Genomic DNA, 57,671 nt, shown 5'->3' with positions numbered 1-57,671 from the left:
GTTCAGCCGCTGACGCTCGCCGCCCCCGACTCCAGGTGGCCGGTGAACCTACGCGACCAGGTGGTGTCGGAGTCGACGGTGACCGTGAAGTCGTACCAACCGTTCTGGTTGGCGACCGCGTTGAAGTAGTCCTCCGTCGCTGCGCCCGCGGGGACGGTGTACGTCCACGGCCCGTCCGTCCGGTACTGGGTGTCGGTGATCGTGAACTTCACCGGCGCGGAGCCCGAGTTGGCCATCCGGAACCAGAGGGCGAGCTTGCCGGTGCCGGACTCGACGGCGTAACGGGTGCTCACCTCGGCCGACTTGCCTGGCTTGGTGGCGTCGCCCTTGAAGCGGCGAAGGAAGCGGTTGGGGCCGGCCATCGTGAGGTCGTACTTGCCGTCGCCGTACCCCGAGCCGATGTTGAAGTAGTCGGAGGCCGTGCCGCCCGGGTCGACCGTGTACTGCCACGGGGTCGTGTCACGGTAGGCGTTGGGGTGGATCGAGAGATGGGCGGCGCTCTTCGCCGCGCCTCCCTGGTTGGCCATCGCGAACCAGGCGAGGATCTTGCCGCCGGTCCCGAACTCCAGCCGGTCCAGGTAGCCGTTGGGCTGGTACGGCAGTGCGCGGGCGGGCCGGGTGCCGGGCTCCTGGGCGGGCAGGGCGTTGGTCGTGGGCACCGGGTTGGGCAGCGGGCCGCAGGTGTCGTACCCGATGACACTTGTCGCGGGGAGCGCCACGGAGCCGTACACGGGGTGGGCGAAGTCGAAGACGCCGGTGAGGTCGCCGCTGACCTTGCGGCGCCAGGCGCTGATGTTGGGGCAGGCGGCCGGTTTGCCCAGGGCGGTCGTCCAGGTCTCCAGGAAGCGCAGCACGGAGGTGTGCTCGAAGACCTCGGAGGAGACCCAACCACCGCGCGTCCAGGGCGAGACGACGATCATCGGGACGCGGAAGCCGAAGCCGTACGGGACACCGTTCAGGAACTCCCCGGCCGTACCGGCGGGTGGTGCCGGGGGCGGCACGTGGTCGAAGTACCCGTCGTTCTCGTCGTAGTTGAGGAACAGGACGGTCGAGTCGAGGACGTCCTGGTCGGCGGCGAGGGCCTGGTAGACGAGGTTCACGAAGTGGGCGCCGTCGCCGGGCGGGGCGTACGGGTGCTCGGAGAAGGCCTGATTGGGGACCACCCAGGAGACCTGCGGGAGAGTGCCGGCGACGACGTCCGCCTTGATGGCGGCGGCGATGTCGTCGGGGGTCGAACCCGTCACCTTGGGGACGGAGGACATGCCGCGGTCGTAGAGCGGGTCACCCGCCTTGGCGGAGGCGAACTTCTTGAAGTAGGCGCAGGCGTTGTCGCCGTAGTTGTCCTGCGCGTTCTGGTAGACCTTCCAGCTCATCCCCGCGCCCTGCAGCGCCTCGGCGTAGTTCTGCCAGGTGAGGCCGGATTCGTCGCCGCCGTCGTAGCTGCTGGAGTCGACCTTGCCGCTCCACAGATAGGTGCGGTTGGGGCCGGTCGCGCTGAGCGTGGAGCAGAAGTAGGCGTCGCAGATCGTGTACGCGTCGGCGAGCGCGTAGTGGAAGGGGATGTCGGAGCGGTCCAGGTAGCCGAGGGAGCGTACGTTCCCCACTCCGGAGACCCAGTTGTCGAGCCGGCCCTTGTTCCAGGCGGAGTGCTGGGAGGACCAGGAGTGCGGCAGATCGCCGTTGCACTGGGCGAGGGTCTCGCCGTCCGCGCCGCCCGCGGCCGGGGTGGCGCTGAGCTTCCAGGGGTACTGGCGGCCGAAGCCGTTCGGCTGGTTGAAAACCGGGTACCCGCCGCCGAGCGTGATGCCGCTGCGGTCGTCGAAGCCGCGGACACCCTTGAGGCGTCCGAAGTAGTGGTCGAAGCTGCGGTTCTCCTGCATGAGGATCACCACGTGCTTGACGTCCGAGATCGTGCCGGTCGCCGCGCTCGGGTCCGCGGCCGCCGTACGGGTCCTGGCGCCCACTGCCATGCCCGCCGCCACGGTGGCGCCGAGCCCCACGAAGCCTCTTCGGCTGATCGGTGTCATTCGCCCCGCCCTCGTCACCGGCATGCCCCTGCGGCACACCGCGCGCCAGGGTGCACGGGGCGATCGTCAGGGTCCAGACCCGCGCGATGAGCCGGAGATGAACAAAAGTCAAAGCGACTCAGGCACTGCCGGGCAGCGCCGGATCAGACATTGCCGAACAGCGCGCTGATCCCGCGGTCCACGGCCGCGTCGAGGTCCTCCTCGCCCGCCGCCACCACGGCGTACGTCCGCAGCAGGAAGCGCTGCAGCGCGTCGGTGTCGAACTGGAGCAGGGCGAGACCGAAGGGCGAGTGGAACTCCAGGACCGTACGGGCTCGACCGCACGGCCAGATGTGCACGTCCCCGCCGCCGGCCGGACCGCGCAGCCCCTCCTCCAGGAGGGCGCGCCCGAAGGTCCAGGTGACCCCGGTGCCGTCCAGCGAGACGTCGGGCGGGAACTCGACATGCACGGCCAGGGGGTCCGTGGAGCTGTAGCGGAAGGTGGCGGGAACGGGCAGCTCCTGTTCTTCAGCAGTGATCAGTCGACCGCGGGCGGGCTGCTCAAGAGTGATGTCCATGCTGTTACGACCCCGAAGGTGCCGTTTGCATTACGTCGAAGCGCTTACTAATTTCTGTGACCTGCATCACACGCCCCAAACGGACTCGGACGCACCGGATCCCCTGGTCAGATCCTCCAGAACAAGAGACCATCGAACGCACGCCTGAATGTCCACCCGACATCCACGGCGACCCGTCAAGTCGCGTACACCGCCTACGACTTGACCGTCGAACGGCGTACCGCAGCCGCACGGCACCACCCATCCGTGAAGACGCTGGCATATGCCAGAAGCACCACCGCATCGTGTGTTGCCAAATCCCTTACAGCGCGTCGCGGGCTGTGCGACAGTCGTAACCGTCCCTCCGTCAGCCCCGGCCGTACCGTCCCCGCATCGGAGTGCGTCATGTCGTCCCCTCTCTCTGCGGATCACCCAGCCGCCCAGCCGCCGGGAAGCGGTTCGGTCGACGCGCTGATATCGCAGACGCGACGGCTCAAGGGCGAGGTGGACGCCGTACGACGGGACGCGCGCAGCGACGGAGCGGAGCCCCGGGAGCGCTGGGAGCGCGCGGTCTACGACCTGGCGTTGCACCAACTCAACGACCTCGACGCACACTTGGCGCAACTGCGGGACGGCCTTCCGCAGGCACCGTACGCCGCCGAGGCGGGATCCCAGCTACGGGCCGTGCCGCCCGCTCCCCGGCGCGGCTCGCTCCTCAGCCGAGTGGGCAGCGCCGAGTGGAACCTGCTGACGGACGAGGCGAGTTGGTCCGGCGAGCTCTATCAGATCCTCGGCCGCGACCCCGAGGCCCCGCCGCTGACCCTCGACGAACTGCCCTCCGTGGTGCTCGACGAGGACCGGGCCGGGCTGACAGCGATGGTCACGAGCTGTCTGGTCGACGCCAAGCCCATAGACGGGGAGTTCCGTGTCGTCCGCCCGGACGGCGAGGCACGGACCGTGCACATGATGGGCGAGCCCGTGCTCGACGCCGACGGCAGCACGGTCTCGATGTGGGCCGTCCTGCGGGACGTCAGTGAACTGCGGCGCAACCAGCGGGCGGTGAACGAGACCCGTGACTCGCTCCAGGACCAGGAGCGGCGTGCGCGCACCGAGCAGCGGCTCGCGGTCGAGTTGCAGGAGGCCGTGCTCCCGCCGTGGCGCGGCTCCCCCCGCCTGGTGCACCAGGGCCCCCAGACCCTCGACCTGGCGGCACACCAGCTGCCGTCCTCGACGAGCGCGCTGATCGGCGGCGACTGGTACGACGCGCTCCAACTGTCCGACGGACAGACGCTGTTGAGCGTCGGCGACCTCACCGGACACGGCGTCGCCGTCGCCTCGGGCATGGCGATGCTGCTCGGCGCCGTGCGGGGCATGGCCATGGCCGGCACGGAACCGGGCCACCTGCTCTCCCTGCTCAACCAGTTACTCGACGCCACCGTCCAGCCGGCCCTGGGCAGCGCGGTCTGCTGCCGCTACCACCCGGAGACCCGCACCCTCACCTGGGCGCAGGCAGGACACCCCGCCCCGCTGCTGTTCCGCAACGGGACGGGGCGCACACTGCACGCACCGGACGGCGTCCTGCTCGGCGCGACCTCCGGCGCCCACTACACGCAGGCCGAAGAGACCCTCGCCGTCGGTGACCTGCTCCTGCTGCACACCGACGGACTGGTGCCCGGACGCAGCCGCGCGGAGACCGCGGAGCAACTCCTCGACCTGGCCCAGCGCTTCGACGCGGCACCCACCGCACAGGACTGCGTACGGATGGTCGTGGAGGAGTTCGGCGGATCCGGGCGCGAGGACGACGCGTGCCTGCTGGTGGCCAAGGTGACGTCGTAGACACCCGGCTCACGGATCATCTGTTCAGCTCCAGCGCACAAACCCCCTATGCCCGTGCGCTGTTACCCCCGTTCACCCGCTTCGGCAGCGCCAGCTTGATCTCCTCCCGCAGCTCGCTGATCTTCGGATAGCTGGAGTACTCGGCGGTCAGCCGGTACATCTGACGCAGCCGGTCCCAGGTGCGATGGGAGGAGTTGGATCCCATCGACATCAGAGCCAGCCGTGCGTAGCGGTCGGCTTGTTCCGGGTCGTCGGCGATGAAGCAGGCGGAGGCCATCGACAGGAAGTCGAAGATCTTCGAGCGCTGCCGCCCGTCGACCCGCAGGGCCAGGGCCTTCTCCGCGTAGTGCTGGGCATGGACGGCGGCGCTCGGATCGTGCTCGGCCAGTGTGCGGTAGGCCAGCGCCTGCATGCCGTACAGGTCCTCCTCCTTGAACATCTGCATCCAGCTGGGCGGCGGCACGTCCGCCCCGTCGGAGACGAAGAGATCCTCGGCCTGGCCGAGGGTGCGGCGCATCGCCTGGCCCTTGCCCATGGAGGCCTGTGCCCAGGCCTCGATGGTGTAGAGCATCGCCCTGGTGCGGGGCAGCACCTCTTCCCCGGAGCCGGACTTGGCGAGGTTCATCAGGTCGAGCGCGTCGTCGGGCCGGCCCAGGTGCACCATCTGGCGGGCCGCTCGGGAGAGCGCCTCGCCGGCGCGGGGCCGGTCACCGCCTTCGCGCGCCGCGTGGGCGGCGATGACGAAGTACTTCTGGGCCGTGGGTTCCAGGCCGACGTCGTGCGACATCCAGCCCGCGAGGACGGCGAGGTTGGCGGCGACGCCCCACAGGCGCCGCTGGAGATGGTCGGGGTGACGGTAGGCGAGCATGCCGCCCACCTCGTTGAGCTGGCCGACCACCGCCTTGCGTTGCAGCCCGCCCCCGCGGGCCGCGTCCCAGGCCCGGAACACCTCTACCGAGCGCTCCAGTTCCTCGATCTCCTGCGACCCGATGGGGGCGGCCTCATAGCGGTCGAACCCAGCGGGGTCGGCGTGCAGGGGATCGTCGAAACGGGGGGCGTCGGCCGCGAGGGCCGGATCGGAGTGCAGCCAGTCGTACATGGCACTGGTGAGTGCGGATCCCGCGGCGAGCGCAGCGCCCGCGCCCACCAAGCCGCGTCGGTTGAGCATGAGGTCCATTCCCGTGAATTCGGTGAGGACCGCGGCGGTTCGCTCGGGCGCCCACGGCACACCGTCGGGATGTTCAGCGCTCCCGCCGTCCTGCCGTCTCCCCGCACGCCCGTGCCGGACCAGACCGAGGTCCTCGATGGTCACGACACGGCCGAGACGCTCGGTGAACAGAGCCGCCAACACCCTCGGCACCGGATCGCGCGGGACCTCGCCCGTATCGATCCACCGCCGCACTCGCGAAGTGTCGGTCGACAACTGCGGGTGGCCCATGGCCGCCGCCTGCCGGTTGACCAGCCTCGCGAGCTCACCCTTGGACCAGCCGGCCAGGCCGAACAGGTCCGACAAGCGGGAGTTGGGTTGTCCGCTCACGTCAAGCCCCCAGGTTCTCGGCTGAGTTGAACATAGCCCGGTGCACGTTGCCGGGCGACTATTCGCCAGGGTTCGCCAGGGTGCGCCAGATGGTGTGCCACTGCACATCTGGTGTCAGGTAGGAACGCGCCACCCCGACCCGGTCACCGAGGGACATTCCCCAGGGTGCATCCGAGGGGCCGGGCCGGGCAGCGCATCGTCGTCGCAGGCACACGAAGGGATCTGTTTCGCCCATGTACGCAGCATCGTCCTCCGTGTCCGCCCCACCCCGGTCGCTGCACCCCCGCCCGGCGGGCAGTGGCCCCTACCTCGACCCCGCCGCGCGTCCCGCGGCCCCCGCGCTCGGCGCGGGCCGGACGCGGCGCGTGCCGGGGCTCGGCACCCAACCGCTCAGCGGGAGACTCGACTTGTCCGGCCCCCAGGGCGCCCAGCTGCGCACGGCGCTCGCGTCGGTGCACCGGATCTGCCCGGAGTTCGCCCCGGTCCAGGTGCTGCGCCGCAGCGGACGCTCCGTGCTCCTGGTCGGCACGACCGGGCGCAGCACGGCCGTCGCCAAGTGTTTACTGGACCACTCCCCCGCCTGGGCGGAGCGGATCCGTCATGAAATAGCGGCCTACCGCTCGTTCGTCCGGCACCGGCCGCCCGTGCGCGTCCCGCGGCTGATCGCGGCGGACCCGGACAACTGCACGCTGGTGATCGAGCGGATGCCGGGACGGGTGGCGGCGCTCCAGCGCCACCCCTCCGAGGCCCCGCCCCGCGCGGACATCCGGGCGGCGTTCGGCGCGATCTGCCGACTGAACGCATGGCGACCACCGGCCGGCACGTTCGACGCCCCGCTGGACTACGCGGCCCGTATCTCCCGCTACCACGAACTGGGTCTGCTCACCGACCGCGACATGGGCGACCTTCAGAAGCTGCTGCACGGCATCGCGCACTCGGCGGGCCGGCAGGGCATGGGTCAGTTCTGCCACGGCGACGCTTTGCTGTCGAACATCCTTCTGTCCCCGGCCGGTCCAGTGCTGGTGGACTGGGAGCACGCGGGCTGGTACCTGCCCGGATACGACCTGGCGACGCTCTGGTCGGTCCTCGGCGACGCACCGGTGGCCCGTCGACAGATCAGCCAGCTCGCGCAGTCGGCGGGCCCGGCCTCCCGGGACGCGTTCCTGGTGAACCTGATGCTCGTCCTGACCCGTGAGATCCGTACCTACGAGACGGCCGTGCAGCGTTCGATGCACGACTCGACCCCGGCGGCACCGGGAGCGGCCCACCCGGGCGCTGCGCCGTCCGGCGAGGAACAGCGGCTGCTGCTGAGGCGGCTGCACGACGACTGCCAGCTGGCCCGCCGGGCCGTGCGCGCGGCGGTCGGCACTCGCTGACGGGGACGAAGCTCCGCGGTGCGCCCACAGCGGCGGCGCACCGCGGATTTTCGTATGTCCCCGGTCGGCCCCGACCTCGACTCGCCCGCCCATTGGTATACGCCACTGACGCGTCGCAGGCCCGCGAGTCGCCGTCGAGAAACTCCTTTGCCCTCGTGTTGACGTGGGAAATCTGGTTGCCCTGGGCATGATTGACGGATCGTCTGCAAGCCGGTACCACTGAGCCACCGCCCGGCCCTGCACGCCCCGCCACGCTCGTTCGTCCCAGGAGGCTGCATTGCGTTCCGCCCCCGATCCCACGTCCACGCCCGGCACCAGACGCGCCCGCAGGACCGCGGGCGCCCTCGCCTCGGCGGCTCTGCTGCTGCCCCTGATCGGCGCGGCCCCGGCGGCCGGCGCCGGGTCCTCCGCGGACCGGCTGCAGCTGGCGTTCGCCTCGGCCGCCGCCGAGTACCACGTGCCGCAGAGCGTGCTGCTCGGCGTCTCCTATCTCCAGTCCCGTTGGGACGCTCACGCCGGGGCGCCGAGCGTCTCCGGCGGCTACGGCCCGATGCACCTCACCGATGCCCGCACCGCGCTCGCCACGGCCTCGCACCACAGCGAGGGCGCGGAGGACGCCCGCGGCGACAGCGCCCGCGCCGCCCTGCATCCCGACACGAAGGTGCCGGCGAACTCCGAACTCCCGGCCCGCCTCAAGACCTTGACCAAGGCAGCCGAACTGACCGGCCTCAGCCAGGCGGACCTGCGTACGGACCCCGCGGCCAATGTGGCCGGCGGCGCCGCGCTGCTGGCGCAGGCGCAGCAGAAGCTGGGCGAACCCCTCAGCGCCGACCCGGCGGACTGGTACGGAGCGGTGGCGAGCTTCTCCGGCGCGGACGACACCGCGACAGCAGCCGCGTACGCGAACGACGTGTACGACGTGCTGCGCACCGGCGAGGAGCGCACCACCGACGCGGGCCAGCAGATCGCGCTGGCCGCCCAGCCCGGTCTCGCCCCCGACACCGCTCAGTTGCAGCGGACCGGCCTGCGCACCGTCTCCGCGGCCGGCACCGAGTGCCCGAAGTCGGTGTCCTGCGAGTGGATCCCGGCGCCGTACGAGGAGTTCGGGGACAACGACTACGGCAACCACGACCTGGGCAACCGCCCCGCGTCGCAGAGCATCAAGTACATCGTCATCCACGACACCGAGGGCGCCTGGGACGGCGTGCTGAATCTGGTCCAGGACCCCACCTACGTCTCCTGGAACTACACGCTGCGTTCCACGGACGGTCTGATCGCCCAGCATGTGAAGGCCAAGGACGTGGCCTGGCACGCGGGCAACTGGTACATCAACGCGAAGTCGATCGGCCTGGAGCACGAGGGCTTCCTGGCCGCGCCGGACGCCTGGTACACGGAGGCGATGTACCGCTCCTCGGCCCGTCTGGTGAAGTACCTGGCCGCGAAGTACCGCATCCCGCTGGACCGGCAGCACATCCTCGGCCACGACAACGTGCCGGGCCCGACCACGTCGACCGTCCCCGGCATGCACACCGACCCCGGGCCGTACTGGGACTGGCGCCACTACTTCGACCTGCTGGACCGCCCGTTCAAGGCGACCGCGGGCAAGAAGGCCGGTCTGGTCACCATCCGCCCCGACTACGCCACGAACCAGCCCGCATACACGGGCTGCGTGACCAAGGGCCAGCCGTGCGCGTCCCACGGATCGGGTGAGGTCCGCCTGTACTCGGGTCCCGGCGAGACCTATCCGCTGATCAAGGACATCGGTCTGGGCACGACACCGACCATCGACGTGAACGACCTGTCGTCCCGGGTCTCCACCGGCCAGCAGTACGCCGTCGCCGAGCGCGACGGGGACTGGACGGCGATCTGGTACCTGGGCCAGAAGGCCTGGTTCAAGAACTCGAAGAAGGACCCGGTCGCGGTCGGCGCGCGCGGTCTGGTGGTGACCCCGAAGCCCGGACTCGCGAGCATCCCGGTCTACGGCCGCGCCTACCCTGAGACGTCCGCCTACCCGTCGGGCGTCCCCGCACAGGCGGTCTCACCGCTGCCGTACACGATCCCGGCGGGCCAGAAGTACGTGGTCGGCGACAAGCTGCCGGGCGAGTACTACTACGCGGTCACCTTCACGACCGACTCGCACAAGGTCGTGGTCGGCAAGGATCTCTACTACGAGATCCAGTACGGCCACCGGGTCGAGTTCGTACGGGCGGCCGACGTGAATGTGGTGCCGTCGCGGAAGTAGCCGGTCAGCCCTGCTGGAACAGCTCCGCCGGGAGCGGTTTCAGCAGGGCGTACAGGTCGTCCGTGATGGGGCGGTCCCAGGCGGCGATGGTCACCAGGACGTTGTCGCTGCGGTCGAACTGCACACAGGAGATCCGGCTCTCGGAGAGCTTGAGCCGGCGCACGATCAGCAGGTTGTCGCCCTGCATCACGGGCATGTCCTCGGCTCCTGTGACGGTGACCTCCTCCTCGTTCTCCAGCGCGACCAGGAGCTGGGCCACCTCGAAGGGGACCTCGCCCTCGGCGACGTCACGGGCCGGAGATCCCTCGGGCAGGTTGCCGATGATCATCGCGGGGCCGCGGCCGCCGAAGAGGTCGTAGCGCAGGAAGACGCCCTGGCAGCTGCCGTCGGGCGCGGGCAGCAGACCGGCGCCCAGATTGCCGGGCCAGTCGCCCGGGTCCATGGCGAGTACGTCGAATTCGGGCCCGGCGGGAGTGGCGCTGCGGCGGCGGAGGAACGACATGCGCCCATGGTAAGGGGCCCGGAGGGGGTCGTGCGGCTCAGGTCGGCTTCAGGGCCGCCGCGAGACCGGTACCTTCCGTACCCATCTTTCGGTAGACCGCGGACAGCAGGCGTACCGCCGTCGGTTCGTCCACGCGCAGTTCCCTCGCGATGTCGGCGTCGGTGCGGCCCTGGGCGGCCAGGTTGGCCGCCGCGCGTTCGCGGGCGGTGAGGGTGTCGGTCTCGGTGCTGTGCAGACGGCGGGGGCGAAGGCCCGCGGCGACGAGTTCGGCGCGGGTCGCGTCGACCAGTCCGTCGGCGCCGCACTGGACGGCCGCGTCGAGGCCTCGGTAGAGGTGTTCCGCGGCTTCGGTGGGGCGGCCGGTGCGGCGCAGTTCGGTGCCGAGGTCGACCAGTGCGCAGGCGAGTTCGTAGGCGGCCGGGGAGCGTTCCAGGTGGGTGACGGCCTCTTCCAGGTGTTTCACTCGGGCCGAGCCGGAGGAGACCTCGGCGGCGGCGCGCAGGGCCTGGCCGACGGCGGACGGGGCGCCGAACTGACGGGCGCGGGCCACCGCTTCGAGGGCGGTGGCGACGGCGCGTTCGGGGGCGTCGTGGCTCTCGGCGCGGGCGAGGTGGAGCTGCCAGGGGCACCAGGCGGGGTTGCGGATGCCTCGGGGGTCCAACCGCCGCCCCGCGGCGGCGAGTTCGGCTGCCGCGTCCTTGTGCAGGCCGCGGGCGAGCAGGAGTTCGCCGTACACGGTCTGGGAGTCGGGGAAGACGACGGCGGCCGGGAAGGGCGGTCCGAAGGAGTAGTGCTCGGCGGTGCTAGTGGCCTCGGCGACCTGGCCGCGCGCCAGGAGGACCTCGATGAGGATGCCGACGGCGTACCAGTGGGCGGGAGTGCCGGGGCCGACGCGCTCGGCGATCCGGAGCCCGGCGCGGACGAAGTCCTCGGCCTCGGCGAGCCGCCCGCGGCGGTAGCGGAGGTAGGCGAGGAGCGTGTACGCGAAGGAGAGGTGGGCGCCGCGCCAGCCCTGTTGTTCGTACTCGGCGATGCCCTCGGCGAAGAGTTCCTCGGTGCGGCCGGGGCGGTCGGCGTACATGAAGGCGAGGGCGACCAGGACGGGCACCTCGAAGCCGCGGTCCGGTTCGGCCCAGCGCAGTCCGCCGGCCAGGGCGCGTTCGGCGTGGTGGAGGGCGATGTGGGCGGGTTCGCCGCGCAGGATCGCGTCCCAGGTGCGCAGCCCGATGATGTACCGCTCGGTGAGGTCCTGGCCCTTGAGCCGGTCGGCGAGCTTGGTCAGGCGGCGGGAGCGGGAGGGGTGGTCGGGTTCGTCGGCGCGGAAGGCGTCCCACATGAACTGCTCGGCGAGCATGCGCAGCCGAACCCGGGCGTCGCCGGTGAGGCGGATCTCGCGGGCGAGGGTGTCGGAGGACTCGGCGAGGCGGTCGCTGTGGGCGAGGACCTGGGAGAGCCGGTAGACGATGTTGTGGCGCAGCTCGGGGTCGCCGATCGGCTCCTCCAGGGCGGCCCGCAGGTGGTTGACCGTAGTGGCCGGTTCGGTCAGCAGGGAGGCCGAGCCCAGTTCGTACAGGACGGCGGCCCGGTCCTCGAAGGGCGGGGGTTCGCGCAGGGCGCGGGCCAGGTAGCGGCGGGCCGCGTCGGGGGCGCCGGCCCGGAGGGTCTCCTCGGCGGCGGCGCGCAGTTGGTGCACGACCCAGGTGTCGCCGTCGGGGTGGGTCTCCAGGAGGTGGCGTGCGGCGGCCGACGGGCCGAGGCCGTCGTTGACCACGCACCAGGCGGCCTGGCCGTGCAGGGCGACGCGGACGCCCTGCGGGATGGCCCGGTAGACGGCGGTGGCGATCAGTGGGTGGACGAACTCCAGGGTGTCGGTGCCGGCGAGGATGCGGGCGCCGCGCAGGGCGTCGGCGGCGTCGGCGGCCTCCTCGTGGCCGAGCCCGGCGACGGCCGCGGCGAGCGCGGGGTGGATCTCGGTGCCGAGGACGGCGCAGGCCCAGGAGAAGCGGACGGTGGAGGTGCCGAGGCGCTCTATGCGGGCGATGAGGCCGCTGCCCTTGAGGGCGTCGGCGAGGTCGCGCAGCAGAGGCGCGCCGGTGCCGGTCGGGGTCAGGTCGCGGTCGCGGACCTTGGCGAGGAGTTCGACGGTCTCGAAGGGGTTGCCCGCGGTGACGGCCCAGCACTCGCGGCAGAAGGTGTCGTCGGCGTCCGTGCCGAGCGCCTCGCGGACCAGACGGGCGACGGCGGCGGCGCTGAGCGGCTCCAGGTCGAGGGGGCGTCCGCCCGCGCGGCCGGGCAGTCCCCTGAACGACTCGGCGTGGTCGGGGAGCTCGTCGGGCCGGTAGGCGACGACGATCAGCAGCGGGAGTTGCTCCGCGCGGGGCGCGAACGAGGCGAGCCAGCGCAGGGATTCGGGGTCGGCCCAGTGGGCGTCGTCGAGGGCGAGGACCATCGGTGCGCGCTGCACGGCGAGGTGGGTGAGCACCCAGTCGAGGCCGTCGCTCAGGCCCTGCGGGTCGGGCGGGGCGCCGTGGGCGGGCGCGCACAGGCCGAGGGCGGGGCCGACGATGTCGTACCAACTGCCCATCGACGCGCGGAGATCGGCCTCCGCCGAGCCGGCGAACTGGGGTTGCAGCAGCTGGCGGGCGACGTGGAAGGCGACGCGCTGCTCCTGGTCGCCGCCGCGGGCGGACAGGACGGTGCAGCCACGGGCGGCGGCGCGGCGGCGGACCTCGGCGAGCAGGGTGGTCTTGCCGATACCGGCCCGTCCGGCGACGGCGAGCAGGGCACCGCGCGGGCGGTCGGCGGGCTCGGCCCCGTCGGTGCGCAGGCCGGTGAGCGCGCCCAACGCCTCGTCGACGGCGGCGAGTTCACTCTCGCGCTCGAACAGAGTCCTGCCGCTCCGTGCGCTCCGCTGCGCCATGGTCGCACCCCCTGCCACGGCGGTACGCCCACGCGGGGAGCGAGCGCGCACCGTGACCTACAGGCAGCTCAGCGTACGCCTCGCGGGGTGCCGTGCGACTGATCTTCACGGAAGACGGTGCGGCTGGTTCTCGGGGGCCGTTCGGGGTGACGGGGCGTGCGCCCGGAGAACGTCGGGAGAGGGTCGAGTGCGGGGCCGCACCGGCGAGTTGACGCAGGTGACCGAGTTCCCGCGCGCCGCCGGGCACCCTCGCTCCTCCCCCGCGTCATCGTGCCCCTCACTCCTCTCCCGCCCCCGGAGGCACCACCGCCACCGGGCTCACCGCGTGCAGCAGGACCGCCTGGGTGACCGAGCCCAGCATGCGCGCGGGGGCCAGGAGGCGGCGGCGGTGACGGCCGACGACGACCAGCTCGGCGTTCTTGGAGGCGGCGACGAGGAGGCCGGCCGCGTCGCCCGGGGCCGCGAGGACGTCGGCACGGACGTCCGGGTGCTGCGTGCGGTGCGGGGCGAGGAAGCCCTCGGCGAGGGTCCGGGTCTCGTTCTCGATGACGTCCTGGTCCATCGCGGGCGGCACGAGTTCGCCCGCCGTGGCCCAGGTCTGCACCGGCCAGGCGTAGGCGGCGATCACCTGGAGGCGGGCGCCGCGCAGCGCGGCCTCGGCGAACGCGAAGGCGAGGGTCGCCTCGTCGGGGCTGTCCACCTGGAGGCCGACCACCACTCGGGGACCGGGTTCGGCCGGCAGCTCGTCGTGGACCTCGCGCCCGGGCCGCGGCACCACGACCACGGGGCACTCTGCCTCGCGGGCGGCGGCCATGCCGTTGGAGCCGAGCAGCAGGCTGGCGAAGCCGCCGCGACCTCGGGACCCGAGCACCAACAGCTGGGCGGAGGTACCCAGTTCGGGCAGCACGGCGGCCGAGACGCCCTCCAGCGCCACGTACTCCGTCTTCGGCAGGTCGGCCCGGTCGTCGAGGTGTCCGCGCACCCCGTCGAGCACCGGGTCGTCGTCGGCTTCGGGCAGCCCGGCGACCAGGACGCCGGGCGGGGTCCAGGCGGCGTACTGCCGCACATGCGCCACGCGCAGCGTCGCCCCGCGTCTGCGGGCGTCGTCGGCGGCCCAGTCAAGGGCGCGCAGGCTGTCGTCCGAACCGTCGACCGCCGCGATGACCGGCAGTGCGTTCATGAGTCCTCACCTCCGGAGTACGACCTTCCGCTCTCGGGGGCCAGCCTCGCGCAGAGGCCGGCCCGGGAGAGCCCTGAAGATCGCGTGTCCCGAAAGACGGGCGGAACACTCTTCCGGATCGGCCCACCGGCTCTGTTCCCGTGCGCTGAAGCCCGGGCGGGGCCGCGTCGATTCGGACGGAGGTACCAAGAGTGAAGTCGCAGAACTCGCACCTGGTACGGGGCAGGTCGCTGACACGCTGGTTCAGGTGATCGGATCAACACGATGAGCTGCACCGTTGGGGTTGCTGGGGGCGGGCGTGACAGTTCGGCAGGTCGTTGGCGGCTCTGGTTCCGCCGTTCGTGGACCGGGCGGCGAGGGGCCGCGCCGGGCACCACGTCATGTCGCGTGCGTGATGGACGGAAACGGCCGGTGGGCGGCTCAGCGGTCGCTGCCGCGCAGCTCCGGTCACCGCGCCGCGGAGACGACCGCGATCGACGTCATCGAGGCGGCGCGGGCGGCCGGAGTCGAGTGGCTGAGCATGTACGCGTTCTCCACCGAGAACTGGGGGCGCCCGAGTGCCGAGGTCGATTACCTCATGCGGCTGGTGCGCCGCGTGGTGCGCAAGCACGCCCCGCTGCTGCACGCGCGGGGGATCCGCTGCCGCTTCCTCGGTGTCACCGATCCCCGCATTCCCCCGGCGCTGGCCCGGGACTTCGCCGACCTGATGACGCTGACCGCCGACAACCGCGGCCTGACACTGACCGTCGCCTTCGATCACGGCGGGCGCAGGGACATCGTCGAGGCCGCGCGGTCGCTGATCCGCGACGGCCTGCCGGCCGACGGTGTGACCGAGCAGACCTTCGCCGCCCATCTGCCCTTCCCCGACACTCCCGATGTGGACCTGGTCATCCGTACCTCGGGTGAACAGCGCATCTCCAACTTCATGCTGTGGCAGGTCGCGTACGCCGAGTGGGTCTTCCCGCCGGTGCTGTGGCCCGACTTCCGCGCGCCGCACTTCCTGGAGTGCCTGCACGCCTACCGGCAACGCGAACGCCGTTTCGGCGGCGTCCCGCCCATCCCGAACGGAGAACTTCGATCGTGACCGACGCAGCTTCCGGCATCCCCCAACAGTCGCGCACGGCTGAAGACTTGCCGCCCATGTTCGGCCCGGGCTCGCAGTTCAACGAGTTCTTCAACGATCCCCGCTGGGCCCTGGCGGTGGTGCGGGCGACCGTACTGGAGGCCGCGCATCCGCAGATCGGTGCCGCCCTGATCGACAGCTCCACGTTCGTGGTCCACCCCTGGCGCAGGCTGTACAACACCTTCCTGAGCCTGCAGCGCATGTTCGGCGCCGACGACGACGTACGGCACCGGGAGGCGGCGCGGCTCAACCGACTGCACGCACGACTGAACGGGACCGACGCCCGCGACCGGCCCTACGACGCGATGGACCCCGAGGCACGCGCCTGGGTGGTGGCGACGCTGTTCGAGAGCACCGTCACCATGTTCCGGATGAGCGGACAGCCCCTGGAACAGCGGGTGATGGAAAGGCTGTACATCGAATTCCAGGCGTTCCTCGCCGCCTTGGGAGTCGAAGGCGGTCACCTGCCCGCCACGCTCCACGAGTTCTGGCGCTACTACGACCGCGTGGTGGAGGAGGAGCTGGAGAACACGGAGGCGATGCGCATCATCCTCTACAAGCTCTTCGACCACCTTCCCGCTCCGCCACTGCTGAACGGTCTGCCCACCCTGTGGGCGCTCGGCCGCGCGGTCGGCGGTCCGGTCATGGGCGCCGTCACCGTGGCCTCGCTGCCCGAGCCGTTCCGCCGCCGGGCGGGACTGCCCGAACTGCCCGGCGCCCAGACGCTGATGCAGAGCGCCTACTTGACCGTCGGCATGGCCCGCTTCCTGCCCGACAGCTGGGTCCGGGCCGAGAACATCGCCGAGCTGCTGTCGCTCTCCCCGGACAGCGACGACCCGCGCGCACGGAGCGTCCGCGCCCTGCACCAGCGGATGAAGCGAGCCGGAGCCTTCCTCCGGCTCGTCACCCCCTTGGCCCCGGAACCGGGACCGGAGCCCACCGCACCCGGGGGCATCCAGCGCGACGCCGCGGAGTTCTTCCGGGAGGTGCTGGACCAGACCGGCGACGGCCACCTGGACTGGCCGGACCTCGCCGCCATGGCCCGCGAACTGTCCACCCGCCTCGACCTCGACGAGCCCGAGGAGACCAGGCTCTACAACGCCTATGCCGACTGGTGGCGGGAACTCCAGCGCGCCCTCGACACCGACGGCGACGGCCGCATCAGCGCCCAGGAGTACGCCTCGGCCGCTCCGTCCCTGGCGGGACCCGCACTGATCAGAGTGGCGGAGGTCCTCTTCGACGTCACCGACAAGGACGGCGATCAGCGCATCGACGCGGACGAGTACCGGGCCCTGTTCCGGACCGCGTTCCACCGCGACACCACCGGCACCGACGGCGCGTACACCCGCAGCGCGTTCGTCAAGGACTTCCTGTCCTTCATGTCCGGCCGACAGCGCTCGACCCCGTACGACCCGCTGCTCGCCCAGGCGTGATCACCCGCGGTCCGGCCGCCACCCCCGCGGGTGAAGGCCGGACCGGAGTCGTCCGTGCGTGCGAACCTGCGCGCTCGGGGAGAATCCGCCGGCTCAGGTGAGGTCGAATTCACCTTCCCTCGCGCCCGACACGAAGGCGCCCCATTCCGCGGGGGTGAAGATCAAGGAAGGGCTCTCCGGGCGGCCGCTGTTGCGCATCGCGATGAATCCCTCGACAAAAGCGATCTGGACATCCCCCAGGCCACGGCTGCTCGAGTGCCAATCGGCCTCTGTGAGGTCCAGCTCCGGCTTGTCCCAGCCCACGAGTGGGTGCTGCTGGATGGTGCTCTCGGCCACGTCCGTGCTCCTCCCGATTGCGTCGTCCGCGGCCAGCCTAGCGATCGGTCACGACTGCCGACAGGCCACGTGAGGGGGACCTTTTGGGAGGGCTTCAGGAGGTGGGCGGCTCCGAGCCCACGAGCCACATCGCGAAGAACTGCGATCCGCCGCCGTAGGCATGCCCCAGCGCCCGCCTGGCCCCCTCCACCTGGTGTTCCCCGGCGAGGCCGCGCACCTGGAGCGCCGCCTCCGCGAAGCGGATCATGCCGGAGGCGCCGATGGGATTGGTCGACAGGACACCGCCCGACATGTTGACGGGCAGATCACCGTCGAGCTCGGTCACCCCGGCCTCGGTGAGCTTCCAGCCCTCGCCCTCGTCGGCGAAGCCCAGGTTCTCCAGCCACATCGGCTCGTACCAGGAGAACGGCACGTACATCTCCACGGCGTCGATGTCCCGGCGCGGGTCGGAGATCCCGGCCTGCCGGTAGACGTCGGCGGCGCAGTCCTTGCCGGCCTGCGGCGACACGGCGTCCTTGCCCGCGAAGAGGGTGGGCTCGCTGCGCATGGCCCCACCGAGCATCCAGGCGGCCGGCCTCGGCGCCCGAGCCGCCCCCGCCCGGTCGGTGAGGACCATCGCACAGGCGCCGTCGGAGGACGGACAGGTCTCGGAATACCGGATCGGGTCCCACAGCATCGGGGAGGCCTGGACCTTCTCCAGCGTGATGTCGTGCTCGTGCAGATGCGCGTACGGGTTCTTCAGCGCGTTGCGCCGGTCCTTGTACGCCACCAGCGAGCCCACCGTGTCGGGCGCGCCGGTGCGCCGCATGTACGCGCGCACGTGCGGCGCGAAGAAGCCGCCGGCGCCGGCGAGCAGCGGTTGCTGGAAGGGGATGGGCAGGGACAGGCCCCACATGGCGTTGGACTCGGACTGCTTCTCGAAGGCGAGTGTGAGCACCGTGCCGTGCACGCGGGCCGCGACGAGGTTGGCGGCGACCAGGGCCGTCGACCCGCCGACCGATCCGGCGGTGTGCACGCGCAGCATCGGCTTGCCCACGGCGCCCAGCGCGTCGGCCAGATACAGCTCCGGCATCATGACGCCCTCGAAGAAGTCGGGCGCCTTGCCGATGACGACGGCGTCGATGTCGGCCCAGGTCAACTCGGCGTCGTCCAGGGCGCGTCGGGCCGCCTCCCGGACGAGCCCGGCGATCGACACGTCCCGCCGGGCCGCCACGTGCTTGGTCTGGCCGACGCCTACGACGGCCACGGGCTCCTTGCTCATCGCGGATCCCCTTCGAGTACGGCGACCAGGTTCTGTTGCAGACAGGGCCCGGAGGTGGCGTGGGCGAGCGCCCGGTCGGACTCGCCCCGGTGGACACGCGCCGCGGCCTCGCCGATCCGCAGCAGTCCTGCGGCCATGATCGGGTTGGCGGCGAGCGCCCCGCCGGACGGGTTGACGCGGACGGTGTCGTCGAGGCGCAGCGCCTTGCGCAGGACGACCTCCTGCGAGGTGAACGGCGCGTGCAACTCGGCGGTGTCGACGGGCCGTTCGAAGACCCCGGCCCGCTCGGCGGCAAGCCGCGTGGAGGGCGAGTCGGTCAGATCGCGCACGCCCAGCCCATGGGCTTCGATCCGGTGATCGATACCGCGGATCCAGGCGGGCCGCTCGCACAGTTCCCGGGCCCGCTCCCCCGCCGCGAGGATCACGGCGGCGGCCCCGTCGCCGATGGGTGGGCAGTCGCCGGTACGGAGCGGACGTACGAGATAGTCGCCCTGCGGGACCGAACCCCGGAGCTGGGCATGGGAGTTGGCGGAGGCGTCAGCGCGGCTGCGCGCGGCGACGGCCGCGAGGGCGGGTTCGTCGGTGGCGCCGGCGTCGATGAGTGCCTGTGCCTGGAGGGCGGCGAGGGCCACGGAGTCGGGCCACAAGGGGGCCACGTAGTACGGGTCCAGCTGCCGGGTCAGGACATCGCGCACCGACCCCGGCGAGGACTTGCCGTAGGAGTAGACGAGGGCCGTGTCCGCGTCCCCGGTGAGCAGCTTGGTCCACGCCTCGTACAGGGCCCACGCGCCGTCCATCTCGACGTGCGACTCGGAGATCGGCGGCCAGGCGCCGACGCCGTCGAGGGCGAGGGTGAAGGAGAAGGCGCGACCGGCCAGGTAGTCGCTGGAGCCGGAGCAGGTGAAGCCGATGTCGGCGGTCTTGAGGCCGGTCTGGTCGAGTACGGCGTGCAGCACCGGCATGAGCAGCTCCACCTCGGAGAGCTCGTCGCTGGTGCGCCGGTGGTCGGTCTGGGCGAAGGCGACGACCGCGATGTCACGCGTCACAGCAGCTCCTTGTAGGTGTCGTACTCCGCGTCGGGCTCGCCGGTGGGCCGGTAGTGGTCGGGGAAACGGGAGCCGTCGGTCCACACCGGTTCGACGCGCAGCCCCATCCGCACCTGGTTGTAGGCGATGCCACCGATGCGGGCGTGCAGGGCGAGGTCGGCGCCGTCGAGGGCGATGTGGGCGTAGACGTAAGGGACTTCGATGTCCAGGTTCTTCGCCTTGATGTTGACGATGCAGAAGGTCGTGACCGTTCCGCGGGGCCCCACCTCCACCTGCTCCGAGGTGGCGACACCACAGGTGGGACACGCGCCCCTCGGCGGGATGTACACCTTCCGGCAGGACGGGCACCGTTCCCCGACCATGCGCCGGTCGGACAGCGCGTGGATGTAGGCGGTCTGGGCGCGGCCCGGCGAGTAGGTGTAGTCGAGCCGCGCGGCCGCGATGATCCCGGTGATCGCGTCCTCGAATTCACCACTGTGGCCCGCCGGTTGCTCCGGTTCCCCGTCGTACGGCTCGAAGCAGGCGATGTCGGTGATGGCACCGGTACGTTCCTCGGCCCAACGGACCCGGACCCGCATTCCGGTGCGCACGGCGTCGGCATCGGGTGCGTCGAGGGCGTGCAGCAGTGCGGTGTCGGCACCGTCGAGCCGGACCAGGACCCAAGCGAAGGGCGTGTCGAGGGGCTGCCCGCGCCGGGGTTCGTGATTCCAGGCCCAGGTGGTGACCGTGCCGGTGGATCCCACTTCGACGAGGTCCCTGATCTCGTCGGCGGTAACAGGGTCGTACTCGACGGGCGGGACGAGGACGCGCCCGTCGACGGTCTTCACTCCGAGGAGGACGCGCTCACGGAGACCGGTGAGGAAGGCGCTCTGGACGGGCCCGACGGAACGAGTGAAGGGAAACTCGACGGCGAGGGGAGCTTTGAGAACTTCGGGCATTGAGACTGCCTCCTTGGGAAGCCAACATCGGCGGAAACCCCCTCAGGGGCGCGGGGAACTGCGCGACCGGCCACGGACGGCCCGCAGCTTCCAACCGGCCCAAACCGGCGCATTTCCTACTCACGCTTGTAAACGGGCGCCCGCTTCTCTGCGAAAGCCCGCGCCCCTTCCTTCGCGTCAGCGGTGTCGAACACAGGCCACCCCCGCTTGAGTTCATCGGCGAGCCCCTCGGACTCGGTCATCTCAGCCGTCGCGTACACCGACGCCTTCACGGCCTCCACGGCAAGCGGCCCGCACGAGTTGACCTGCTCAGCGATCTCCAACGCCCGTTCAAGAGCAGCCCCGTCGGCCACGACATGCCCAACCAGCCCCACATCGGCGGCCTCGCGGGCGGAGTACGCACGGCCAGTGAGCAGCATCTCCAACGCATGCGTACGAGGAATCTGCCGCTGCAGCCGAACAGTCGAGCCACCGATCGGAAACAGCCCGCGCTTCACCTCGAACAGCCCGAACGTCGCCGACTCCCCCGCGACCCGGATGTCGGTGCCCTGAAGAATCTCGGTGCCCCCGGCCACGCAGTACCCCTCGACCGCCGCGATCACCGGTTTGCGCGGCCGGTGATGCCGCAGCATCGCCTTCCAGTGCAGGTCCGGGTCCGCCTTGAGCCGGTCCCGGTACTGCTCGCCCGCCATCCCCTTGCCGGCCAGCGCCTTGAGATCCATGCCGGCGCAGAACGCACCCCCCGCACCGGTCAGCACGATCGAGCGGACCGTGTCGTCCGCATCGGCTTCCAGCCAGCCGTCGTACAGCCCGACGAGCATGGACAGCGAGAGCGCGTTCTTGGCTTCGGGCCTGTTGAGCGTGAGCACCAGTGTGGCGCCTTCGCGCTGCACGGTGAGGTGTTCCGTCCCACCCATTGCCGTCTCCCCTCTCCAGGAACGAGAACAGGTTGCAGTAGGCAGGGAGGCAGTTCAAGGGTTTTCTGACAGTCAGTCAGATTTCTTCGCGCGAACCCTTCACAGTTGCCCTGCCCTTTGCTCTGATGACCGGCGAACCGACAGCTGTCAGGGCACGCCCGTGGTCAGGAGGAGCGGTGGAGTACAACCTTGCGGACCTGTTCGAGTCGGTCGTCGACGCGGTGCCGGACCGCGAGGCCCTCGTCTACATCGACCACCCGGGCACAGGAGCCGAACGCCGTTTGACGTACGCCGAGTTGGACGCGGCGGCCAACCGGATCGGCCACCATCTGATCGACAGCGGGCTGCGCCCCGGCGAGCACCTTGGGCTGCATCTCTACAACGGCGTCGAGTACCTGCAGACAGTGCTGGGCTGCCTCAAGGCGCGGGTCGTCCCGGTCAACGTCAACTACCGCTATGTCGAAGAGGAGTTGGTGTACCTCTACCGGGACGCCGACCTGGTGGCCCTGGTCTTCGACGCGGAGTTCACCGGGCGGGTGGCCACCGCTCTGCCGCAGTGTCCGAAGCTGCGGCACCTCGTGCGGGTGGGCAGCGAGGGCGACGAGGTGCCCGGGGTGACGTCCTTCGCCGAGGCCGAGGCGGAAGGGTCGCCCGAGCGGGGCTTCCCGGCGCGGTCGGGCGACGACCAGTTCATCATCTACACCGGCGGCACCACCGGGATGCCGAAGGGGGTGATGTGGCGCCAGGAGGACCTGTTCTTCTCCGGGCTCGGCGGGGGCGCGCCGACCGGCGAGCCGGTCAAGACGCCGGAGGAACTGGCCGAGCGGGTCGCGGCCGGCGGCTCGGGGATCACCTTCTTCCCCGCTCCCCCGCTGATGCACGGCACCTCCACCCTCACCACGTTCATCGGCTTCAACTTCGGCCAACGGGTCGTGATCCACCGCAAGTTCGTGCCCGAGGAGGTGCTGCGGACCATCGAGAAGGAGAAGGTCACCAGCATGTCCCTGGTGGGCGACGCGATGCTGCGGCCGCTGATCGACGCGCTCGCCGGACCCCTCAAGGGCACGGACTGCTCGGCGCTGTTCAGCGTCTCCTCGTCGGGCGCGATCATGTCGGAGACCGTGCGCCGGCAGTTCCAGGAACTCCTCCCGAACACCATGCTGTTGAACAACTACGGCTCCTCCGAGTCCGGCTTCAACGGCACGGCGACGGCCGACTCGGGCGCCGGGCAGAGCTTCCGCATCAAGGTCAACTCCCGTACCCAGGTGGTCGATCCGGCCACCTACGAGCCGGCCGCACCGGGCGAGGTGGGCCGTGTGGCGCAGTGCGGCCATGTGCCGCTCGGCTACTACAACGACCCGGCGAAAACCGCCCAGACCTTCTTCGAGAAGGACGGCGAGCGCTGGGTGCTGCTCGGCGACATGGCCACCGTCGACGAGGAGGGCGTGGTCACCGTCCTCGGCCGTGGCTCGCAGTGCATCAACACCGGGGGCGAGAAGGTGTACCCGGAGGAGGTCGAGCAGGCCCTCAAGTCCCATCCGGACGTGTACGACGCCCTGGTCGCCGGGGTGCCGGACGCGAGGTGGGGCAGCCATGTGGCGGCCGTGGTCCAGTTGCGCGAGGGCGCGCCGCAGCCGTCCCTGGAGGACATCCAGTCGTACTGCCGCACTCATCTCGCCGGTTACAAGATCCCGCGCCAGCTGGTGCTCACGGAGTCGATACGGCGGTCGCCGAGCGGCAAGGCCGATTACCGGTGGGCCAAGGAGGTGGCGGTGGCCGCGGTTCCGTAGGGCCGCGGTCGGGCGGGGCATCGGGGCCGGGTCGGACGGGCGTACTCTTTTGCGCGCGGTTGACCCGGGAGTGTGAACGCGGGGTTACCCAGGGCCGTACGCGAGGTTGGCGGCCCTGGCCTGCGGGTCCGGTCGCCGTGCCCTCACCGCACCTTGCACGGAAGGACCTTCGGGTGTCGCACCTCACGCCCCCCAGCCAACTGCCGGACGCGGACGCGTCGGCGACCGACCCCGCGGGGGAGGAATCGCCCACACCTGCGGCCACCGACCCCGAGCCGGGGGCCTCGGCGGACGCGGGGCCCACGGGCGAGGAGGCGACCGGGGTGACGGACGAAGGGAAGCCCTCGGAGGACGAGAAGTCCGCGAAGGACGAGAAGTCGGCCGCCGAGGCCACCCTGCCCCACCCGACCTCTCCCGGTGACGCGCCCTCCACTGCCACCGCCACTGCCGACGACCCCGCCCCGACCGACGCCGTCTCCCCCATCCGCCCCGGCTGGTTCGGCTGGCGCCGCCGCTTCCCCCGTACCGCCCGCGTCGTGCGGATCGGAACGAGCGTGCTGGCCGCCGCGCTGGTGCTCGAAGCGCTCGTGATGCCCAACCGCTTGGACCGGATGCCCCTCGAGGCGTTCTTCCGTCTCCCCGTCGAGCTGATCATCGTCGCGGCCGTCCTGCTCGTCCTGCCGTCGACGGCACGGCGGATCACGGCCATCGTCCTGGGGGCGTTCCTCGGTCTTTCCACTGTCCTGAAGTGCCTCGACATGGGCTTCTACCAGACCCTGGCCAGGCCGTTCGACCTGGTCTTCGACTGGATCCTGCTGAACGACGCGGCGGATTTCGTCAAGGACTCGTTCGGTCGCTCGGGCGAGGTGCTGGCGGTGATCGGGGTGATCGTCCTGTTCATCGCCGTGCTCGCGGTGAGCGCGCTCGCCCTGGCGCGGGTGGCGGACGTACTGGCCCGGCACCGCACCGTGGCCGTCCGCAGCACGCTGGTCCTCGGCGTCGCGTGGATCATCTGCTTCACCATGAGCGTGCAGGTCGGCGGCGTGGTGATGGCCACCAGGGGCTACACGCAGTACCTCGGCAACCGTGTGCAGTACGTCCGCGACGGCCTCGGTGACGCCGATGTCTTCAAGAAGCAGATCCCCGTCGACGCCTTCGCGAAGACCCCGCCCGACCAGCTGCTGACCGGACTGCGCGGCAAGGACGTGCTGTTCACCTTCATCGAGAGCTACGGCCGGGTCGCGCTCACCGATCCGACGATGGCGCCGGAGATGGACGCGACGCTGAAGGCGGGCGACGCCAGGCTCAAGTCGGCGGGCTTCGCCTCGCGCAGCGCCTGGCTCAGGTCGCCCGTGACGGGCGCCGGCAGCTGGCTCGCCCACTCGACGTTCCTGTCCGGGCTGTGGATCAAGAACCAGCAGCGGTACAGGACCCTGACCACCGGGGACCGCGCGACCCTCACCAGCTACTTCCAGAAGACCGGCGACTGGCGCACGGTCGGCATTGTCCCCGGCGTGCGCAAGGCGTGGCCCGAGGGCAAGTACTTCGGCCTCGACCACATCTACGACTCCACGCACCTCGGCTACAACGGTCCGTACTTCAGCTGGACGCCGGTGCCCGACCAGTTCAGCCTGGAGTCCTTCCAGAAGCTCGAGTACGGCAAGAAGAACCGCGACCCGATCATGGCCGAGATCATCCTGGCCTCCAGCCACAACCCCTGGTCGCCCATCGCCCACACGATCCCCTGGGAGGACCTCGGGGACGGCTCGATCTTCAACGAGATCAAGAAGGAGGGCACCAACCCGACGGACGTCTGGAAGAGCGCGAAGCGCGTGCGGACCGAGTACCGCAAGGCCATCCAGTACTCCGTGGACAGCCTCACCCAGTGGATGCAGCGCTACGGCAACAAGAACACCGTCCTCGTCTTCCTCGGCGACCACCAGCCCGTCCCGACGGTCACCGGCGGCACCGCCGACAAGGACGTGCCGATCACCATCGTCGCCCACGACCCGAAGGTGCTGGAGAAGATCGACAGTTGGGGCTGGGCGGACGGGCTCAAGCCCGCCGACAACGGCCCGGTGGTGGGCATGGACAAGTTCCGCGACCGCTTCATGACCGCGTTCGGCAGCACTCCCACGAAGTGACGCTCACCCCGCCAGAAACCCGGAGACACGGCGCTTGAACCACTCCGGGTCGTCCAGCCACGGGTAGTGCCCCGCACTCGGCTGGACGGCGAGTTCCGCGTTCGGGAAGACGTCGGCGGTCCTGCGTGCCAGTTCGGGCGTGGGGCCGCCGTCCAGTTCACCGGCGAGGACGAGGACCGGCGCGGCCAGCCGGGCGAGAGCGGCCCGGGTCACGGGTGGGTCGTAGGCTCCCTCGGCACCGAACACCTCGCCCGCGTCGTCGTTGAACTCCTTGTCGGCGCCCGCCTCATGGCGCTGGGCCGCCTCGTCCCAACGGCCGTAGAAGAACCCCGAGAAGGCGGGATCGAAGTCACCCGTCCCCGCCAACCACGTCTCGAACGCCGGGAACGCCTCCCCGAACCACGGCTCGCCGCTCCGCAGCCGGGCGGCGGCCAGCCGGTCCTCGGCGGTCGCCGGCATCCCCAGCGCCCACGGCGTCGCGGTGACCAGCACCAGCCGCGCGACCCGCTCCGGGTACCGCTCGGCGTACCGCATCGCGAGACTGCCGCCCGCCGAGTGCGCGAGCAGGTCCACCCGCTCCAGGCCCAGCTGGCCGCGGAGCGCCTCCACATCGGCCACGAGCCGGTCGCAGCGGTACGTCGTCGGGTCGGCCGGCGTCGCCGAGTCGCCGGTGCCGCGCAGGTCGAGGAGCACCAGTCGGCGGTGTGCGTCGAGTCCGCCCAGGTCGCCGAGGTAGGCGGAGGCCCGCATGGGGCCGCCCGGCAGGACGAGCAGCGGCTCGCCCTCGCCGCGCAGGTGGTACGCGAGCTCGGTTCCGTCGGGCGCGGTGAAGGTCGGCATGCCGCCGATCGTGCTGGCCGGTGCCGTCGCACCGCAATGGATTTCTCCCGACGGACACCGCACCGGATTTCTGCCGCCGGACCCCTTGCCCGCACCGGACCGTGCTGGGTTACTGATCCCCGACAGCATGACCGAATGATCGGTTGTCCGTAATGATGTGATTCATCAGTGTGACGGACGAGGGAGAAGCCCCATGGCGGATGCGACGGAGCTGCTGGACGCGGGGGAACGGCTCGACCCGGAGGCGTTGCGTGCCCTGCAACTGGAGCGTCTGCGATCCAGCCTGCGGCACGCCTACGAGAACGTGCCCTTCTACCGGACGTCCTTCGACCGGGCGGGTGTGCGCCCCGACGACTGCCGTACGCTCGCCGATCTCTCCCGTTTCCCGTTCACCGTCAAGGCGGACCTGCGCGCGAACTACCCGTACGGAATGTTCGCCGCGCCCGAGGACCGGATCCGCCGCATCCACGCGTCCAGCGGCACCACCGGCCGCCCGACGGTCGTCGGCTACACGGACAACGACCTCTCCCTGTGGGCCGACGTGGTGGCCCGCTCGATCCGCGCGGCGGGCGGGCGGCCGGGCGACAAGGTCCATGTGGCGTACGGATACGGGTTGTTCACGGGCGGACTCGGCGCGCACTACGGGGCCGAGCGCCTCGGCTGTACGGTCATCCCCGCGTCCGGCGGCATGACGGCCCGTCAGGTCCAGCTGATCCAGGACCTCCGGCCGGAGATCATCATGGTGACACCGTCGTACATGCTCACGCTGCTCGACGAGTTCGAGCGGCAGGGCGTCGATCCGCGCGGCACCTCGCTGCGGGTCGGGATCTTCGGCGCGGAGCCGTGGACCGAGCAGATGCGGCTGGAGATCGAGGAGCGGTTCGCGATCGACGCGGTCGACATATACGGGTTGTCCGAGGTGATCGGCCCGGGCGTGGCCCAGGAGTGCGTGGAGACCAAGGACGGGCTGCACGTCTGGGAGGACCACTTCTATCCGGAGATCGTCGATCCGATCACCGGCGAGGTCCAACCGGACGGCGAGGAGGGCGAGTTGGTCTTCACGTCGCTCACCAAGGAGGCGATGCCGGTGATCCGTTACCGGACCCGGGATCTGACGCGGTTGCTGCCGGGTACGGCCCGGGTGTTCCGCCGGATGGAGAAGGTCACCGGGCGCAGTGACGACATGGTGATCCTGCGCGGGGTGAATCTCTTCCCCACGCAGATCGAGGAGATCGTGCTGCGGACGCCCGGCGTGGCACCGCATTTCCAGCTCCGGCTCACCCGGGAGGGTCGGCTCGACGCCCTCACCGTGCGTGCGGAGGCCCGTCCCGGCGCGGGCCCCGACATCCGGGACGCCGCCGCGCGGGCGATCACGACGGCCGTGAAGGACGGGATCGGGGTGTCGGTCGCGGTGGAGATCGTCGAACCGGAGTCGCTGGAGCGGTCGGTGGGCAAGATCCGCCGGATCGTGGATCTGCGCCACCGGTCGTCGAGTTAGCGGGGGACGAGGGGGGCGGAGGTCAGCAGGGGACGAGGGCGCGGAGGCCCGAAAGGTCGTGGGCGGTCACGCTGTTGCGGTCGGCGACCGCGCGGCCCAGTGCGTGGTGCGGCCACAGTCCGCCGGCCAGCCGGCGGCTCAACTCGCCCCATTCCAGGGCCTCGGCGGCACGGGCCTTGTAGAAGTTCAGGGCGTAGCCGCCGGTGTGGATCCGCAGCAGGCAGAACCCGCCGGGGTACTCCTTGACGGCGCTGACCTCCTGTTGGGTCACGTGCGGGGCGGACGTCAGCACGGTCCGCTTGTTGCGGTGGGTGTGGCCGGCGTGGTGGAGGAAGACACCGGGGGCGGTGGTGTAGGCCTCGACGATCGCGCGGGCCTGGCGGCGGTTCATGCGCTGACCGCCGGTCACCGGGAAGACGGAGTCCCGTACGGTCAGCGGGTGGTGGCCGAAGACCACGGTGGGCTGGTCCCCGTTCTCCCGCAACCGGCGCCGCAGCCAGGCGAGTTGCTCGGCGCCGAGCCCGCCCGAGTCACCGCCGTTGCCCTGCTTCTCGTAGGTGTCGAGGCCGACGATCCGCAGACCGCCGACCTCGTGGGAGAAGTACCCGGGTCCCTCCTCCATGCCGACTCCGCGCCGGAAGGTGGCCTCCAGGCGCCCGTGGCGGTCGTGGTTGCCGCGGACGACGAAGTAGTCCCGGCCGTGCTCGCCGAAGCGGTCCAGGATCCGGCCGGCCGCCGCGAGGTCGTGCGCGGCGCCGCCGGCCGAGATGTCACCGGCGGCCAGCAGCAGGTCGGCGCCGCGTCTGCGGGCCTCGTCGACCAGGGCGTGGCTCATGACCTCCGGGTAGGGCGTGCTGCCGAGCGGCTGGCTGATCCCGCGGATCAGGGGCATCCCCGCGACCAGGCCGGCCGTGGTCTCGCCGACGTGCAGGTCGTTGCAGAGGGCGATCGACATCACGTGCCGGCCGGACGGGGGCTGCGGGGTGGTGAAGGAGTACGGGCCGCCGTGCGAGCCGAGTCCGTGCAGCGAGGTGCCGACCGCGTTGCCGCGGACCAGGTGCAGGGGGGTGGGTGTGGCGGTCACGCCACGGGAGCGGGCCTGGTAGTAGTACGTCTGCCCCGGCTCCAGGCCGGTCAGCTCGACGTGGTGGTGGGCCGTGGGCCGGTCCGAGCCGGCGACGCGGGTCAGCCGGCCCGGGTGGGTGCCGTACACGACCTCGCCCTCGGTGACGACGGGGAGCAGCCGGCCGCGGCCGTCGGGGACACCGGTGTGCCAGGTGATGACGGCATGGTCCTCGGCCAGCGTGACGAGTTCGAGATGGATGGCGGCGATGTGGTGCGAGCGGCGGGGGCGGGGAATGTGCACGGCTGCCGCGATCGCCTTGAGCAGGGCGGGGGCGATCAGGGCGCCGGAGCGGAACACTTCGCAGGGACCGGGGAGGGCGGCGAGGGGGACGGGGAGACAGCAGCGCATACCTCAGTGTGCCCGCATGCAATGAACGAACGCTGTGGTAAGGGCGACGGTGCCAGGTATGACATACGGCACTTTGTGACGTCAGGGCTGGTTGTGGCCTCAGGACTGGTCGGTGAACCGGTCCCGCAGCTCCCGCTTGAGGATCTTCCCGCTGGCGTTGCGTGGCAGTTCGGTCACGAACAGCACCCGCTTCGGTGCCTTGAAGTGCGGGAGCTTCTCGCGCGCGTGCTCGATCAGTTCGGCCTCGGAGACCTCGCCGCGCGGGACGACGACGGCGGTGACGGCCTCGATCCACCGTTCGTCGGGCAGGCCGACGACCGCGACCTCGGCGACGGAGTCGTGCGTGTACAGAGCGTCCTCGACCTGGCGTGAAGCGACCAGCACGCCACCGGAGTTGATCACGTCCTTCACGCGGTCGACGATCGTGTAGTAGCCGTGCGCGTCCCGGACCGCCAGGTCCCCGGAGTGGAACCAGCCGTCGCGGAAGGCGGCGGCCGTCTCCTCGGGCTTGTCCCAGTAGCCGTCGCACAACTGCGGGGAGCGGTAGACGATCTCGCCGGAGGTGCCGTCGGGGACGTCCTTGCCGTCCTCGTCGACCACGCGCGCGTCGACGAACAGCACGGGCCGACCGCAGGAGTCCATGCGGCCCTTGTGCTCGGCGGGCGCCAGGACCATGGACAGCGGACCGATCTCGCTCTGCCCGAAGCAGTTGTAGAAGCCGAGTTTCGGGAGCCGCTCACGCAGCCGCTCCAGGACCGGCACCGGCATGATCGACGCGCCGTAGTAGGCCTTGCGCAGTCCGGACAGGTCGCGGGTCTCGAAATCGGGGCGGTTCGCCAGGCCGATCCAGACCGTCGGCGGGGCGAACAGGCTGTCCACGCGGTCGGCTTCGATCAGGTCGAAGAGCCGGTCGCCGTCGGGGGCGTCGAGGATGACGTTGGTGGCGCCGACGGCCAGGTAGGGCAGCAGGAAGACGTGCATCTGCGCCGAGTGGTAGAGCGGCAGGGAGTGCGCGGGGCGGTCTCCGGCGCTGAGGTCCAGGGCGGTGATCGCGCTGAGGTACTCGTGGACCAGGGAGCGGTGCGTCATCATCGCGCCCTTGGGCAAGGCCGTGGTCCCCGAGGTGTAGAGCAGCTGCACCAGGTCCTCGGTGCGCGGCTCGGGACCGTCGTACGCGGGGGCGTCCGCCAGCCGTGCCAGCAGCGAGTCCTCGGCGTCGCGCAAGGGCAGGGTGCGGACGTCGTCGGGAAGCCGTCCCGCCAGGTCGGGGTCGGCGAGGACGAGTGCGCTGCCGGACTGGCCGACGAGGTAGGCGAGGTCGTCGCCGGTCAGGTTCTGGTTGACCGGCACGTGCACGAGGCCCGCGCGGGCGCAGGCCAGGAAGGCGATCGCGTAGGCGTCCGAGTTGTGGCCGTAGGCGCCGACCCGGTCGCCGGGCGCGAGGCCCTCGCCGAGCAGGACGCTCGCCGCGCGGGAGACGGCGTCGTCGAGTTCCTCGTACGTCCATGTGCGGTCGCCGTACTCGATCGCGACCCTCGCCGGAGTGCGCCGGGCGCTGCGTCGCAGCACCCCGTCAACCGTGCTGCCCTGTCCCTGCGTCATGACTCATGATCCTCGGTCCGTCGCCGAGGCAGGTCAAGCACCAAGGGGGGCCGGGACCGTCCCTCGAACGGCGGGCTGTCCGCCGTCATCCGCTACACCGAGTACGACAAGTACCGACCCACCGGAATCCCCGCTCACCGCATCACACCCAGAGCTTGACGGCCTCAAGCCAGCGCGTGTTCTCCAGGGCGCCCCCGAAGATGTAGCCGGGGCGTGGCTGGGTGCAGTCCGCGCTGCCCCAGTCGTAGCCGTGGACCTTGGTCGACCGGCAGAGTTGGCCGCTGCCGATGTTGATGGCGAAGCCCGTCATGTAGGGGGCGCCCGACGTCGTACTGCCGATGTAGTTGTTCTTGCCGTCGCCGATGACGGCCGTCCACCGTGGTTTCCATTTGCCCTGGCCGCTGGTCGACCTGGCATCGTGGACGAAGGCGATGGCGGCCGAGCCGGCTCCGCCGTACACCGCGATGTTGAGGGCCTTGATCGGATGGGTCCCGCTCGTCGTTCCGGCGAGTGTGCCGTCGCACACGGGCTTCTGCCAGCCCTGCCCGGAGAGGTACGCGCGGTAGCAGATGTGCCGGCCGGACGGGTCGCTCCGGTGGAGCCGGTTCACCGCTGTGGCGGCGGTGTCCTGCGCGGGCTTCGCGGTCACGGTGGCCCGCGGTGGCCTCGCGGTCACGGTGACGGTGACCCCACTCACGCCTCCGGCTCCTCCGCCCTTCTTCGGGGCCTTCGCACTCCCCGAGGCTTTCGGCTTGGCCGACGGTGAGGCGGCTGTCGCGCTGGGCGGTGTGCTCACGGCCGAGGAGGTGTCCAATTCCGTGTCCTCGGCCAGAGGAGTCCCTGTCTCGCTGCTCGAACGGCCGGCTTGCTTCTGGCGCCCTGAGTCGTCCGGTGCACCGCTGCCCAGGATCACCAGCGGAACGATGACCAGGGCGGCCACGCCCAAGGCCACCGGTCCTACGACCAGGGGTTTGTGGAGCAGGCCGGGCGACTTGTACTCGTCGTCCGACTGACGCGTTCCGTTCCTCGGTGCGACCATCGGACCGAGGCGAACGACGGGCGGGGGTGGCGCGGAGGGTCGCCGCTGGTGCTCTCGCGTGTACGCCTCGACGTCGAAGCCTTCGTCGTCTCCGTTGTTGTCGACGGAGTCGGCGCCATCGGGATCTTCGGCTTCGTCTGCTTCGGCTTCAGCTTCAGCTTCAGCTTCAGCTTCAGCAGGGTCGGATACCGCTGCGGGTCCGAACGGCGCCGTACCTACATCGACTCGGGCGGGCTCGGGCGGCGCCTCCTGCTGCTCCTGCTGCTCCAGAAGGCTGCTCGAACCGTCCGGGGCGACCTCGACGAACGCCACGTAGCCCGCGGAGGGGTCGGAGATGGTCGCCGTCACACTGGCGTTCAGGTCACGTGCGTATCCCTGGAGTCTGTCGAGGATCGCGGCGTCGACCGACTCTCCGTCCGCGACCGGTACGGGTTCTCCGTCGATGGCGGCCGAGCCGTCTCCGGAGATGACCACCGCGTGGCGTGGCCCCGGCCCGGACGAGCTCCCGGCGAATTCCGGCTTGCTGGGACCCGGCGGTTCCTCCGGCACGGTGTGATCGTTCCCCGTGACCGGCTCGTCCGTCTCTTCCTCTTCACCCCGGCTCATGGCTCTTCCTTTCTGACGCGTCCCGGCCGAACGGCCCCGATCGGGAACGGTGTGGCGGTCCCCGGGTAGCGCAACGGGCGCCCGTACGGGAATGGTTCAATCCCTCGGACGAGCGAATGGTGACGATCCGTCCCAGAGGTGACATTTCGTCAGGCGGCATCTGTGGATGGGATGTTGAGTACAGTCCGGGGATGAACGGCTACGAGACTTCCGTGTGTTTCGCCGTCCTGGGGCCGGTCCGGGCCTGGCGCGGTGAAGAGGAACTGGACCTTGGTTCGCCACAGCAGCGGGCCGTCCTGGCAGCGCTGCTGTTGCGGCGGGGACGCGCTGTCGCACTCGCCGAACTCCTCGACGCGGTCTGGGGCGAGGAGCAGCCCGCGGCTGCCGTGTCGGTGCTTCGGACCTATGTGTCGCGCCTGCGCAAGGCGATCGAGTCAGGGCGGGAGGCGGCCGGGACCGGGAGTGTGGTGGTGTCGGTCGGGGACGGGTACCTGATCCGTCTGCCGGAGGACGGCCTGGATCTCAGCGTGTTCGAGCAACGGGTCACGGAGGCGAGGAAGCTGCACGCCGCCGGGGAACTGTCCGAGGCCGCCGAACTGCTGCGCGCGGCGCTCGACGGATGGCAGGGCGCGGCGCTGGCCGGTCTCCCCGGCCCGCTGGCCGAGTCCGAGGGCTCCCGGCTGAACGAGGAGCGACTGGTCGCGCTGGAGACCTGGCTGGACATCGAGGTAGCACGCGGACGCCACAGCGAAGTGGTCGCCGAACTGATCGCGTTGACCGGTCAGTACCCGCTGCGGGAGCAGCTGTGCCGACTGCTCATGCTGGCGCTCTACCGGTCCGGGAGGCAGGCCGAGGCACTGGCGGCCTACCGCAGTACGCGGAGCACCCTGGTGGCCGAGCTGGGCATCGAACCCGGTACGCCGCTGCAGAACCTGCACGACCGCATATTGGCGGCCGACGCGTCCTTGGACGCCCTCCCGCCGGGGCTGCCGGTGCCGCCGGCCCCTTCGGTGCCCCCCGCCCCACCTCCTCTCTTACCGGCGGCCCGCCCGGCACAACTGCCCGCCGATCTGCCGACGTTCGTCGGTCGACACGCCGAACTCGACCGGGCCCGCGCCCTGTTGTCCGAGCAGGACGGCCCCCCGGCCACCGTGGTGATCAGCGCGATCGGCGGTATGGCCGGCATCGGCAAGACCACCCTGGCCGTGCACTGGGCGCACGAGATGGCCGACCGCTTCCCCGACGGACAGCTCTACCTCAATCTGCGCGGCTTCGATCCGACCGGCTCCCTGGTGACTCCGGACGAGGCCATCCGTACTCTCCTCGGCGCACTCGGCGTCCCCCCGATGCGGATTCCCGCCGGCCTCGATGCCCAGACGGCTCTCTATCGCAGCATGCTCGCCCAGCGGCGGATGCTGATCCTGCTCGACAACGCCCGTGACACCGACCAGGTCCGCCCCCTGCTGCCCGGCTCCTCCGGCAGCCTGGTCATCGTCACCAGCCGCAACCGGCTCACCGGCCTGGTCGCCGGCGAAGGGGCTCATCCGCTTCTTCTGGACCAGCTGACGCCCGCCGAGGCACACGACCTCCTGGCCCGTCGGCTCGGCACGGACCGGCCGGCGGCGGAGCCTCAGGCGACGGACGAGATCATCACCCGGTGCGCCCGGCTGCCGCTGGCGCTGGCCATCGTCGCCGCCCATGCCGTCGCCCACCCCGGCTTCCCGCTCAGTGCCATCGCCGGAGAACTGCGTGACAGCCACGGCAGCCTCGACGCCTTCGCCTCCGGCGACGACATCACCACCGACGTACGGGCGGTCTTCTCCTGGTCGTACAAAGCGGTGTCGGATCCCGCCGCGTGCCTGTTCCGCCTGCTGGGGCTGCACTCCGGACCTGACATCTCCGCACCGGCCGCCGCGGCCCTCGCCGGGCTCCCGCTGCGGGAGGTCCGCGCGCTGCTCGTCGAGCTCACCCGCGCTCATCTGCTCACCGAGCACTTCCCGGGCCGCTACACCCTGCACGACCTGCTGCGTGTCTACGCCGCCGAACGCGTCCACTCCGAGGAGACGCCCCTGGAGCGGGAGCGTGCCGTGGGGCGGCTGCTCGCCTGGTATCTGCACACCGCGGACGCCGCCTACCCGCACATCACCCCGCAGCGTCGCCGGATCCCGCTCGAACCGCTGCCGGACCTGTGCAGGCCCCTGGAGTTCACGACGCACGACCAGGCCCTGGACTGGTGCGAGACCGAGCGGGCCAACCTGGTCGCCGCGGTCCACCAGGCGGCGGGGTCCGGGCGGCCGGGTATCGCGTGGCGACTGCCCGCCGTGCTGTGGGGGTTCTTCTACCTCCGCAGCCATACGCACGACTGGGTCGACACCGCGCGGGCGGGCCTGGCCGCCGCCAGTGCCGACGACGACCGCCGGGGCAGGGCTCAGGGTTACGCGGACCTGGCCGCCGCGCTGCGCGGTTCGGGTCGGTTCGACGAGGCCATCGACCACTTCCGCCGGGCGATGGTCGCCTACCGAGAGCTCGGTGACGCGGACGGCAGGGTGTCGGCCGTGACCAATCTGGGCGACGCCTATCTCCAGTTCGGCCAGCTCGACAAGGCCGCGGAGTACGTCCGCCGTGGGCTGGCCGTCGAACGGGTCATCGGCAGCCCCTGGGGGATGGGAATCTGCCTGTGCAACCTGGGCGACGTCTACCAGCGGCAGGGCCGATTCGACGAGGCCGTCGGCTGCCTGGAGGAGGCGTTGACCGTCCTGCGCGCCAGCGGCAACGCCTGGGTCGAAGGCGTCACCCTCGACATCCTCGGTACGGCTCATCGCGGCCTCCGTCGCTACGACGAGGCCGTCAAGTACTACCACCAGGCCCTCAAGACACACCGGGACGTCGGCAACCGGTGGGGAGAGGGCCACACCCTGGGCAACCTCGGTGACGTCCAACTGGCCGCCGACGAGCCGGAGGCCGCCCACGACAGCTGGCGGCAGGCACTGGCCATCTTCGAGGAGTTCGACCATCGGGACGCCGCGAAGATCCGCGAGCGCCTGGGCAGGCCGGCGGACGCTCCGCCGGACGCCGAAGCGCGGACCGCGGCGTCGAAGAGCGCCGCCTGAACCGGCCTCCGATCGGTCACGACCTGGCCGTGGCCCCAGGGGGGAGCGGGGACACGGCCAGGCTGCACCCGTACAACGGGTGGGAGGCCAGAACGGTTCAACTCCCCGTTCAGCTCGCGTCGTGGTACGCACGGCCGCTGGCATTGGCGGTCGTTCCGTCGTAGAGGCCGGTCGGGCTCGTCTGTGTGGACAGCGTGAACCACGCATAGCGCTCCACGAAGCTCAGGCTGTCCAGCATCCGTGTCGACGACTTGATGAAGTCGGTCTGTTCCTGCTCGCTGGGATAGCGGGGAGTGCGCTGGGAGAAGTCGATCAGGCCGTACTCGGTCAGCCAGACCGGCTTGTGGTAGCGGTCCCGGACGGCTTGCAGATAGCCGCGCAGCTGGTTGGCCGCGTCCGGGCCGAAGTCGGAGCCGTACCAGTGCAGCGGGATGAAGTCGACGCGCAGGTTGCGGTCGGCGGCGCCCTTCATGAAGCGGTCCAGCCAGCTGCCGTCCAGGGCGCCGCCGCCGGCGACCGCGGGTGCGCCCAGGCGCAGACCGGTGGCTTCCAGCCGGGGCCACAGGTCGAGGGCCTGCTCGGGCGTCATGTTCGACTGCTTGCCGTTGTCGGGTTCGTTGAAGCCGAGCAGTTCCTTGGTGCCGCCCTGCGTCGCGGCGCTCAGTTCGGCGTCGGTGACGGAGCCGGGGCCCCAGATCATCGGGACGTAGTCGACGCCGTCCGGCTTGGTGACCGCGCCGGTGGAGGAGGCCCAGTTGAGGTACCAGGAGGCGCCCGAGGCGGCGAGCGCCTGGGAGGCACCGTCGACGGGGTTGAGGCTGACGCCCTTGCGGACCGGGGCGGCAGTGGTGACGGGGGCGGGCTGGGCGGTGGCGGGGTCGGCGGGGGCGGTGGTGCCGGTTCCGAAGGCGACGGTCAGCCCGCTGCACTTGGTGCACTGGTACATGACCTTGTTGCCCGGCTCGGCGTCCTGCTTCGACCAGCCGTACGCCGTCGGGCACTTCTGGTTGACCATGTCGCTGTACGGGGTCTTCGCGTCCCGGTTCGGGTTGGTGCAGACGAGCGGCTGTCCGGTGGCCGGGTCCTTGGTCAAGTCCTCGGCCGGGCAGGAGGACAGGAAGTCCTGCACACAGCCGGCCACCGCGCACTCGCCGCTCGCGGGCGGGGTCACGTCGTCGGGGGTGATGGTGACCGGCACCGAGACGGCGTTGACGTAGCTGACGTCGTACCAGGGGGCCAGGGTGTCGGCCGGGTCGAAGTTGAACTCGGCGAGTCCGGTGGGCTGTTCACCGAGGGAGCAGTGGTCGGCGTACGGTCCGCAGTCGCCGACGGCGCAGTGGAAGGTGCTGCCGTCGTCACCGGTGCAGCCTTCGCGGGCGAAGAACTTGCCGCGCCAGTGACCGGCGCCCTCGTGCTCCGGGATGATGACGGTGGCGGACTGGCCGGGGTCCAGGACCGGCAGGCCGGTGAGGGCGGCGGAGCCGTCCGCGTTGACCGTGCTGCCGATCCAGATGCGGCTGCTGGTGTTGTTCTGGAGGGTGACGGTGTGGTCGGCGACGTCGGCTGCCGTTGCTTCGTTGATGTTCTGGGTGTCGGAGTGGTGGACCTGGATTCCTATGGCGGTGCCGGTGACTCCGACGACGACCAGAAGCAAGGCCAGGAGGAATGATGTGCGTCTCCGCATAGGGGGTGCCTTTCCATCGGCTTGCACGCGGAATTCCCCTTGGGGCGATGGCTAGTTCGATGGCGTGGGGTGCGGTACCCCGAGGCCATCGCGTCCTCCAGAGCCGGTCCCGGTTTCCGGTCCCCGTTGCCGGGGCCGGCTCGTCGGCGTCGCCGGTTCGAAGCCCGCCGGCAACGGGGGCAGACCCGCGGGCAGCGGTGTGTCGGAGCTCCATGGGTCGCCGGCCGGCCGTGCCGCCGATCGGGGCGCGTCCTCACGGGGGCGGACGCCCTCGCCGCCCAGGTTCCGGCGGCGCTCCAGCAGCCCCTGTGACGCGAGCCGCCACGTGCGAGCGATGGTCATGTCCGTACCTCCCCGTCCGTCCGGCGGTGATCTGTCGGCTGGGCACCGACGCCGGGTCGTGCGGCACAACGGGGCGCGTGTGCCGGAAGGTTCAGTTCCGTTGCACCTTCGTCAGCCGGAACCACGGAGGGCGAGGCGCCCCGGGCCGTGCGCCGGCCCCGGGCCGTCCGCCCGTGAGGTTGAACCATGCGTCCTGGAGCCCCGTTGCACCGTCTGCGCGCACACTTCCGTGCGGTCCGCCCACGAGAGAAGCGATGAGAGCAGCGAAGCGAAAGGGGCGCCGTGGCCAACACCAACCCGCTCCCCCGGCAGCGCAGGCGGTTGGCCAAGTCGCCTCCCACAGCCCCGCGGGACTCACCCTGGAGGTCTCTGGCACGAGATCTGATCGGCGACGATCTCCGGGCGACGTCGAGCACGCGCGATCTGTCGGACGCCCTCGCGCAACTGTGGCGACGGCTGACGGGGCGCGGCTCCGAAGGACGAGCGGCCCCCTCGTACGGTGGTGGAGGCGGAGGAGCCGGCGGGGGCCGCGCATCAGAGATGTCCGACGAGGCGGCTCTCCCGTCCAGCGACACCGTTCCACGGCTGCCCGCTCTCACGCCCGCGCAGCACCACATGAACCAGCTCTCCGTCGACGACCTTCAGAAGGTCACGCACGAGATGCTGGAGCTGATATCGAACGACACCGGGCTACAGAGGGCGTACAAGAACGACCGGATCCCGGTACTCGAGGAGCTGCTCAACCGGACCGCACCGGAGAACCAGCCCGCGCCCCGGACCCACCGGCCGCCGCCTCCGGACACGCGGAGCAGGTGGGAGCGCCCACCCGCGGAACCGGCTCGTCGGCAGGAGTCCTCACAGACGGGCTCACCTGAGATGCGGGACAGTCCGCTGGCGGAACCCGTGACGTTCGCGACGTTCCGAGGTGGTCCCCAGCACCGTGAGTCGCTCGCTGTGTTCGGGGCGGAGACGCCGGAGGAAATGCGGTCCACGGTGAATTTCACCGAGGACTCCGCCCACCACGGCCCGCCTTCGGAAGAAGAAGCCCACTGGCCTCTCAGCGCCGCGGCGGAAGGAAACCTGGCGGCCAACGGCCGGGAGTCCCCTTCCTCCCAAGCGGTGATGCAGAACGCCGCCGGTTATCTCAGGGAGCAGCGGGGGAGGGTGGATTCGCCCTCTCCGGCGCTCGGCAGCAGCGCCAGTTCCACACCCCGCTCGGTCTCTCCGGCGCAGTCCATTCCACCTCGGCCAGCGAATCCGTCCCCGCGTCGTCGATGACCCGGGAAATATCCCGAAAGGATCGAGAAGTGACCGCGACAACAGTGAATACCGAACCGACGACGAGTCCCGCACCGGAGAAGAAGGCCGAACCGGAGAAGAAGGCGGAGTTCATCCTCTATCTGGAGGGCTCCGCGTACGACGACGCCCTACAGGGTCTTGTCGACTGGGTACGGTACCTGCTGCTGCCGGTCTACGGCAGGGAGACCACGTCCTCCGCCCCTTGGTGCTCCCGCTGGTGGGAACACCCGGAAGCGGTCGCGCAGTTGCACGCCCTGTGGATGTCCTGGCAGGACCTGACGGGCCCCGGTTCCGCGCTCAGCGGCCCGCTCAACTGGCATCGCGACTGCCTGGGCCATGTGATGGCCTCGCTTCGTGACCCTTCCGGTCCGTTCGCCGGCTGCAAGAAGGGCAGCCATCGGGCCAAGGAGGCCCCGACGGCAGATGATTACGGCTTCTGACGTCGGCGTCGAGGAATTCACCAAGATCTCCTCCGAGGCCGTTGAACCCTCTCCCCCTCCGTCCCGTTGAGTTCTCGCGGAAGCACGAACAATTCCGGTTCGCACACCGAGAATTCCGGAGGTACGCACCATGGGTGAAAAGCCCGACGGAAGCTGGCAGGGAGAAGGCACCGAGGTATCTCTGAGCCTGACCCCCGAACAGAACACCGCAGTGAAGTTGTTTCATCAGGCCGGGGTGGAGCGTCGGCCGGCCTACGACGCGATGATGCGCAACGTCGCCGCCGCCAACGCGCATCTCGGCATGGTGCTCGTGGGAGACACGGGCGAGGGCCCGATCGAGCACTCCCTCAAGGGTCTGGACTCCCTGCGGCGAAAGGTCGCGAGTCAACTCCCCGACTACGAGAACGTGGTCGAAGACGTCCTCGCCGACGTCAAGGACCTGCACCGCTACTCGTCGGCCACCGAGCCCGCGAACTACACGGAGGCGGCCGAGGGCGCCGTCGGCCATCTGACCGCCCAGAACGCGGAGTTCATCAAGTTCAACCACACCTGGCGCCACCCCGTCTACAAGGGCAGCAACGCCGTGATCAAGCCGTCCGAACAGATCGCGGCCACGGACCCGGAGGTGCGCGCCTTCCAGAACGACAGCCTCGTTCGGGACACCGCGAACAAGATCGCGGCGCATGAGAAGGACCCCACCGACGTCGAGCCCCCCATCCCGGTGACGACCCTTGAGATGCAGCCCAACGGGCTGGGCGCCCCCTGCGAGTTCCAGATGCACACCCCGGGCAACCTCAAGGTCAAGGACAAACTGCATCTGCCCTACGAACTCCAGCGCTCAGGCATGCTGGAGAAGAAGTACGGTGCCGAGGCCAAGGACTACGTGCGGGCGACCGACTACGTGATGGCCTCGATGTACCAGGGCCGCACCGATGTCGTACCGGACCATCTGGATCGCCTGGACACGCTGACGCGGTCGTTGCCGGTCGGCAAGGTGGTGGACGGTCCCGCGTCCATTCCGGAGCCGAAGCCGGAAGCGCTGGCCCAGGTGCAGCGGATTCTGTACGCCATGGAAGCCCTCCAGAGCCAGCAGCCGCTGCAGCGGAGGAACAGCAACCAGTCGCTCTACGAGCAGGCGATCGATGCGGCGAACAGGCCCGCGGTCACTCGCACGAACAGCGCGCCGGGCGAAATTCCCGTACACACACCCCCGGCGGTGCCCGCCAACCACCACGCCGCGGCACCGGGCCCGGCGCCTGTAGGGCGCTGACCGAACCGCATCGGAGCAAGTGAAGGAGGGAGGAGCCGGATGGCATACACCTATTGGGCCCACGAGATGGACATGCAGGAGCTGGGCACCGCCACCAGCCTGTGGCGGCACTCCGATGCCACGAGCTGGGAGTTCCGGTCTCTGATCGACAACCAGTGGCATCCGCACCGTTCCGACCCGGGGCCGAGCGCACCGAATCCGAACGAGGTGCGCCAGCTGACGGAGCAACAGGCCAAGGACATGGTCAGGAACGCTCCGCAGGAGATGTACGTGTACACCCAACGCCTGATCGGCGACTCGCAGAAGCCCGGGGCTGTGTCACGGCGCGTACCCAGCCCGGAAAGCTTCCAGGATCAGGTGTTCTCGGTCGAAGGCAGTGGGGGCAAATGGAAGCCCACCACCAGCCTCGCCGAATTCACCAACACGTACAGCGACGACCGGCCCAACCTCAGGCTGATCAGTCATGAGGACGCTCGACGTCATGTCGGGAGAAGAGGGACCGACGCGCTCAAGGAGTTCGACCGGCCGTTCAACCCCGACACCGCGGTGAACCAGAACCGCGCGGCCATGGCAAAGGCGGGAAGGTTCCAGTCGTCCCTCGGCTCCTTGACGGAGGCCGGCGAGACGGCCAGTCCCCCGCCGTCGCCCCACTTGGCCTCGGCCCATCCGAAAGTAGTGGTGAAGTAGTCCGCACCACAGCCCGAGCGCCCTGTCAACCACCCAGGTGGACAGGGCGCTCAGCCTTGCCCGCAGGCGACGCACACCCAGGACGCGCGCACCGCCGGCTCACGCGTCCGGCCGCACCACCCCCAGAATCTCCATCGAAGCCGCCGGCGACTCGTACACGTATCGCCCCGGCCGCGGCGCCGAGATGATGTTCCCGCCCCCGGCGTAGATCGCCACATGGCTCGCGTCGGAGAAGTAGATGATCAGGTCTCCGGGTCGCATGTCCTCGATGGGGACGTGCTTCAGCTGGGCCCACTGCATTTCCGACGTGCGGGGGATCGTGACACCGGCCGCCAGCCACGCCTGGCTCGTGAGGCCGGAACAGTCGTAGGAGTCGGGCCCCTCGGCGCCCCAGACGTAGGGCTTGCCGATCTGCTTGGCGGCGAATGCGATGGCCTTCCGGCCGGCGGCCGTCGCGTCGGTGCCGACCTTCTTGAGAACGCCCGTGCTCTCCCACCTCGCCTGGGCCTGTTCGGCCTCCTTCTTCTCCAGGTCGGCGAGGCGGGCCCGCTCCTTCGCCGCCAGCGAGGACTCCAACGCCTTCGCCTCGGCGATGTGGCGCTCGATCGTCCTGCGTTGCGTCGCCATCGCGCGGCGGCTCGCCCGCAACCGCTTCAGTTCCGCCGCCGCCTCGTCCGTGCGGGTGCGCAGGGCCGACTTCGTCGTCTTCAGCTCGGTCAGCAGGTTCTGTGTGTTCTGTTGGGCCTGGAGCGCCAGTCCCGCGTTGTCCAGGGCCCGACCGGGGTCGCTGGCCAGCGCGAACTGGAGCTCGGCGGGCACGCCGCCGCCGCGGTACTGGGCCCTGGCCGTCGCTCCGGCGAGGGAGTTGAGGCGGGTCAGTTTCGCCTCGGTCGTGCGGACCCGGGAGGTGAGTGAACCGACGCGCCGCTTCTGTGCCTTCACCTTGCCGTCGGCCGCGTTGTACTTGTCGGTCGCCACCTCCGCCTGGTGGTACAGGCTCTCCAGTTTGTTCTGTACTTCGGTGAGGGTCTGAGGGTCGGCTCGGGCGCCCTGTTGGCTCGCCGCCGTCAGGGCGCAGGCCAGGGCGACGGCTGCCGCCCGGTAGCCGTGTGTGCGCAGGGGCCGTCTCATCAGGGCCGAAGCTCCCTTCATACGCATGGGTCGGGATGCGTACGCACAACGGGCGCCACCCGTACGGCGGTTCAGTGAAGAGGTGACGGCGTGAACCGGTGGTGGGGCGAGGACGTGAACCCGTGGCGCGCGGGAGACGTTGTGCGCGAAGAGGTAGGACGGCCGGTGAAGGGGACCGTATGGACGCCAAGTTGCTGCTGCTCACCCTGTGCACGGGGGTGGGTCTCGGGTTTCTCCTTCTCGCCGTACGGCAGTTGCTGGCCGTGGCGCGGCTGTGGGTGCGGGGAGTGCTCGTGACGGGCACGGTGATCCCGCGTGTCGCGGGCGACCGGCGGCGGACCGGGCTGGTGATGTTCACCGACCACCTGGGGCGGCCCGTCGTCGTCGACGCCGGCACGTACGGCACGCTGCGCGGGCTGCCTCAGGTCGGCGGGACGGTGCCCGTGTGCTATCCGCGCAACCGGCCCACGGCGGCCCGGCTCTGGACCCCCCGGTATCTGCTGTCGCCGGCGTTCGGATGGTTCCTGATGTCGACCGTGGTGTTCGTCTGCGGAACCCGGCTGACGCGGTGAGCGGGGGCGAGGCGGTCGGTCCCCGGCGGGTCCAGGACGTCGACGTGCTCCGTGGATTCGCCCTGTTCGACATCCTGCTCGTCAACGCCCAGCTGATGGCGAGTCCTTACACCGCGTTCGGCGGCGGTCCTCATGCCTCCGGCGTCGACCGGGGTGCCGCCTGGGCGGTGACCGCGACCACCACCCTCTATCAGCTGTTCTCGTTCCTCTTCGGCTACAGCTTCGTCCTCCAGGAGCGCTCCGCGGGGCAGCCGGGCGGCGGGTCCGCCGGACGCCATCTCCGGCGCACGGCAGGGCTGTTCGGCCTCGGGCTCGCGCACGCGGTGCTGCTCTTCAGCGGCGACATCCTGATGACGTACGCCGCCCTGGGGCTGGTCCTGTACGGACTGCGCGGGCTGAGTCCGCGGGCCGCGCTGCGGGTCGCGGTCTGTCTGGTGGTGGGCCTCGCGCTGCTGCTGCTCGGGTACGGGCTGCTGACCGTCGCCTTCACGCGACCGGCCACCCCGGGGCAGTACGCCCCTGAGGTCGCGCACAGTGTGGCCGCGTATCGCGGCGGTTTCCTGTCGGTGGTCGGGGCACGTCTGCACGAGCTGCCGACGGCTCTGGGCGCGAACCTGCTGTACACCCCCGACATGCTGGCCGCGTTCCTGGCCGGTCTGGCGGCGGCCAAGGCGGGTCTGGTGGAGCGGCGCGGCCGGGACCGGAAGTGGCTCAGGGATGTCGTCGTCAGGTGGCTGCCGGTCGGCCTGGCCGGCGGTGTGGTGACCGCGTGCTGTGCGAACGGACCGCTGGACAGCCGCTGGTTCCTGGTCGGACACGCGGTGTCGCTGCTGACCGCGCCCGCGCTCACGGCGTCGTACGCCTGCGGCCTGCTCCTGCTGCTGACCGCCGTGCGCCCGGCGGCGGCGCGGGTGCTGGCCGCCTCCGGGCGCATGGCCCTCACCCAGTACCTCTCCCAGTCACTGGTCCTCGCGCTCGTCTTCACCGGTTACGGCCTCGGTCTCTACGACCGGGTCGGCACCGCCGTCGTCCTCGCCTGGTGTCCGGTGCTGTACGGCGCCCAACTCGCCCTGGGCGTATGGCTCATGGGGCGGGTGCGGTACGCGCCGGCCGAGCTGGTGCTGCGGACCGTCACGCTCGGGCGGCGTCCCGGTAACTCTCCAGGTCCACGACGTTCTCCTTCGCAAGGGTCAGGCCCGGACCCGGCAGGGGACGAGCCGCTGCGCGTTCCGTGATGGCCGCCGTCTCCGCCTTCGCGGCCGCCGAGATCTCCGCGGCGCCGGGCTCCTTGTACCAGGGGCGCAGCCGGATGAGGGCCGGCTTGACGCCGGTGGCGAGGAGCAGGGCGGTGCCCTTGGGGAGGGCGCGGATCCGGTCGGGCGGCAGGACGGACTCCTGACGGTAGGAGTAGGAGCGTGAGGTGCCGTCCTTGCTGCGGGAGATGCTCGGGGTCTTCACGTCGTGCTGGCCGACGAGAGTGGAGATCTTCTGCACGAAGTCGGCGTCGTCCAGACCGGCGCCGAGGAGTTTGACGGTCGCCGCGCTCCACAGCGCGTCCATGCCGACGTCGCCCCACACGCGGGCGCCCTGGCGGTAACTCTGCAGCAGGGTCACGACGTTGATGCCGCGCGAGCCGAAGTGGGAGTACAGGTCGGGGAGATCGGAGATGCGGCACACGTTGGCCGCCTCGTCGAGGACCGCGGTCAGCGGCGGGTCGAGCCGGCCGCCCATCCGCTCGGCGGCCACGACACCCGCCCGCATCGTCGCGTCGGCGAGACCCGCGATGACGCCGGCCGCCGAACCGCCGCCGTCCTTGGACAGCAGGTAGAGGGTGTCGGTGCCCAGGACGTGCTCGTTCGGGCGGAATTCCGGGAGTTCGGGATCGGGCGTGACCCAGGCAAGGATCTCCGGGTCGAGGAGGCAGGACGCGGTCTGGCGGGCGGTCTCGTAGATGCCGTCCCGGGTCTCCACCGCGCCACGCACCGTGCCCTGCAACTGCTCGGCCATCGCGACCAGTCCGACCTCGCGGAGCAGGTCGATCGGGGTGCGGTCCGCGGGGTCGGAGAGCCAGGCCAGCAGCTCGGACAGCGGAGCCCGGCCGCGGGCGGCCGCCAGGAACAGCGCGGTCAGGGTGTTCTGGGCGGCCGAGATCCAGAAGTCCTTCTTCGCGGTGTCGTCGTTGACGGACGCCACGAAGTGACCGGCCATCCGGCGGGCGCCCTCGATGGTGTGGCACTCGCCGAGGATGTTCCACCACATGGAGCGTGGCGCGTGGGCGATGCCCTGCGGGTCGAACGTCCATACCGTACCCGCCCTTTCGCGCTGGGCGCGGGTGACGGCGTACACGTCGGACTTGTTGGAGGTCAGCAGGACCGCGCCCTGGGCGCGCAGCACCCGGGGCACGGCGATTCCGGTGGACTTGCCGGCCCGCGGCGCCATCAGGTCGAGCTCCACGTCCTCGTAACTGCTGCGCAGTTCGGGGCCCTTGGGGTCGAGGTCGCCGAGGAGGTTGCCGGTCTCGTCGGGGTGGAGTTCCTCGCGTCCCTTGAGGGTGGGGCGCAGTTCGCGGGCGCGGGCTTCGATGCCCTTGGGGCACATGGCGGCGAGTTCGCGCTTGCCCGCGAGGCCCTTGGGTGCCTTGCCGCGGTCCATGAAGAAGTTGACGGCGAGGGCGGTGGGCACGGCGATGAGCGCCAGCATGCCGAGCATGCCCGCGTAGAGCACGGCGGCCTGGGTGCCCGGCCACAGCGCGGTCGGTCCGTCGGAGACCAGGGTGGAGACGGTGGACATGGCGAACGGCGGGGCGTCCCAGCCGGCGCCCGAGAGGCCGGCGCCGAAGGTGCCGCCGGCCCAGACGACGGTGAAGGCGAGGGTGCCGAAGGCGGCCAGCGCGGCGATGGCCCACTGCGTCTGGTCGCCGAGGTCGGTGCTGCGGGGTCCGCTCACGCCGTCCACCCCCTGACCGACTCTTCTCCGGCGGGGAAGCCCGGGTCGGCGGGGAGCGAGAGGGGGGCCGGGTCGCCCGGGAAGGCCAGGGGCAGCGGCCCGTCCTGGGAGAGCCGTGCGACCTCCTGGGCGGTGCGGGCGGCGGCCTGCTCGATGGCCGCCTCGTTGGTCGTCCAGCGGGTGTTGGTGTTGTGCAGCTCGCGCTCAGCGTCGGTGATGGCGACCTTGATCGGGATGCCGGGGCGGCCACCGACCTTGATGAGGAAGCGCCCACGGCCCGGGGGTTCCTCGTCCTCGCCCCGCACGCCCCAGCCGGGCGGCGAGGACCAGGACGACACGAGGTCGATCTCGCGGCGGGAGAGCCCGACGACCTTGCCGAGGTCCTCCATCTCGGTCTTCGGCAGTCCGGCGCAGACGACCATGCCGGCGCGCTCGACGAAGCCGCGCGCCTTGGCGCGGTCGGCGTCGGTACCGAGGGCCTCGGCGTCCTTGAGGGTGTGGGTGATCTTGGCGTCGCCGAGTCCGAGGGAGCGGTTGAGACGGGTGAGCGCGTCGATGCGGTCGACGATGCCGGAGGCCGCGCGCAGCGGGCGCCACAGTTCGTCGAGGACGGTGAAGAACCAGCGCCGGGGCGCCAGTCCGGCGTCCGCGAGGGCGTGCGAGGCGGCGACCGTGCCGAGGCCGTCGGACCAGGCGGCGAGCATCGCGGCGGCGGTGAGCTGGGTGTCGGCCTCCCCGATGCCGGAGATGTCGATGCACACGGCGGGTGCGTTCGCGTCGATCCGGGTGGACGTCTCGGAGGCGAAGGTGTCGCCGAGCGGGCCGTCGAGGATGCCGAGCAGGGAGCGGTGCAGCGGGTCCACGGCGTCCCGGTAGCGGGCGTCGTCGCCGCGGTCGAGGGTGACCGCGCGGACCCGGTCGGGGCCCTCGGTGAGGACCCGCAGCACGTCGGGCAGCAGCACCGGGCGGCCGGGCAGGGTGCGTTGGCGCAGGTGGTGCAGGACGGCGGAGAGCACGGACTGCTCGTGGTCGTCCATGGGCCGGCCGCGCACGATGGTGATGAGGGCGGCGACCATGTTCAGTACCCGGCCGTGGGCCTCCGCCTTCAGCACCTCGCCGGCCTCGCCGCCGATCTTCGCGGCGGCCTCCCCCATGGCGCCCGGGTCCAGGACGTTGATGCCGCCCCGGCCCCGGCCGATGGAGATGACCTGGCCGCCGAGCGCGCGGACGGTGTCGGCGTAGTCGGGCTTGAGGTCGCCGAGGACCAGCGGGACGACACCGGTCGCGGCGAGCCCGATCAGCATCCGGTTGATGAGGGTCGACTTGCCCAGGCCCGGCATGCCGAGCATGAACAGGGAGGGGTTGGAGATGTAGCGGGCCCGGGTGAACCAGTTCAGCGGGTCGCCGCAGACCGTGGCGCCGGTGGACAGATGCTGTCCCAGCGGCACTCCGGTCATGGGCGAGCCCGAACCGGCGGCGAACGGCCACATGCCGCAGGCCTGCACCGTGGTGGCGCGCCACATGGTGGGCGGGTCCATGTAGCCGACGCGGCCACCGCCGGCCCCCTGCCAGCCGCGGGCCGGGACGTACAGCTCCCGGGGCTTGGCGGGGCCCTTCTGCTTGGCGGGGCCCTTCTCCCTGCCGCCGCGCTCGGCGTCGGACCTGGCCTTGGCCTTGGTGGACTTCTTCGCGGCGGCCCGGGCGCCGAATCCGTCCAGGCCGACCAGCCCCGACCCGCCCTCGGCGAGGTCCCGGAGCGCCGCTTCCTCGGCCAGCCGGTCCGCTCGCTCGGCCAGCTTCTCCTCGCTTCGGCGACTCACAGCGCCTCCTGCAGTTCGTGCGGGACGAGGGTCTGTTCCCACGGAAGGATTCCGGCGGGCAGGGTGCAGCTGAACGCGGCCGCCTGCATCCGGTCGGCGGGGCGCATCAGCACCCGGGACGCCGCGGTCAGATTGCGTACGGTGACGCTGGCGTCGGCGAGTTCCTCCAGGTTGTCGACGGTGACCGTCAGCATCAGGGAGAACTCCACGAGTCCGGCGCCGGACGCCTCCTCGGCGGCGGTCTGTTCGGCCGCCCGCACCTCGGAGGCCGCGCGCGCCTGCACCATGCCCTTGCCGGACGTGGCCATGAACTGGGCGCTGCGCCGGTCGGCTTCGACGATACGGGCCGAGGTGGCGGGGTCGATGGCCCGGTAGACCAGGGCGACCCGCTTGCGCCGGGTGCCGGGGGCGGCCTCCAGCATGCCGCGCAGGACCGAGGAGCGGACGGTGCCGCGGGGTGCCAGGGTCAGCATCCAGGTGCGGGAGACACCCGAGTCGTGCTGATAGGCGTTCACCGTCTCCACGGCGGCGGCGGGACCGGCGTCGTCCCACTCCAGGCCCGTTCCGCCTTCCAGGGCACGGGCGTTGAGGACATCGGCGGCGACGGCGGGGTCGTAGGCGACCCGGACGACCTCGGCGATCCGCTCGGCCGACAGCGGGTAGGCGGCGCCGCCGCCGGCCGCGACGAGACCGCTGAGCAGGCCGGGGATACGGATGGCCAGTTCGGTCATCACGTCCTCCTTCCTGCGCTTCTGGCCGGCCGGGTTGCCGTAGGTGAGCGTGACGTAGGTGTGCATCTCGGAGGAGGCGCTCGGGTAGCGGTCGACTACCTCCTCCATCACGGCGCGGGCGGCGGCCGGCGCGTTCGGGTGGATGCGGGGCAGCACCTCGTGGGCGAGCCGGGTGCCGGGGTCGGGGGCGGTCTCCACGATCACGGTGGCGCCCTTGAGGCCGGGTTCGTGGGAGAGCCGGGCCAGCCACTCGCCCCACAGCGCGACCCAGACGTCGACCTGGTCCGGGTCGATGAGCGAACCGCCGTCGGGGTCGCAGCCCAGGACGATCGTGTACAGGTCGCGCTGCGGGTGGTGCAGGATCCCGAAGGGCCGGTCGTAGGCGTCCCGGCCCTCGCTCGCAGTGACCTTGTTGAGCAGTCCCGGCGGGCGGAACCGGCCGCCGGGCCGCGCGGACAGCGGGCCCGAGACGTAGAGGTGCGCGCCCGCGGCCTTCCGGCGCCACCAGCCGACGCGCAGGGCGAAGAGCTGGTAGACGTTGCGGCCGTCCTGGGTGCGGATGGCGAGCGGGATGAGGAACAGGACGACCGGTACGAACACGATGATCGCCGCGTACAGCGAGATCAGGGACGCCAGCAGGGTGGCGACGAGGCCGCCGAAGATCACGAAGGTGCCGAGGAGTCCGAGCGGTCCGAGCCCCGCGCGCCTCGGCCTGCGCCAGTTCCCGTAGGTCGGATGGGAGACGGCTTCCGTGGACATGTGACCGGTTTCCTTTCGTGAAGTGACGCCGTTGCGCCGTGAGTTGGGGCCGATGGGGAGACCGCCGGGCGCCCTGGGGAAAGGGCGCCCGGCGGCGGTTCGTCAGGGGAGGCGACGCCGGGCGGAGGTAGGGGCGTACCGCCTGGGTGTCGTGGACTCCCCCGGGCTCACTTGTTGTTGCCGAGGTCTCCGTCGCCGCCCTCGACGGCACCGGAGACGGTCGAGCCCGCGGTCTGGGCCGCGGCCACGGCCGCGAGGATCGCGATACCGGCGGGGCCGCCCAGCGCCGCTCCGGCTTCCTTGCCCGCACCGCCCGCGGCCTTGCCCGCGCCGCCACCGCCCTTGCTCGCCCCGCTCGGACCGCCCGAGCCGGACGCGCCGTCCGAACCGCTTCCGCCGGACGCCCCGTCACCACCGGAGGTACCGGCCGCCCCGCCGGTGCCGCTCGCTCCGCTCGGGCCCTTCTGTCCGCTGTCTCCGCCGGACCCGCCGGACCCGCCGCTCATGGCGCCGACCTGCACGGCACCGGTCGCCAGCTGGTTGCCCGCCTGGCCCATGGCGGCCATCGGGTCGCCGGTGCCCATGGCAGCGGTGGCGGGTACGACGAGCTTCAGCAGCGCGGGGAGCGCGATGGCGGAGAGCAGCATCACGCCGATGCCGGCGATACGGGTGTTGACGTTGGGGTTCGTGCCGGTCTTGCCCTGGCTGATCATCGTCATGCCGGCGTTCAGCACGAGAGCGACCGCGGGCTTGTAGAGGAGCCAGGAGATCATCCAGCCGATGTGCTTGCGCCACCAGCCCGCGCCCCAGTCCGTCATCGAGGCCGCGGCGGCCAGCGGCAGGGTGCCGAGCATGATCATCATGACGCCGAGCCGGATGTACATCAGGATCGTGTGCAGGATGCCCGCGAGCAGCAGCAGGAAGGCGAGGATCAGCAGCAGGAAGGACTGGATGTCGCTGTTGTCCCCACAGGCGCCGATGTTGTCCAGGGCGTTCTGTACGGAGTCGTTGAACAGGTAGGTGGAGTAACTGTCCGCGACCCTTGCCGCCGCCAGGCAGACGGTGGTGGCCGCGCCCGCGACGAGGATGACGCGCAGGATGCCCTTCAGCGCGGTGACACCGGCGGTGCCCTTGCGCTCGATCGCCATCTTGCCCGCCGCGAACAGCAGCGAACCGACGGCCAGATAGACCACGATCCACGATGTCTTGTCACTGAGGTCGTGCGAGGTGGTCGTGTCGTCCAGGGTCGGGACGCTGTCGGCGAGCCCCGCGAACACCGCGATCGCGGCGGCGAGGATCGACTTCGCGATCAGTCCGATGACGGTCCCGACCGGGTCGCCGAGAAAGCTGAAGAACCCGGTGATCGCGTCCGCGAGCGGATTCCCGTTGCTGCAGGCCGCCACGTCAGACCCCCCAGAGTGTGTAGCCGACGGCGCTCTGCTCAGTGGCCAACTGCGAGTACAGGCCGCCGCTTCCGTCGGGCTGGATCTTCCAGTCGCCGCCGCTCCAGCGCACGGAGACGCTGGTCGCGGCATAGCCCTGCTCGTTCTTGATCAACAGCCTGACGGTCGCCGCCTCCTTGGTGTACGAGGTCACCTGGAACCCTGCGTAGGACGACGTGACCGGGGCCCTGTTCGAACTGTCCGTGTCCGGCACGGCGGTGCGCTGGAACACGAACAGTTCGCGTCCCTGCCCGGCGACCACCTGCTGGTCGGTGACGGTGCGCCACTGCGTTCCGCTCATCTGGGTGGGGATGTCGGTGGCGGCCAGCGCGGCGCCCATGGGTGTGTGCGCGAAGCACCACCACACGGCACCCTCGATCCTGGTCGGCCCCGCCGAGGCCGAGACCGGCACCCGCCCGATGCTGAGCGGGTGCCAACTGATGTCCTTCGGCACGGAGGTGGGGATCGCGTCGCCCGCGCTGTCGTCGGTGCGGCAGCCGCCGGGACGGCCGTCCTTCTTGGTGGCGGTGCCGGACAGCGGGCCTTTGGACACCGGCGCCCCGGCACGGCCGCCGGAGCCCGAGCCCGACGTCAGCGTGGTGATCACGCCGAGGACGACGACCAGCGCGAGGAACCCCGCCGATGCCTGCCAACTGCGCTGCTTCCAGTACGGCCCGGACTCCTCGGACCGCTGTTCTCCGCGCTTGAAGATGCCCACTGTCCCGCGCTCTCTAGTTGAAGACGAACTGGACGATCGGGCCGGCCGTGGCCACCAGGACACAGCCGCCGAGCACCATGCCGAGGCGGCTCATGTGCTCCGAGCTCTCACCCCGCTTGACGGAGATGGCCATCATCGCGCCGGTGATCAGCACGCCGCAGACTCCGGCCGCGGTGCCGGCCCAGGCCAGGATGCCGAGGACGAGGTTGACCTTGGTGGTCAGCGGGCCGGGAGCGTTGCTCGTCGGCTGGGGGACGTTGGCGCCGCCCGACGGTGCGGGGACGACGGCGGCGAGGTAGTGGGAGGCTTCTTGGAGCATTGCGGACATGAGGATTCTCCGAGGAGTCGGCGCCCGGACCGAGTGGTGGGCGGGGCGGTGAACTGGCAGTGCTGGAAGGCCTGTTGGTCTCAGGGCCCTTGAAGGGTCAGGTCGCCGAGGAAGGTGACGAGCGGACCGGCCGAGGTGGCGATCACACAGGCCAGGACGACGAAGAAGACACCGCGGAAGTGCTCACCGCCCTCGCCCGGGTCGCCGCGGCGCAGCTGGAGCGCCATCTGCATACCGACGATGATCAGTCCGGCGACACCACAGGCCGAGGCGCACCAGGAGAGGGTGTTGATGATTAGGTGACCGTCGTCGCCAGGGTCGTACCCGTCGGCCAAGTACTGCGCGGCGTAGGGGTGTTGGATCACGACCTGGCTCCCTCGCCGTAGACGTCGCTGCCCACCAGCCGGGAGAGCGTGACGAGTTGCCTGGGGACGTACTTCATCCGGCTGTCCGTGCGCCACGCCGGGATCCATGGCACGCGGTGCACGCGGGCGACGGAGCGCAGGACCCGGATGCGGCGCAGCAGCCCGAGCGGCAGCCGCCCGGGGGCGTCGGCGACGAGCACCACGGCCAGCAGTTCGAGCCCCTGCGGGGCGTTGCCGTCGTTGAGCGCGCCGAGCGCCCGGGACACGGAGCGCAGTCCGCTCGCGCTGGTCCGGCCGACCAGGACGATCCGGTACGGCTCGCCCCGCGCGGGCTCCGGCCAGCGGGCGCCCACGTCCACGCCGCCCAGGGCCTCGACCAGCGAGGTCGCGCCGGAGCCGCCGTGGGCCTTGACCCACCCGACGTCCTCGCGCGACCTGCCGCGCGCCGCCGTCCTGGGCCGCTTCGGCTGACCCCAGCCCTGCTCCGTCGGGCGGTCCGAAGGGGCCTTGCGCGCAAGGGAGTCGGACCGGGGTGCGGCCTGCCGCGCGGCGGGCGCCCCGGGGGCTGTGGTCTGCCGTGCGGCGGGTGCCGGGGGCCGGGAGACGGCCGGGGCGATCTGGCCCGGGGCGGGCTGTACGGCGCTCCGCGCCCGCGGTGCCGGTGCCTCCTGCCGCACGGGTGCGGACGGCAGCCCGCCGCCGAAACCCTGGTGTGGGGAGTACGCCGGTTGCCCCACCGGGGCGGCCGTGCCGCCGTCCGTCTCCGGGTGTGCCGGCTGCGTGGACTTGGGTCCCCGTACCCATGACTGCGGGATCGGTTGTGGTGCCGAAGGAGTGCCCACGATGTTTTTCCCGCCCCCCTCCTGGCTCGTGCTTCCACTGCTCTGACTCATCCGGTTTCCGCTGTTCTGAACCTTTGCGCCACGGGCCCCGTTTCGGTCTACCGGGTCCGTCGGACAGCACAACGGGCCATGTGGCCACAGCGGTTCAAGACGAGTCGAAGAAGGCGGAGGACGCGGATGGGTGCCGCAGAGAGCGAGGACGGCGCGGGCTCGAACGCCGTCATGTACGGCGTGGCCGGTGCCGGCGTGGGCGGCTGCGTGATGATCCCGCTCGCCGTGGCGGGCGCCGTGCCGCTGATCATCATCTTCGGCGGGCTCGGGGTCCTGCTCGCCCCGCTCATCGCGCTGATCCTGCTCTTCGGCGGAGGCGGCGGCAGCGCCGACGACTACAGCGGCGACAACGACACCGCGAACCAGATGGTGGCCATCCTCCAGGGCGACGGAAAGGGCGAGTTGGACACCTCCACCGTCCCCGCGGACCTGGTGGACCCCATCCAGAAAGCCGGCGAGCAGTGCGACGCGATCGGCCCGATCGTCATCGCCTCCCAGCTGGAGAAGGCGTCCGGCTTCAACTCGGCCGTGGTCGGCCCGCACGGCGAGACGGGCATCTCACAGCTGACGCCGGACACCTTCAGCAAGTTCGGTAAGGACGACGACAACAACGGCAAGACACAGGCGTCGGACAACAAGGACTCGATCATGGCCCTGGGCCGCTACATGTGCGATCTGGCGAGCCAGGGACAGACGTTGCTCGACAACGGCACGGTCGTGAAGACCACCGACAAGGACGGCAACACCACCAACAGCGTCCTGGACCTCGCCCTGGCCGGCCACGCCGTCGGCATGGACGCCATCAAGGCGGCCAAGGGCGTCCCGCAGTCGAACGACGCCCTGAGCTATGTCCTCGCCATCCGCGCCCAGTTCGCCAAGTACCAGGGCATCGCCGCCCCGCCCTCGGGCGCCACCCCCGGCGTCACACCCACCTCGACGCCGACCCGCACGAACTGACACCCCCCACTCCCCCACTCCACCGGACCCGCCGTACGAGGAAGACAGCCATGGACCAGGACCGCTTCAAGGTGTACGTCTCCGACGAGGGCCTCGCCGAGATCAACGGCGACCCGCTCGTCCCCGCCCCCGGTCAGTCCGTGCACGAGGCCGTGCTCGACGAGTTGCACCGGTACGCCGAGGAGTCCGGCGCGGCCGTGGAGGCCACGGTCGGCGACGGCCCCGGTACGGCCCACTTCGTCCTGCGGGTGCTGCCGGACGGCTCCAGCCACGTCCTCGCGCACGAATCCGGGGAAACACCGGAACCCGAACCGCCGTCGGCATCCGAGCCGGAACCCGAGCCGGCCTTCGAGCCGTCCACCGACCTCGCGTCCGCGCCCACCGTCACCGCGTCCGCCACCTCGACCTCCATGTCCGCCTCCGCCTCCACCCCCACCTCCGCCATCGCCGGCGCGGTCGCCCGCGCCCGTGCCACGGCCGCCACCGGTACCCCCGTGCGGGAACCAGTCCCCGGCGTCGACCTGCCCCCCGCCGGACTCTCCGAACAGGTCGGCCGGATCAACGCGTTGGGGGTCGCCGGCCGGCTCGACGAGGCGTTCGCCAGGGCGACCGCGCTGCGCGAGCGCCTGACCGGTTCGGTGGGCGCCGAGCATCCGCACGCGCTGGAGGCGCGGGCCGTGGAGGCCTACCTCGCGTACCTGCGCGGCGACCACCGCGTGGCCGTCGTACTGGCGCTGGCCGTGGCCAGGATCCGGTGCGGTGCCCGCGACGAGCGGGCGCCGATGGACGTGGCGCGGGCGGCCGCGGCCTGGCAGCAGCTCGACGACTCCCGGGCCGCCGTCGCCCACGGGCACGAACTGCTGCACATGTGGGACATGTTGAGCCGTCGGGGCGCGCTGCCGCCCGGCCACACCGAACTCGCCGAAGAGGTCCGCAGACACGTGAAGGCGTTGGAGGGGGCGTACGTCTGAACCCTCCCGCGCGACCCCGCGCACTCCGGCGCACTGGCGCTGACCGGCCCGTCAATCGCCTCGTACACCAGGCGTCAAACAGACGTGGACCGTCCCTCGGAACACTCCGTTCCCCACGAGCACCACCCCCGGCGCGCAACCGGCCGGGGGCGGTCAACCCGAGGAGCAGGAGCACTTCCATGAACGTGACGGCCATCGGCTCGGCGAGCGCGGTCTCGCCCGAGGAACGGGCGCTGCGCGACCTCTATCTGGAACACGGGCCGGCCCTCTACTCGTACGTGCTGCGCATGCTGGACTGGGACACGCACCGCGCGGAGGACATCCTCCAGGAGACGCTGCTGCGCTGCTGGAACAACGGGAATCTGACCGACGCCGAGGGCATGGCCATCCGCCCCTGGATGTTCCGGGTCGCCCGCAACCTGGTCATCGACGCGCACCGGACCCGGATGGCGCGCCCGTTGGAGATCAGCGGCACCAACTGGCTGGGCGACATGTACTGCGAGGTGGACGACATAGAACGGATGCTGTCGTCCATGGTGCTGCACAAGGCTCTTCAGACGCTCACGCCCGCGCACCGTGAGGTGCTCCAGGCGACGTTCTTCGCGGACCGCACCACCCAGCAGGCCGCGGAGGACCTGGGGATTCCGCGGGGCACGGTGAAGTCCCGCGTGTACTACGCGCTGCGCAGCCTGCGCCTGGCCCTGCGGGAACAGGGAGTCGTGGTGGAGGAGGCGTGGCAGGAAGGGGCGGAGACGGACGTGGCGTGCTGAGCCGGCGGCCGGAGCCCGTGAAGGCGTCAAGGGCCTGTCGGCGCATCCGGCCCGGCGGTCTCCAGTTCACGCAGGACCGAGCCCACCTCCTCGGCGTCCGGATGGCCCATCTCCTCCAGCAGCGCGAGGGCGGACCGCAGCGCCGCGCGGGCCGCGTCGAGGTCACCGGTGGCCCGGCGGGCGTCGCTGAGGTGGCGCAGGACGTCGGCTTCGAGATAGCGGTCGCCGATCACGGCGAACAGGCTCGCCGACCGCTTGAAATGCTCGATGGCGTCCGCGTACAGGCCAAGGTGGTGATAGGCGTAGCCGAGGGTGTCCTGCGTCGAGGCCGATCCGTAGGGGTCGCCCATCTCGTCGTAGAGGGCCAGGCCCTCCCGGCAGCAGTCGAGGGCTTTCTCGTGCTCGCCGATCAGGATGTACGTCCAGGCGACCTGGTTGAGCACACCGGCTTCGCCGTTGCGGTCGCCCTCGGCCCGGAACAGCGCCCGAGCCTCGGCGTAGTGGTCGAGGGCGGCCGGACGCCGGTCCGTCCGGTTGGCCAGGTAGGCGAGGCCGCGATGGACCCGGGCCTGACCGAACGGGTCACCGGCGGCACGGAACAGCTCCAGCGCGCGTTCGAGGTGCCTCGACGCGGGCTCGGCGTGGTTGAGCTGCGAGTGGGCCACGCCCAGACCGCACAGGGAGTACGCCTGGCCGACGGGATCGCCGAGTTCCCGTGCCGCTCCCAGCGCCACGCTGTTGATCTTCAGGAGGTCGTGCCAGAACCCGAGCCGGTTGAAGTAGACGTCCACGGCCGCGGCGATGCGCCAGGCGTGTTCGTCGTACCCGTGGGCGGCGGCGTGTTCGACGATCGCGCTCAGGACGTACCGCTCCGTGCGCAGCCAGGCGGTCGCCTGTCCCCGGTCGTTGAACCGAAGGGGCTCGCTGTCCGTTGTGCCCGGCGGCAGGGCGATGGTCTCGCGGAACGGATCGAGGACCGAGGAGGCGTTGTGGGCGGTCCGCAGGAAGTGGTCGTGCATCCGCAGCAGAGCCGCGCCCCGGACGCTCTCGCCGTCCTCGGCCTCGGCGAGTTCGCCGGAGTAGGCGCGCAGCAGGTCGTGGAAGACGAACCGGCCCGGAGCGTGTTCGATGAACAGGTTCGCCCTGGTGAGTTCGGTCAGCAGGGCGCGGACCTCACGGGGTGGTGCGCCGGTCAGCGCGGTGGCCGCGACGGTGGTGATGTCGGGGCCCGGGTGCAGGGCGAGACGGCGGAAGAGCCCGGCCGCCTCGGGCGACAGGGCCTGGTACGACCAGGAGAACACGGCACGGGCGTCGGTGCCGGCGTCGTCGCCGACGAACGCGTCGAGGCTGCCGTGGTGGTCCCGGAGTTCCTGCGCGACGTCGACGAGCCGGAAGCCGGGATGGTGGGCCGCGCGGGCCGCCACGATGGCCAGGGCCAGCGGCAGCCGGGCGCACAGCTCGGTGATCGCGGCGACGGCCTCCGGTTCGGCGTCGACGCGGGCGCCCAGCCGCCGGGACAGCAACTCGTACGATTCCTCGGCGCTCAACAGGCCCGTCGTGAGCGGACGGGCACCGTGCCCGGCGACGAGACCGCCGAGCCGGTTGCGGCTGGTGACGATCACGAGGCTGCCGGGTGTGCCGGGCAGCAGCGGCCGTACCTGGTCGGCGTCCCGGGCGTTGTCCAACACGATCAGGACGCGCCGGCCGGCGAGGACGCTGCGGTAGAAGGCGGCCTGTGCGTCGAGTCCCTCCGGGACGGTCTGCGGGGGCACGCCGAGCGCCATGAGGAACATCTCGATCGCGGATTCCGGAAGCATCCGGGCGCCGTGCGGGTCGTAACCGCGAAGGTTGACGTACAGACAGCCGTCGGGGAACCGATGGGCCACCCGGTGGGCCCAGTGCACGGCGAGGGTGGTCTTGCCGGTCCCCGCCATTCCGTCGACGACGCCGATGACCGCGGTGTCGGGCGGGCCGTCTCCTTCGGGCAACAGGGTGGCGAAGTAGTCGAGTTCGGTACGGCGACCGGTGAACAAGGCCAGATCGGCGGGGAGTTGGGCAGGGCTCACGACTCCGGCCCGGCGGCCCGGTGAGGAGGCCTCCGGCTCCGGACGAGGCGGGGCACCGGGACTGTGCGGGGCGTGGGTGTCGGCGGCCGGTCCGTGGAGCGTCGGCCGGGCGAGCGCGAGGTCTCCGGCGAGAAGCCGTGCGTGTACGGCACGTAAGGACGGCCCCG

General features: G+C 71.0%; 45 protein-coding genes (2 of these 45 running past the window's edge). 19 read left to right on the top strand and 26 right to left on the bottom strand.

Annotated features, from left to right (window positions below):
- A protein-coding gene (locus tag ACIP6U_RS28950; protein WP_401723551.1) for a Gfo/Idh/MocA family protein crosses the window boundary here: on the top strand, position 1 shows a 1-nt sliver of it. 1,013 nt of this gene lie to the left of the window's left edge; just 1 of its 1,014 coding nucleotides falls inside the window; its start codon lies off the left edge, out of view; the stop codon is cut by the window's left edge — 1 of its three bases falls inside, at position 1.
- A gap of 1 nt (position 2) precedes the next feature.
- Here ACIP6U_RS28950 and ACIP6U_RS28945 read toward each other — a convergent pair whose 3' ends face one another.
- Positions 3-2,027 (bottom strand): phosphocholine-specific phospholipase C, encoded by a 2,025-nt coding sequence (locus ACIP6U_RS28945; protein WP_401723550.1) that lies wholly within the window; start codon positions 2,025-2,027, stop codon positions 3-5.
- Between the two features lie 143 nt (positions 2,028-2,170).
- Entirely contained in the window at positions 2,171-2,584 is a 414-nt protein-coding gene (locus tag ACIP6U_RS28940) for an SsgA family sporulation/cell division regulator (RefSeq protein ID WP_401723548.1), read from the bottom strand.
- Between the two features lie 384 nt (positions 2,585-2,968).
- Between ACIP6U_RS28940 and ACIP6U_RS28935 the strand changes: the two genes are divergently transcribed.
- Positions 2,969-4,399: a PP2C family protein-serine/threonine phosphatase gene (locus ACIP6U_RS28935; RefSeq protein ID WP_401723545.1), complete on the top strand. Its 1,431-nt coding sequence runs from the start codon at positions 2,969-2,971 to the stop codon at positions 4,397-4,399.
- A gap of 46 nt (positions 4,400-4,445) precedes the next feature.
- Here the strand turns inward: ACIP6U_RS28935 and ACIP6U_RS28930 are convergent, their stop codons facing one another.
- Positions 4,446-5,936 (bottom strand): hypothetical protein, encoded by a 1,491-nt coding sequence (locus tag ACIP6U_RS28930; RefSeq protein ID WP_401723543.1) that lies wholly within the window; start codon positions 5,934-5,936, stop codon positions 4,446-4,448.
- Positions 5,937-6,169: 233 nt separating this feature from the next.
- Here ACIP6U_RS28930 and ACIP6U_RS28925 point away from each other — a divergent pair, with 233 nt between their 5' ends.
- On the top strand, positions 6,170-7,312 hold the full coding sequence (locus tag ACIP6U_RS28925) for an aminoglycoside phosphotransferase family protein (RefSeq protein WP_401723540.1): 1,143 nt from the start codon (positions 6,170-6,172) through the stop codon (positions 7,310-7,312).
- A gap of 277 nt (positions 7,313-7,589) precedes the next feature.
- The gene (locus ACIP6U_RS28920) at positions 7,590-9,554 is read left to right on the top strand and encodes an N-acetylmuramoyl-L-alanine amidase (RefSeq protein WP_401723538.1); all 1,965 of its coding nucleotides are present in this window, start codon (positions 7,590-7,592) and stop codon (positions 9,552-9,554) included.
- 4 nt (positions 9,555-9,558) lie between these two features.
- Here the strand turns inward: ACIP6U_RS28920 and ACIP6U_RS28915 are convergent, their stop codons facing one another.
- The 3 genes from ACIP6U_RS28915 to ACIP6U_RS28905 all read right to left on the bottom strand — a co-directional run bounded on the left by ACIP6U_RS28915 (position 9,559) and on the right by ACIP6U_RS28905 (position 14,156).
- Positions 9,559-10,056 (bottom strand): hypothetical protein, encoded by a 498-nt coding sequence (locus tag ACIP6U_RS28915; protein ID WP_124001281.1) that lies wholly within the window; start codon positions 10,054-10,056, stop codon positions 9,559-9,561.
- A 37-nt stretch (positions 10,057-10,093) separates the two neighbouring features.
- Positions 10,094-12,976, bottom strand: coding sequence for an ATP-binding protein (locus ACIP6U_RS28910; RefSeq protein WP_401723537.1), 2,883 nt, complete (start codon positions 12,974-12,976; stop codon positions 10,094-10,096).
- A gap of 277 nt (positions 12,977-13,253) precedes the next feature.
- Complete coding sequence (locus ACIP6U_RS28905) at positions 13,254-14,156, bottom strand: universal stress protein (RefSeq protein WP_401723534.1); 903 nt, start codon at positions 14,154-14,156, stop codon at positions 13,254-13,256.
- Between the two features lie 298 nt (positions 14,157-14,454).
- On the opposite strand from ACIP6U_RS28905, the gene uppS reads away from it, so the two are divergent.
- Positions 14,455-15,240 carry a polyprenyl diphosphate synthase gene (gene uppS / locus ACIP6U_RS28900; RefSeq protein ID WP_401723532.1) on the top strand — a complete coding sequence of 262 codons (786 nt, stop codon included), beginning with the start codon at positions 14,455-14,457 and terminating at the stop codon, positions 15,238-15,240.
- Positions 15,241-15,296: 56 nt separating this feature from the next.
- On the top strand, positions 15,297-16,712 hold the full coding sequence (locus ACIP6U_RS28895; RefSeq protein ID WP_401723899.1) for an oxygenase MpaB family protein: 1,416 nt from the start codon (positions 15,297-15,299) through the stop codon (positions 16,710-16,712).
- Between the two features lie 93 nt (positions 16,713-16,805).
- On the opposite strand, the gene ACIP6U_RS28890 is transcribed toward ACIP6U_RS28895, so the two are convergent.
- The 5 genes from ACIP6U_RS28890 to ACIP6U_RS28870 form a co-directional block, all read right to left on the bottom strand.
- Positions 16,806-17,048 carry a DUF397 domain-containing protein gene (locus ACIP6U_RS28890; RefSeq protein ID WP_401723529.1) on the bottom strand — a complete coding sequence of 81 codons (243 nt, stop codon included), beginning with the start codon at positions 17,046-17,048 and terminating at the stop codon, positions 16,806-16,808.
- 94 nt (positions 17,049-17,142) lie between these two features.
- A complete protein-coding gene (locus tag ACIP6U_RS28885) occupies positions 17,143-18,309 on the bottom strand; it encodes a thiolase domain-containing protein (protein WP_401723526.1) in 1,167 nt (388 codons plus the stop codon).
- The gene (locus ACIP6U_RS28880; protein ID WP_401723523.1) at positions 18,306-19,355 is read right to left on the bottom strand and encodes a thiolase domain-containing protein; all 1,050 of its coding nucleotides are present in this window, start codon (positions 19,353-19,355) and stop codon (positions 18,306-18,308) included. Before ACIP6U_RS28880 ends, ACIP6U_RS28885 begins: the two co-directional genes overlap by 4 nt.
- Positions 19,352-20,293: a Zn-ribbon domain-containing OB-fold protein gene (locus ACIP6U_RS28875; RefSeq protein ID WP_401723522.1), complete on the bottom strand. Its 942-nt coding sequence runs from the start codon at positions 20,291-20,293 to the stop codon at positions 19,352-19,354. Before ACIP6U_RS28875 ends, ACIP6U_RS28880 begins: the two co-directional genes overlap by 4 nt.
- Before the next feature lie 116 nt (positions 20,294-20,409).
- On the bottom strand, positions 20,410-21,210 hold the full coding sequence (locus ACIP6U_RS28870) for a crotonase/enoyl-CoA hydratase family protein (RefSeq protein WP_401723521.1): 801 nt from the start codon (positions 21,208-21,210) through the stop codon (positions 20,410-20,412).
- A gap of 176 nt (positions 21,211-21,386) precedes the next feature.
- On the opposite strand from ACIP6U_RS28870, the gene ACIP6U_RS28865 reads away from it, so the two are divergent.
- A complete protein-coding gene (locus ACIP6U_RS28865) occupies positions 21,387-23,000 on the top strand; it encodes an acyl-CoA synthetase (protein ID WP_401723518.1) in 1,614 nt (537 codons plus the stop codon).
- 173 nt (positions 23,001-23,173) lie between these two features.
- Positions 23,174-25,144 carry a sulfatase gene (locus ACIP6U_RS28860; protein WP_401723515.1) on the top strand — a complete coding sequence of 657 codons (1,971 nt, stop codon included), beginning with the start codon at positions 23,174-23,176 and terminating at the stop codon, positions 25,142-25,144.
- Between the two features lie 3 nt (positions 25,145-25,147).
- Here ACIP6U_RS28860 and ACIP6U_RS28855 read toward each other — a convergent pair whose 3' ends face one another.
- Complete coding sequence (locus ACIP6U_RS28855; protein WP_401723512.1) at positions 25,148-25,984, bottom strand: alpha/beta fold hydrolase; 837 nt, start codon at positions 25,982-25,984, stop codon at positions 25,148-25,150.
- On the opposite strand from ACIP6U_RS28855, the gene ACIP6U_RS28850 reads away from it, so the two are divergent.
- A complete protein-coding gene (locus ACIP6U_RS28850; protein WP_401723510.1) occupies positions 25,983-26,123 on the top strand; it encodes a hypothetical protein in 141 nt (46 codons plus the stop codon). The two genes, ACIP6U_RS28855 and ACIP6U_RS28850, sit on opposite strands and share 2 nt — an antisense overlap.
- Before the next feature lie 54 nt (positions 26,124-26,177).
- A complete protein-coding gene (gene paaK / locus ACIP6U_RS28845) occupies positions 26,178-27,482 on the top strand; it encodes a phenylacetate--CoA ligase PaaK (RefSeq protein ID WP_401723507.1) in 1,305 nt (434 codons plus the stop codon).
- A gap of 22 nt (positions 27,483-27,504) precedes the next feature.
- Here paaK and ACIP6U_RS28840 read toward each other — a convergent pair whose 3' ends face one another.
- From ACIP6U_RS28840 to ACIP6U_RS28830, 3 genes are all read right to left on the bottom strand, one after another.
- Positions 27,505-28,905, bottom strand: coding sequence for a metallophosphoesterase (locus ACIP6U_RS28840; protein ID WP_401723504.1), 1,401 nt, complete (start codon positions 28,903-28,905; stop codon positions 27,505-27,507).
- 150 nt (positions 28,906-29,055) lie between these two features.
- Positions 29,056-30,558 (bottom strand): acyl-CoA synthetase, encoded by a 1,503-nt coding sequence (locus ACIP6U_RS28835; RefSeq protein ID WP_401723502.1) that lies wholly within the window; start codon positions 30,556-30,558, stop codon positions 29,056-29,058.
- A gap of 142 nt (positions 30,559-30,700) precedes the next feature.
- Complete coding sequence (locus tag ACIP6U_RS28830; protein ID WP_401723499.1) at positions 30,701-32,203, bottom strand: hypothetical protein; 1,503 nt, start codon at positions 32,201-32,203, stop codon at positions 30,701-30,703.
- A 191-nt stretch (positions 32,204-32,394) separates the two neighbouring features.
- Here ACIP6U_RS28830 and ACIP6U_RS28825 point away from each other — a divergent pair, with 191 nt between their 5' ends.
- Entirely contained in the window at positions 32,395-35,313 is a 2,919-nt protein-coding gene (locus ACIP6U_RS28825) for a BTAD domain-containing putative transcriptional regulator (protein WP_401723497.1), read from the top strand.
- Positions 35,314-35,422: 109 nt separating this feature from the next.
- Here the strand turns inward: ACIP6U_RS28825 and ACIP6U_RS28820 are convergent, their stop codons facing one another.
- Positions 35,423-36,997, bottom strand: coding sequence for a glycosyl hydrolase (locus ACIP6U_RS28820; RefSeq protein WP_401723495.1), 1,575 nt, complete (start codon positions 36,995-36,997; stop codon positions 35,423-35,425).
- Between the two features lie 1,649 nt (positions 36,998-38,646).
- Here ACIP6U_RS28820 and ACIP6U_RS28815 point away from each other — a divergent pair.
- The 3 genes from ACIP6U_RS28815 to ACIP6U_RS28805 all read left to right on the top strand — a co-directional run bounded on the left by ACIP6U_RS28815 (position 38,647) and on the right by ACIP6U_RS28805 (position 41,035).
- The gene (locus tag ACIP6U_RS28815; RefSeq protein ID WP_401723493.1) at positions 38,647-39,078 is read left to right on the top strand and encodes a DUF4913 domain-containing protein; all 432 of its coding nucleotides are present in this window, start codon (positions 38,647-38,649) and stop codon (positions 39,076-39,078) included.
- Between the two features lie 130 nt (positions 39,079-39,208).
- On the top strand, positions 39,209-40,348 hold the full coding sequence (locus ACIP6U_RS28810; RefSeq protein ID WP_401723490.1) for a hypothetical protein: 1,140 nt from the start codon (positions 39,209-39,211) through the stop codon (positions 40,346-40,348).
- 39 nt (positions 40,349-40,387) lie between these two features.
- Entirely contained in the window at positions 40,388-41,035 is a 648-nt protein-coding gene (locus tag ACIP6U_RS28805) for a hypothetical protein (RefSeq protein ID WP_401723488.1), read from the top strand.
- Positions 41,036-41,134: 99 nt separating this feature from the next.
- Here the strand turns inward: ACIP6U_RS28805 and ACIP6U_RS28800 are convergent, their stop codons facing one another.
- A complete protein-coding gene (locus tag ACIP6U_RS28800; protein ID WP_401723485.1) occupies positions 41,135-42,166 on the bottom strand; it encodes an NlpC/P60 family protein in 1,032 nt (343 codons plus the stop codon).
- A gap of 179 nt (positions 42,167-42,345) precedes the next feature.
- Between ACIP6U_RS28800 and ACIP6U_RS28795 the strand changes: the two genes are divergently transcribed.
- Both ACIP6U_RS28795 and ACIP6U_RS28790 read left to right on the top strand, forming a co-directional pair.
- Positions 42,346-42,738: a hypothetical protein gene (locus ACIP6U_RS28795; protein WP_401723483.1), complete on the top strand. Its 393-nt coding sequence runs from the start codon at positions 42,346-42,348 to the stop codon at positions 42,736-42,738.
- Positions 42,739-42,782: 44 nt separating this feature from the next.
- Positions 42,783-43,973, top strand: a complete 1,191-nt coding sequence (locus ACIP6U_RS28790; protein ID WP_401723480.1) for a DUF418 domain-containing protein — start codon at positions 42,783-42,785, stop codon at positions 43,971-43,973.
- On the opposite strand, the gene ACIP6U_RS28785 is transcribed toward ACIP6U_RS28790, so the two are convergent.
- From ACIP6U_RS28785 to ACIP6U_RS28750, 8 genes are all read right to left on the bottom strand, one after another.
- On the bottom strand, positions 43,870-45,693 hold the full coding sequence (locus ACIP6U_RS28785; protein WP_401723478.1) for a TraM recognition domain-containing protein: 1,824 nt from the start codon (positions 45,691-45,693) through the stop codon (positions 43,870-43,872). The genes ACIP6U_RS28790 and ACIP6U_RS28785 overlap by 104 nt on opposite strands.
- Complete coding sequence (locus ACIP6U_RS28780) at positions 45,681-47,222, bottom strand: ATP/GTP-binding protein (protein WP_401723896.1); 1,542 nt, start codon at positions 47,220-47,222, stop codon at positions 45,681-45,683. Before ACIP6U_RS28780 ends, ACIP6U_RS28785 begins: the two co-directional genes overlap by 13 nt.
- A 278-nt stretch (positions 47,223-47,500) precedes the next feature.
- Positions 47,501-48,994, bottom strand: coding sequence for an SCO6880 family protein (locus ACIP6U_RS28775; protein ID WP_401723475.1), 1,494 nt, complete (start codon positions 48,992-48,994; stop codon positions 47,501-47,503).
- 167 nt (positions 48,995-49,161) lie between these two features.
- Positions 49,162-50,397, bottom strand: coding sequence for a hypothetical protein (locus ACIP6U_RS28770; protein ID WP_401723473.1), 1,236 nt, complete (start codon positions 50,395-50,397; stop codon positions 49,162-49,164).
- 1 nt (position 50,398) lies between these two features.
- Positions 50,399-51,154, bottom strand: coding sequence for a hypothetical protein (locus ACIP6U_RS28765; protein WP_401723470.1), 756 nt, complete (start codon positions 51,152-51,154; stop codon positions 50,399-50,401).
- 13 nt (positions 51,155-51,167) lie between these two features.
- On the bottom strand, positions 51,168-51,482 hold the full coding sequence (locus ACIP6U_RS28760; RefSeq protein ID WP_401723467.1) for a hypothetical protein: 315 nt from the start codon (positions 51,480-51,482) through the stop codon (positions 51,168-51,170).
- 80 nt (positions 51,483-51,562) lie between these two features.
- Complete coding sequence (locus tag ACIP6U_RS28755) at positions 51,563-51,847, bottom strand: hypothetical protein (RefSeq protein ID WP_401723466.1); 285 nt, start codon at positions 51,845-51,847, stop codon at positions 51,563-51,565.
- Entirely contained in the window at positions 51,844-52,689 is an 846-nt protein-coding gene (locus ACIP6U_RS28750; protein WP_401723464.1) for a hypothetical protein, read from the bottom strand. Before ACIP6U_RS28750 ends, ACIP6U_RS28755 begins: the two co-directional genes overlap by 4 nt.
- Positions 52,690-52,866: 177 nt before the next feature.
- Between ACIP6U_RS28750 and ACIP6U_RS28745 the strand changes: the two genes are divergently transcribed.
- From ACIP6U_RS28745 to ACIP6U_RS28735, 3 genes are all read left to right on the top strand, one after another.
- Entirely contained in the window at positions 52,867-53,697 is an 831-nt protein-coding gene (locus ACIP6U_RS28745) for a lytic transglycosylase domain-containing protein (protein ID WP_401723461.1), read from the top strand.
- 50 nt (positions 53,698-53,747) lie between these two features.
- The gene (locus ACIP6U_RS28740; protein WP_401723459.1) at positions 53,748-54,668 is read left to right on the top strand and encodes a hypothetical protein; all 921 of its coding nucleotides are present in this window, start codon (positions 53,748-53,750) and stop codon (positions 54,666-54,668) included.
- A gap of 179 nt (positions 54,669-54,847) precedes the next feature.
- Entirely contained in the window at positions 54,848-55,438 is a 591-nt protein-coding gene (locus tag ACIP6U_RS28735) for a sigma-70 family RNA polymerase sigma factor (RefSeq protein ID WP_401723456.1), read from the top strand.
- Positions 55,439-55,464: 26 nt separating this feature from the next.
- On the opposite strand, the gene ACIP6U_RS28730 is transcribed toward ACIP6U_RS28735, so the two are convergent.
- Positions 55,465-57,671: the 3' portion of an AfsR/SARP family transcriptional regulator gene (locus ACIP6U_RS28730; RefSeq protein WP_401723454.1), read on the bottom strand. 724 nt of this gene lie beyond the right edge of the window; the window shows 2,207 of its 2,931 coding nt (coding positions 725-2,931); its start codon lies off the right edge, out of view — the gene reads right to left on this strand; it ends in the stop codon at positions 55,465-55,467.

Origin of the sequence: Streptomyces sp. NPDC088794 (assembly GCF_044750545.1) — a bacterium.
Classification (GTDB): Bacteria; Actinomycetota; Actinomycetes; order Streptomycetales; family Streptomycetaceae; genus Streptomyces.
This window is presented reverse-complemented; position numbering and strand designations above follow the sequence as displayed.

Bases quoted from the DNA above. Each gene is read 5' to 3' on its own strand.
- ACIP6U_RS28945 (WP_401723550.1), bottom strand. From the start codon at position 2,027: ATGACACCGATCAGCCGAAGAGGCTTCGTGGGGCTCGGCGCCACCGTG.
- ACIP6U_RS28940 (WP_401723548.1), bottom strand. From the start codon at position 2,584: ATGGACATCACTCTTGAGCAGCCCGCCCGCGGTCGACTGATCACTGCT.
- ACIP6U_RS28935 (WP_401723545.1), top strand. From the start codon at position 2,969: ATGTCGTCCCCTCTCTCTGCGGATCACCCAGCCGCCCAGCCGCCGGGA.
- ACIP6U_RS28925 (WP_401723540.1), top strand. From the start codon at position 6,170: ATGTACGCAGCATCGTCCTCCGTGTCCGCCCCACCCCGGTCGCTGCAC.
- ACIP6U_RS28915 (WP_124001281.1), bottom strand. From the start codon at position 10,056: ATGTCGTTCCTCCGCCGCCGCAGCGCCACTCCCGCCGGGCCCGAATTC.
- ACIP6U_RS28910 (WP_401723537.1), bottom strand. From the start codon at position 12,976: ATGGCGCAGCGGAGCGCACGGAGCGGCAGGACTCTGTTCGAGCGCGAG.
- ACIP6U_RS28905 (WP_401723534.1), bottom strand. From the start codon at position 14,156: ATGAACGCACTGCCGGTCATCGCGGCGGTCGACGGTTCGGACGACAGC.
- ACIP6U_RS28895 (WP_401723899.1), top strand. From the start codon at position 15,297: ATGTTCGGCCCGGGCTCGCAGTTCAACGAGTTCTTCAACGATCCCCGC.
- ACIP6U_RS28885 (WP_401723526.1), bottom strand. From the start codon at position 18,309: ATGAGCAAGGAGCCCGTGGCCGTCGTAGGCGTCGGCCAGACCAAGCAC.
- ACIP6U_RS28875 (WP_401723522.1), bottom strand. From the start codon at position 20,293: ATGCCCGAAGTTCTCAAAGCTCCCCTCGCCGTCGAGTTTCCCTTCACT.
- ACIP6U_RS28870 (WP_401723521.1), bottom strand. From the start codon at position 21,210: ATGGGTGGGACGGAACACCTCACCGTGCAGCGCGAAGGCGCCACACTG.
- ACIP6U_RS28850 (WP_401723510.1), top strand. From the start codon at position 25,983: ATGCCGCCGATCGTGCTGGCCGGTGCCGTCGCACCGCAATGGATTTCT.
- ACIP6U_RS28855 (WP_401723512.1), bottom strand. From the start codon at position 25,984: ATGCCGACCTTCACCGCGCCCGACGGAACCGAGCTCGCGTACCACCTG.
- paaK (WP_401723507.1), top strand. From the start codon at position 26,178: ATGGCGGATGCGACGGAGCTGCTGGACGCGGGGGAACGGCTCGACCCG.
- ACIP6U_RS28835 (WP_401723502.1), bottom strand. From the start codon at position 30,558: ATGACGCAGGGACAGGGCAGCACGGTTGACGGGGTGCTGCGACGCAGC.
- ACIP6U_RS28830 (WP_401723499.1), bottom strand. From the start codon at position 32,203: ATGAGCCGGGGTGAAGAGGAAGAGACGGACGAGCCGGTCACGGGGAAC.
- ACIP6U_RS28825 (WP_401723497.1), top strand. From the start codon at position 32,395: ATGAACGGCTACGAGACTTCCGTGTGTTTCGCCGTCCTGGGGCCGGTC.
- ACIP6U_RS28820 (WP_401723495.1), bottom strand. From the start codon at position 36,997: ATGCGGAGACGCACATCATTCCTCCTGGCCTTGCTTCTGGTCGTCGTC.
- ACIP6U_RS28810 (WP_401723490.1), top strand. From the start codon at position 39,209: ATGGGTGAAAAGCCCGACGGAAGCTGGCAGGGAGAAGGCACCGAGGTA.
- ACIP6U_RS28805 (WP_401723488.1), top strand. From the start codon at position 40,388: ATGGCATACACCTATTGGGCCCACGAGATGGACATGCAGGAGCTGGGC.
- ACIP6U_RS28800 (WP_401723485.1), bottom strand. From the start codon at position 42,166: ATGAGACGGCCCCTGCGCACACACGGCTACCGGGCGGCAGCCGTCGCC.
- ACIP6U_RS28795 (WP_401723483.1), top strand. From the start codon at position 42,346: ATGGACGCCAAGTTGCTGCTGCTCACCCTGTGCACGGGGGTGGGTCTC.
- ACIP6U_RS28780 (WP_401723896.1), bottom strand. From the start codon at position 47,222: ATGGACCCGCCCACCATGTGGCGCGCCACCACGGTGCAGGCCTGCGGC.
- ACIP6U_RS28775 (WP_401723475.1), bottom strand. From the start codon at position 48,994: ATGTCCACGGAAGCCGTCTCCCATCCGACCTACGGGAACTGGCGCAGG.
- ACIP6U_RS28760 (WP_401723467.1), bottom strand. From the start codon at position 51,482: ATGTCCGCAATGCTCCAAGAAGCCTCCCACTACCTCGCCGCCGTCGTC.
- ACIP6U_RS28745 (WP_401723461.1), top strand. From the start codon at position 52,867: ATGGGTGCCGCAGAGAGCGAGGACGGCGCGGGCTCGAACGCCGTCATG.
- ACIP6U_RS28740 (WP_401723459.1), top strand. From the start codon at position 53,748: ATGGACCAGGACCGCTTCAAGGTGTACGTCTCCGACGAGGGCCTCGCC.
- ACIP6U_RS28735 (WP_401723456.1), top strand. From the start codon at position 54,848: ATGAACGTGACGGCCATCGGCTCGGCGAGCGCGGTCTCGCCCGAGGAA.